Below are 55,883 nucleotides of genomic sequence, written 5' to 3'. Positions count from 1 at the left end.
CAGCTTATCCTGGCGGGATAGCTATTATCTAAATATATAAATTACTAAAAGCGAGATAATGATGAAAACTGTAAAAATACTGCCATTAACCATGGCGGTCGTCGCCGCGCTGTGCCCAGTTTCCGTATTTGCACAAGCGTTTACTCAGGAACAGATCGACGCCATTGTCGCCAAAGCCGTCGATAAAGCCCTGGCCGAACGCCAGGCGAAAATCGATGCCGCCGCCGATAAAAAAGTGGACGTCATTACCAACCCGCAGACCACCGCAGCCACGCCGGATATGGCGATCCCCTTCGGCCTGAAGTTCAGCGGCTACGCCCGCTACGGCGCGCAGTTCCAGACCGGCGATCAGAAGTTTGTCGGCGTGGATGGTTCCTATAACGGCGCCTCCGCGATCGGTCGTTTAGGCAACGAAGGCAACGGCGGCGAATTTCAGATAACCAAAGCCTTTAAGAGCAGTAAAGGCGCGATCTGGGATATCAACGTCATGTTTGACCACTGGAGCGACGAAGTTAACCTGAAAAAAGCCTACGTCGGCGTTACCAACGTGCTGGAGTCTAACCCCAACGCCTATATCTGGGCCGGCCGCGACTTCCATCAGCGCCCGCAACAGGGGATTAACGACTACTTCTGGATGAACCACGACGGCCAGGGCGCCGGGGTGAAAAACTTTGACATCGGCGGCGTACAGTTTGACGTGGCGGCGGTGTCGCAGGTGGAATCCTGTAGCCCGGAAGTGATGGCCGACGAAGCGAACCCGTCGCGCATCACCTGTACCGGCGGCTCCGGAACCGGCGATGATGGCCACTATGCGCTGACCACTAAAACCCACAATCTTAAAGCCGGGCCGATCGACGTTGAGGTTTACGCCAACTACGGTTTCGATTCGAAAGCGGTAGACAGCGACGAGCGTCTCGAAGCCTGGCAGGGCGGGCTGGTGCTGAGCCACACCAACGACAGCGGCGTCAATAAAGTGATTCTGCGCTACTCCGACAACTCGGATAACAGCGTCTATAACAAGACCGACGATCTCACCGCTATCTATGCCAGCTTTGAAGGGCTGCATAAATTCACCCAGCAGGCGCAGATCGAATATCTGCTGGCCTTCCACGACTATGACAACGGTAAAGACAATACCGACAATCGTAAAAACTACGGTGCCATTGTCCGTCCAATGTACTTCTGGAACGATGTCCACTCCACCTGGCTGGAAGCGGGCTATCAGCGCGTCGATTACGACCAGGGCGGCGATAACCACGGCTGGAAGCTGACGCTGTCGCAGAATATCGCCATCGGTATGGGGCCGGAGTTCCGCCCGATGCTGCGCTTCTACGTGACCGGCGGTCAGGTAGATAACAAGCGCACCGCAAAGGTCAACGGCACCAAAGACGAACAGCTGGATTCGCTGAACGTTGGCGGCATGTTTGAAGCGTGGTTCTAAGCTTGTGAAGCCGTCCCGGATGGCGGCTGTCGCCTTATCCGGGCTACCGAACCGCAGACAACGGTGAACCTGTAGCCCGGCTAAGCGCAGCGCGAGCCGGGAAGAAGCCGTATCGATATATTTATCCCGGCGTATTCCCCGGGTGGCGGCGTAACGCCTTACCCGGGCTTCCCTACCGAGCAACGGTGAATCCGTCGCCCGATGTGATGATTACCTCTGGCTCATCCGGCGGGCAATGCGCTCAAGCTTAATCATCAGCAGCAGCGTGATGCCCACCAGCACGATGGTCAGCGCCGAACCATCGGCAATATTGCCGCGATCGGTGAGGCTGAAAATCGTCACCGGCAGCGTCGTCCAGCCCGGCGGATAGATCATCACCGTCGCGCCCAGCTCCCCCATCGACAGCGACAGGCTCAGCGCCAGCGCGGAGATCATCCACGGAGCCATGAGCGGCAGCGTGACATGGCGCAGGCGATACCACGGCGATGCCCCGAGGCTGGAGGCGACGCTTTCAATATCGGCGGAAATCCGCGTCAGACCGGTGGAGACGTTGCTGAAGGTAAACGCAGAAATCAGCACGAAGTGCGCCGCCAGCACGATCCAGAAAGTACCGTTCATTTGTAGCGGCCCCTGGCTGAAAGCCACCAGAATGCCTAAACCCACCGATACCGAAGGAATGGCGCTCGGTAAATAGAACGCCAGCCCAAGATATTTTTGCAGCTTCGCGCCGTACTGGCGCAGAGCCAGCGCAGCCCACGTGCCGCACAGCAGAGCGAACAGGCTGGCGCAAAATCCAACCATCAGGCAGGAAAAGAGCGCATCCCACGCAGCCCCGCGAAAGGCGTTCACAAAGTGCCCAAGGGTAAAACCGGACGGCAGCAGGCCGTTCCACTGCTGGCTCAGGCTGGACATCAAAATCACCGCCAGCGGCAGGAAGAAGAATCCGGCAAACAGCGTTGCCGCCAGCGCGCCCGCCGCCGCGCGGCCTTTACGCGACCAAATCAACATCGTTAGCTCCTCACGCCGGTACGCGCGGCGGCCAGGCGATAGATTATAAACAGTCCCAGCGACAGCAGAATATTTATCAGGGCAATCATGCAGGCCTGGCTGTAATCCGATTCGAGAATAGCCTTGCTGTACACCATCATCGGCAGCGTATTCACGCCTTTGGCGCCGATAAACAGTACGATACCGAACTCGTTAGTCGTCAGCAGCAGGCACAGGCTACCGCCCGCCATCAGCGCCGGCAGCGCCGCCGGGAAAATCACCTGGCCGATAACCCGCAGCGGATGCGCGCCGAGAATACTCGCCGCCTCTAGCTGGCTTTTATCAATCTGCCGCAACCCGGCCATCAGCGGACGCATCACCAGAGGCGTGAAAACGGTGATTTCCGCCAGAATCACGCCCTGAATGGAATAAAGAAAATCGATCGGCGGCAGTTCGAAAGACAATAGCGACATTAGCGCGCCGTTCAGCAAACCCGCAGAGCCGTAGATAAAAGTAAACGCCAGGGTAATGAGAAAGGTCGGCAGGGCAATAAAGGTATCAATCACCCGGCTGATCAACTGGCTGCCAGGAAAGGGAATAAACACCAGAATCAGCGCCAGGACGCTGCCGAGCAGCAGGCAGCCCAGGGTGGCGAAGACCGCGATTTGCATCGTATTGAGCAACGCGTTGATAAAGCGCCGGGATCCCACGACCTGCCAGAAGGTTTCAAGGCTCAGGTGACCGCTGGCATCACGTAGCGCCTGTTCGCCGATCAGCAGCAGCGGATAGAAAAACAGGGTCGCCAGCACCAGCAGCGGCGGCAGAAGCCACAGTAAGGGCCGCAGCTGAACAGAGCGACGCGGGAGCGTTAGGATCTGCGACATTATGACACCTCAATCAGGACCGCATCGTTGGGTTCAAAATAGAGCGCCAGCCTGTCGCCGGCCCGCGGCAGCGGATCCACGAGGGTCATCACAATGCGCACCGCCTCCCCGGCCACTTCGCATAGCAGGTGGGTCAAATCGCCCTGCCAGTGCACCGACTGCAGGGTAGCGTTAAGCCGGTTGCTGGTGGCCGTTCGCGGCGCGAGGCTCATATGCTGCGGACGAATACACAGCAGCTTATTATTGCCATGCTGACCGCCGCGGCTGAAAGCGGTAATCAATCCACCGCCGCAGCTGACGCTGACCAGGCCAGGCCCTGCGGTATCTTTCAGCGCCGTCGCCTGCAGGATATTGGCGCGTCCGAGAAACTCGGCGGTGAAACGATTAGGCGGATAGTGGTAAAGCTGATGGGTTTCGCCATGGGCAATGAGCGAGCCGTCTTTCATGATGCCAATCTTGTCCGCCAGGGTCAGGGCTTCGGTCTGATCGTGGGTAACGTAGAGAATTGTGAGTTCCGGCAGTTCGCGATGCAGGCGGGCAATTTCCTCCACCATGTTGTGACGGATTTGCGCATCCAGCGCCGAGAGCGGCTCATCAAGCAGCAAGACCCGCGGACGTACGGCGATGGCGCGGGCAATCGCGACGCGCTGCTGCTGGCCGCCGGATAGCTGGTGCGGATAGCGGCTGGCGTAATCCGCCATGCCGACGATTTTCAGGGCGTCTTTGACGCGTGCAGCTATCTCCGTTTTCGGCTGCTTCTGCGCCCGCAGGCCGAAGGCGACGTTATCTTCTACCTTCATATGCGGAAACAGGGCGTAGTTTTGCACCACCATGCCAAGGCCGCGTTGATACGGCGGCAGGTGGGTGACATCCGTATCGCCCAGCAAAATCCGCCCGCCCGCCGGCTGTACAAATCCGGCTATCGCCCGCAGCACCGTGGTTTTTCCGGATCCGGATGGACCGATCAGCGCCAGCACTTCACCCGGTTCAATAGTTAAGGTCAGCGGCTTCAGCACCACGTTGCCGTGATAAGAAACGCGCAGCGAGTCGAGAGTGATCCCGGACGTTCCCGTCGACGACGGGGGATGAGCGACGGTCGTTTTCATTAACATCACGCTTACTCGCTGTCGGTGACTTGATGCCAGCGGGCAATATCCGCCGACAGTGAAGCCGCAACCTCGTCCCAGTTGGGTTCCCAGCTTTTCACGCCGTTAAGCGCCGCTTTCGCCACTTTAAAGTTAGCGTCTTCCGGCGTCACGTCGCTGCGCGCCGGCAGCCCCCAGGAGAGCGCGCTAACGCTGGCCTGAGCGGGCTTATCGAGCAGGAAGTTAATCAGCTTTTTACCGTTTTCACCGTTCGGGCCGTTTTGCACCAGACCGATGGTATAGGGCAGCGCCAGCGCGCTGCGTTCGCCTTTAGCGTCTGCGGGCCAGAAGATTTGCACATGCGGATTACGCGCCATCTGCGACAGGTTCATTTGCAGATCGCCGTTAGCGACGTACAGCTCACCTTTATTGACCAGCGCGGTCAGCTTACCGGTAGAAGCCGATGGTCCGACGTTGTTGGTCTGGAGTTTACCCAGATAATCGAACCCCGCATCTTTGCTGCCCAGGCTGTGGAACGCCTGCAGCATGACCGCCGTACCGTCGCCCGCCTGTCCCGGCGTCGAGTACTGCAGCTTGTTCCTGAAACGGCTATCGAGCAGATCCTGCCAGCTGGCCGGCGCGGTTTTCAGCAGCCTGCTGTTATAGATAAAGGTCAGATAGTTGTTCACCAGCGGCGAGTAGCGGTCATGGACGCCGGGGATCTGGTCGCTGCCCTGCGGCTTAAATTCGGCCAGTAATTGTTCTTTGGCGGCGCGCTGGATAAACGGCGGCACCGTCACCAGCACGTCCGCCTGCGGATTGGTGCGCTCTTTTGCCAGCCGTTCGACAATCGCTCCGGAGCCGCCTTCAACGTACTGCACTTTGATGCCCGTTGCCTTCGTAAAAGCGGCAAACTGGTTCTGATACCAGCTGTTGTCGCCGTCGTGCAGGCCGTCGGCGGAATAAACGGTGACAACGTCAGCGGACCACACCGGGGCGCTGGCGAGTACGGTAACGGTTAACAGAGCAAGTCGGGAGAGTTTCATCGTATCAGCCTCTTCGGATGGTGATCTTTATGGTCTATACCAGACTGACGTTCACGCTACCGGGGCTTTATGACAAAACGATGAATGAAGTGTGGCGAAAGGATGACGCCGGCGCAGAAGACCCCCTCCCGGAGGCGGCGCTTGACGCGCCTGTCCGGGCTACCCGTCCACAGACGGCGGTGGACCCGTAGCCCGGGTAAGGCGCCAGCCGCAACCCGGGGAAAATGCTCGGACAGGACCCATAAAATCAATGGGTATCGACTTCGATGCGCAGGCTGTCGTGACGCCAGTACTCGATATCGTAATCGAGAATTCGCCCATGTTGATCGTAGTTGAGCCGGCGCAGCAGCAGCGCCGGACGCCCTTCCATCACCCCCAGGGCGTCGGCGGCCTGGGGCGGCATCGAGGTGGGCCAGAACGACAGATGCATACTGGTATATATCAGGTCATAGCGGGTCTGATAAATCTCGGTCAGGCTGCCGTTTAAATCATGGCGCAGCAGCTCGGGAACCCTGGCGGGCAGACAGTGGTTTTCACAGTAGCAAATCGCCCGCCCGTCGGCATAACGCAGACGGGTGAGCAGGTAAACCTGATCGAATGGCTGCAGCGCCAGCGGCGCCATAACGTCCAGCGGAACGGCGGTTAAACGCCCGTCCAGCAGCACCGTTTTCGGCTCCCGCCCCTGTTCCAGGCACAGCTTATGGAAGTTGGTATTTTGCGTCGGATCCAGCCAAAGCCGCTCCGGCGTGACAAACCAGCCGCGGCGGTCGGCGCGATAAATCACGCCGCTGGCCTCAAGCTGCGCCAGGCTCTCGCGCACCGTAATACGCGTGGTATTGAACAGCGCGCACAGCTCGCGCTCGGAAGGCAGTTTATCGCCGCTCTTCAACGCGCCGTTTTGAATACGCGCCTGTAGCTGCGCCTTGATCAGCAGATACTGTGGCGTCTCGCCAGAGGGTGATTTCATGTTCGCTCGCGGCCAAATTTGATGCGCTCATTATACATAACCAGATGAATTTTTTGTTGCAGCGCCACTTTCCCTTTGACCTTTTCCGCAGACGATCGCCATTATAAAAAGTATCTGGTATAGACCAAATGGTGAAAATAGATGACTCCACGCAATTATCTGCTGCTGACCCCCGGCCCGCTGACCACTTCCCGTACGGTAAAAGAGGCGATGCTGTTCGACAGCTGTACCTGGGACGATGACTACAATCTCGGCGTGGTTCAGGCCATCCGCCAACGGCTGGTGGAACTGGCGACGCCCGCCGACGGCTACACTTCAGTACTGCTGCAAGGCAGCGGTAGCTACGCGGTTGAGGCAGTGCTCGGCAGCGCGATCGGCGTGCAGGACAAGATTTTGATTATCAGCAATGGCGCCTACGGCGCGCGCATGATCGAGATGGCGAAACTGTTGAACATTGCGCACCACCCTTACGACTGCGGTGAAGTCGCGCGACCGGACGCTGCAGCGATCGAACGGATCCTGCAAACCGACCCGGCGATCACCCATATCGCTATGGTCCATTGCGAAACGACAACCGGTATGCTCAACCCGATCGAAGCGGTGGCGGCGCTGGCAAAACGGTACGACAAACGCTACATCGTCGATGCCATGAGCAGCTTCGGCGGCATTCCCATGGACGTCGCCGCGCTGAACATTGACTATCTGATCAGCTCCGCCAACAAATGCATACAGGGGGTGCCGGGCTTCGCCTTCGTCATTGCCCGGGAAGCGCAGCTGGCAAACTGCCAGGGCCGCTCGCGCTCGCTGTCGCTGGATCTCTACGCCCAGTGGCGCTGCATGGAGGATAACCACGGCAAGTGGCGCTTTACTTCACCGACCCATACCGTGCTGGCCTTTGCCCAGGCGTTAAAAGAACTGGCGGAGGAAGGCGGCGTGAGCGCGCGTCACCAGCGATACTGCGCTAACCAGCAGCGTCTGGTGGCCGGAATGCGCGCATTAGGCTTTCAGCCGCTGCTCAACGATAGCCTGCACTCGCCGATCATCACCGCGTTTTACTCCCCGGATGCGCCGCAGTATCGCTTTAAGGATTTCTATCAGCGGCTTAAAGAGCAGGGTTTCGTGATCTACCCGGGCAAGGTGTCGCAAAGCGACTGCTTCCGTATCGGCAACATTGGCGAAGTGTACGACGCCGACATCACCGCCCTGCTGGCGGCCATTAAAAACGCCATGTACTGGCAACGCTAAGGAACCATCATGAACCGTATTAACGCCGTTATTCTTGATTGGGCAGGCACCACCGTCGACTTTGGCTCCTTCGCGCCGACGCAGATTTTCGTTGAGGCCTTCCGTCAGGCTTTTGCTGTGGAGATTACACTCGAAGAAGCCAGGGTGCCGATGGGTCTCGGCAAATGGCAGCATATTGCAGCGCTGGGGAAACTCCCCTCCGTGGACGCCCGCTGGCAGGCGAAGTTTGGCCGCGCGATGAACGCTGCCGATATCGATGCGATCTATGCCGCGTTTATGCCGCTGCAGATTGCCAAAGTCGTCGATTTTTCTGCGCCAATCGCCGGGGTTGTCGACACCATTGCCGCGCTGCGCGCCGAAGGTATAAAAATTGGCTCCTGTTCCGGCTATCCGCGTCCGGTGATGGAAAAGCTGGCGCCGGCCGCCGCCGCGCAGGGCTATGCGCCTGACCACTGGGTAGCGACGGACGACCTCGCCGTCGGGGGACGGCCGGGACCATGGATGGCGTTGCAGAACGTCATTGTCCTCGGCATCGACTCGGTAGCCCACTGCGTCAAGGTTGATGATTCCGCTCCCGGCATTACCGAAGGATTAACCGCCGGGATGTGGAGCGTGGGTCTGGCGGTTTCCGGTAATGAATTCGGCGCCAGCTGGGAGGAATATCAGCAGATGAGCGCCGAAGAGATCGCCGCCCGCCGCGAGCACGCCGCCGGGAAGCTGTCCGCCGCCGGGGCGCATTACGTCGTGGATACGCTGGCGGATTTACCGGGCATCATTGCCGACATCAACCGTCGCCTGGCGCAGGGCGAACGCCCGTAGATTTATTGACGGTTCGCCTGACTGCGGCCGATTACACCCGTACTTTCGTCGCCACCAGTACACCGGTGAGCAGCATTAATGTACCGGAGAGGACCAGCGGCGAGAGCAGACCAAGGTGGTCCAGCGCCACGCCGCCCACCGCTGCGCCGCAGGTATTGGCCAGTTGGATCACCGCCACCTGAATCGACCCGGCTTTCTCCGCCTGATCGGACAGGGAGCGGGTGATCCACGTTGACCAGCCAACCGGCACCAGCGCGAAGGCAAAACCCCAGATAACGGCCACCGCCGACGCCACGATTTTACTCTCCCCCCACAGCACCAGCACCGCCGCGCTGATGGCCAGCACCACTGGAGCGATCGCCAGCGCCGCTTTTACCGATCGCTTGAGCAGCATCGAAGAGAGCGAGGTGCCGACGAAGCTGGCGATGCCGAAGCTCAACAGCACCAGCGTCAGGCCGTCAACGTCAAAGCCCGCCAGCGTCATATACACCGGGCGAATATAGGTAAAGAAGGCGAACTGGCCGGCGAAGGCCATAAAGATGGCGCACATCCCGGCCATTACGCCGGGGCGCTTTAACAGGCCAAACATATTTTGCTGCGCCGAGGTCGACTCGCCAGGCAAAGAGGGCAGCGCCTTCAACACCCAAATCGTACAGACCACGCCCATCACCGCGGCGGCGTTAAAGACGTTACGCCAGCCGATAATCCCGCCGAGGAAGCTGCCGAGCGGCGCGGCGATCACCAGCGCTATCGATACCGCGCCGAAAATGACCGACAGCGCTTTGGGCACCACGCGCATCGGCACCAGTCGCATGGTGAGCGACGCCGACATCGCCCAAAAACCGCCCAGCGCCAGCCCCAGGCAGGCGCGCCCCACCAGAAGCAAGGAGAAACTGTTGGCAAAGGAGACCAGCAGACAAGAGACGGTCAGCAGGACGGAAAACAGAATCACCACGTAGCGACGATCGGTACTGCGGATGATCGAGGTGATAAACAGGCTGGCAAACATCGCCACAAACGCGGTGGTGGTGACCGACTGCCCGGCAACGCCTTCTGAGATGCCCAAATCCTGCGCCATCGGCGTAAGCAGGCTTACCGGCAGGAACTCAACGGTAATCAGGCAGGCAACGCAGAAGGCCACCGCAAAAACCGCCGACCAGTTGGGTCGCGCCGCCTGATTAGCCTGCGGCGCAGAGGCATTCGAAGGAGTCATAAGTTACCTGCATGGTTGAATACGGAGGAGCCGCGCAGTGTAACATTTAAAATGTGACGAATTTAACGTTTTGACAACTTTTCAGGCTTTGCAAAGTACCTGCGTAGCTGCTCGCATAACCGGAAAATCACGTTTTTAGGTATTCCGTAACAGTAAGAGGAAGAAATAACATAGCACTTGGTGCTATATTTATGGTTACAGGATGTCAGCCAATGCGTATTTTTAAAACAAAATGGTTTACCAGGGAAGCCCGGGCTCATGCGATTGATGACGACGAACTTTGCAAAGCGATTGAAGCCACTCTCCAGGGAAAAGTAGATAACCTTGGTGGCGGCGTTTACAAAAAACGCCTCAATAAAAATCGCGATCGCGCAATCATCCTGGCAAAGGGTGCTGAGCATTGGTTTTACACATTTTTATACGCCAAACAGGATATCGCCAATATCGATAACCGAGAACTCGCGGCGTTCCGTGAGTTAGCCAGGCATTATTCCCTTCTCAGCGAGGAGAAAATGGCGGCATTGGTTAAGAGAAAAGAATTGGTGGAGATTTGTCATGACTGCAAAAACTAAATTCAAAAGCCCCGCCTTTGAAGCTATCCATAGCGCTGCCGCAGGTTTATACAGTGTTGATGCGATCGCGCAGGAGACGATGCGCAGCTTTGATGAAACATGCATCAGCCGCGTAAGCGATTTCCAACCTGGTGAAATTAAGGCTCTACGTGACCAACTCAACGTCAGTCAGCCGGTTTTTGCCCGCTATCTGAACACCAGCGTGTCCACGGTCCAAAAATGGGAAAGCGGGGCAAAACGCCCCGGTGGGCTGGCATTGAAATTACTCAATATCGTGCAAAAACATGGGTTAGAAGTGCTGGCATGATGCCACTTTGAGGTGATGACTTTTGCATAGTTGGTCTCGTCAGGAGGAGTTTTAACGAAGCCAACAGTGCACAGGGAAGCGCTATCAGTGTAGCCAGTGGACCCCATCTTCGGGTAAAAACAGCGTGTTATAGCGCTCCTGTAAAGCGTGCAGCTCGCTCACTTCCGGCTCCAGCTCGCGAAGGAAACCTTGCGCGAGGCGAATTTGCGCTTCGGTAATTGGCGCCGCGAGGCGGGCCTTTTTCATCAACCGATACCAGTAATGCAGGTTCTGCTCGCTGCCGTCGACGATAGCAGTCTGCCAAATCAGCAGCACCTGAGCGGCATTTTGCAAATGCGCTTCATTCGGCCGTTCCAGGTAGCGCAGATACTCGTTACCGGCCGTTTTTCCCAGCTGATCGATCATCGATTCCAGCGGTACCGGCGTAATGCCTAACCGTTCGCTCAGACGGCGAATCGCACGGCGTGAATCAGAGGTAAGCACCCGAAATCCCACAACAAATACCACTATCAGCGTGGCCAGCCCTAACCAGATCATGCATCCTCTCATTCAATCGCAGCACCACTATCATAATGGGAAATTACCCGCTGTCGACTGTCGGTGGTACCAGAATGTGACTTATCGCGACCTCGTCTCGCTATCATCAAACCGCCCGGCAAGAGGTATAAAAAAGCCCGGCGCAAAGGCCGGGCAAAGTGACTCACACCCAATGACTCAGGCAGTCTGCAAAGTTTGTGTCTTTTTCTGACGGCGGATTTTACGTTCTTCAAACACCGCAACGATGGCCATCAGGCAGATGCAGCCAATTGCCGCCGCATCCAGCGCCGCAAAGGTCCCCGCCCAGCCGGTGAGGCCAAAAATCGGCGTTCCGTCGGCGATCATCCCGAGGCCGAGCTTGGCGAAGCTATCGCCGATCAGATAGGCAAAGGTGCCCTTGATCCCGTCGGCTGCGCCAATCGCTTTTTTCGGCACAAAGCCTACTGCGGCAACGCCGATCAGCAGCTGCGGGCCAAAAACCAGGAAACCCAGCGCAAACAGCGATGCGAGATAAACGTACTGGTTACTGGCGTGCTGATAAACCCCAAGGGTGGCGATAATCAGCGCCAGCGCAATGCAGGCTACCAGCGCCCGACGACCGTTTGCCAGATCCGACAGCCAGCCCCATAGCAGCGTGCCGACCAGCGCGCCTACTTCAAAAAGGGTAAAGCCCTGAATCGCCACTTCTTTGGAGAGCTTCAGCTCCTGGAAAGCGTAAACGGTGGACCACTGGTCAATGCCGATGCGCACCACGTACAGAAAGATGTTGGAGAAACACAGCAGCCAGATGACTTTGTTCTTCAGCACGTACTCGACAAAGATCTGCCATTTGGTCATGGCGTTCTCTTCCGTCTCTTTATCCTCTTCGCTGATCTCTTCGCCAAACAGCTCTTCGGCGTTACCGAGACCGTAAGATTCCGGGGAGTCGCTGCCGAAGCGCAGGCCGATAAAACCGACGATTAGCGCAATAATCGACGGGAAGATAAACATCCCGATCACGTGGCCGTCGAACAGGTAGTTCGCGCCAAACAGCGCCACGCCCGCGGCGCCGGCGCCGCCGAGGTTGTGAGAGATATTCCAGAAGCCGAGGAAGGTGCCGCGTTTACGGCGGGGCGTCCACTTGGTAATGGTCGAATAGCTGCACGACCCGCCGGTGCTCTGGAAAAAGCCGCTCAGGGCGTAGAAGGCGATCATCAGGAACAGGCTGGTCGACCCCGCGCCCATGCTGGCGCTGAAGCCGAGCATACAAATGGCCGAGAGGATCAGCATAAACGGCAGGAACTGCTTGGTGTTCTTACCGTCTGCGTAGTAAGAAACCAGCGTTTTACCCACGCCGTAGGTGATAGAGAACCCGAGGCCGATCATCCCCAGCTGCGTCATGCTCAACCCGTAGGTGGAGATCATGTCGTTCTGCGCGATATTAAAGTTTTTGCGGATCAGGTACATGGTCAGATAGCCGATGAAAACCACCAGATACGACTGCATGAACGGTTTGAACCACATTTTGCGCCGCGCTTCGAGCGGCAGGTCCAGGGTAGGCTTGCGCACCTGGTTTAAGAAGGCCAGCATGATTGAGTGACTCCTGAGCTGATTTACTACCTGCGAATAGCAGGCATTGTAAAAATCAGCCGGAAGACCCGCCTGAGACAGCGTCCAGGCGAAACCGGGAAAATTTCTTAGTTTTACGCCATTCGGCGGAGAAAGGTGAGGCAGATCACGCTTCTCGCGGCGCCTGGGCATTTAGAAACGGCAGCAGCAGCAGAGCGGAGATGCCGGCAGCAATGGCGATGACCACGAAAAAACCGCTCCAGTGCCAGATCTCCATGACCTGCGCCAGCGGCCAGCCGGAGAGCGACGCGCCAAGATAGGCAAACAGCCCGACAAAGCCGGTTGCCGCCCCCGCCGCCTCTTTGTGCGAGCACTCCGCCGCCGCCATGCCAATCAGCATCTGCGGGCCAAAAACGAAAAAGCCGGCGGTAAAGAAACAGGCCGCCTGCATCACGTAGCTGGCGAACGGCATCAGCCACAGGCCGCCGACCGACAGCAAAATCCCGGCGGCGAAAATCAGGTTCATCGGCCCGCGATTGCCGTTAAACAGCTTATCCGAGCCCCAGCCCGCCACCAGCGCGCCGATAAAACCGCCTACCTCGAACATGGTGACCGCAGAATTCGCCGTGACCAGATCGACGCCGAGCGTTTCCGACATATAGAGATTGCCCCAGTCGTTAATCGCTGCGCGCACTACATATACCAGCACGTAACACAGCGAGAGCAGCCAGATATAGGGATTCAACAGCACGTATTTGGTGAGGATCTCTTTGCGGGTCAGCCCTACCCCTTCCTGCTGCTGGGCAATCTCCAGTTCATCGTGACGCCAGTCGCCTACTGCGGGCAGCCCTACAGCCTGCGGCCGGTCGCGCAGCCGCCAGCAGAGAAACAGCCCGGCGAGGATCGCCAGCATGCCGGCAATCATCATTCCCGTTCGCCAGCCGTAGTGCAGCGCCGCCGCGCCAACCACCATCGGGATCAGCGCCCCGCCGACGTTATGCGCCGTGTTCCACAACGCCCACCAGCCGCCGCGTTCGGTACGCGAATACCAGGCCGTCAGCAGACGCGCGCACACCGGCGACCCCCAGCCCTGGAAGAAGGCGTTCAGGGCCCACAGCAGCGCGAAGGCCCACAGCGAAGTGGAAAAGCCAAACAGGATATTGACTACGCCGGTGGCGACCAGACCAATCCCCATAAAATAGCGAGCATCAGAGCGGTCGCTGACGATACCGGAGAAAAACTTCGATAGCCCGTAGGTGATGTAGAACAGCGTTGCCAGCAGACCGATATCGCTACGCGTCAGTACGTTGCTGGCGAGGATTTCAGGCACGGCGGCATTAAAGCTTTTACGCGTAAAATAAAACAGCGCATAGCCCAGCCAGATGGTCAGCAGAATATGTCGACGCCAGTAGCGGTAGCGCTCGTCCAGCGCCTGTTTATCGGTAATCGGCGGAGCATCGGGCGGAGATTTCAAAAAGGCAAACATCGTCGTTCCTCAGGCGTAGCGCAGCGGCAGGCTGACGCAAACGCGGGTGCCGTGGGTGCAGGAGATGGTTAAGGTGCCGCCCAGCGCGCTGACGCGTTCGCGCATGCCGGTGAGGCCAAAGCCCTGCTGACCGGAGCCCGGCGGCAGGCCGCAGCCGTCGTCCTCCAGCACCAGCATCAGCCGCTGCTCCTGCTGCCAGCCCTGCAGCGTGACGGCGCTGGCGCTGGCGTGTTTGACAATATTATTCAGCCCCTCCTGACAAACGCGGAACAGGGTGACTCGCTGGTTTTCACTCAGCAGCGACTCATCAATACGCCACTCCAGATGGCTGACCATACCGCGATCCTCCAGCTCCATTTCGCGCATCAGCGAGCGAACCGCCTGCTCAAGCGTCAGATCGTCCAGCTGGCGCGGGCGCAGGCGGCCCAGCAGGCGGCGCACCGAATCATAGACGCCGAGCGAAAGCTGTTCAATCAGCTGCCCGCTCTGCCTGACGCTGGCGCTGTTCGGCGCCAGACGCTGGACGATTCCCGCCTGGGTGCGGATGGCGGTAATGGTCTGGCCGATATCATCGTGCAGCTCGCGGGCGACCTCGCGACGTACGCTCTCTTCGGTTTCCAGCAGGCGTTCCGCCAGCCGCTGGTTACGCACCAGCTCGTTTTGCAGCGACTGGTTCAGCTCGCGCAGCCGCTGAATGCCGGCGCCCAGCAACAGGCCCGTCAGGCTTTGCGCCAGCAGCGAAAGCAATAAATCCACCGGGTGTTCGTGCCAGGTCTGGCTGGCGATCAGCGCGATAGCGTTCATCAGGGTCGCGATCAGCGCGCCCTGCCAGCCGTAATGCCAGGCCAGAGCGATAATCGGCAGCGCCAGGCAGAAGGGCGTAAATCGTGAGAGCTCGGCGGGTAGCCCCAGCTGAAGCCAGAGGCTGACGCTGAACAGCAGCAGGTACCAGACAAGATGCCGCCCGCGCCAGTTCACCGGCTGCGAGACCAGCGATGGCCCCAGCGGCCGCCAGACGGTGCTGGTGAGATAGTGCCAAATCACCAGGCAAGTGGGAGCCAGCGTCAGGCCGCCGGTCAGGGTCAGCAGCAGCGCGTTCAGCCCCTCTTTACCCTCCAGCAGCCACGGCAGCGACTGAAGCAGCGCAGCGGCGATCAACGCGCCCCCCTGGCGCAGCAGGGTGAGCCAGTCGCGCTGCTGACGATAGCGCGAGATCAGCGCCACCGGCAGCAGGGTCAACAGACTTCCGGTCATCAATATTATCGGGTGCGCCAGCGCAACTTCCTGCGCCAGCCAGAGGATCAGCAGCCACTCCGCGCCCAGCAGAACCGGCCAGTAGCCGCGCGGGCACTGCAGCATCAGGCCAAGACGCAGCCCGAAGGGAAACAGCAGCACCGCAAGATCGGCACGCTCTACCAGGTGCAGGCTGATGCTCCACAGGCAAAACCACGCGGCGGAAAAGATAAAGCAACAGCCGATAACCGAGAGCAGCCGGGAGAGAAAGGCGTTCATTGCCAGCTATCGAACATGCGGCGCGCCAGCTCAACGTCGTTGCTGACGCCCAGCTTTTCCAGCAGATTGGCACGATGAACGTGCACGGTTTTTGGCGACAGGCCCAGCTCGGCGGCAATCTCCTTTACCGCCATCCCCTGCGCCAGCTTTTCCGCCACTTCGCGTTCGCGTTTGGTCAGCGGGTCCCGTCGTCCGGCCGCCAGCTTCATGGCGATATCCGGCGTCAGATAGCAGCCGCCGGCCGCCACGGTGCGGACGGCAGCGATCAGCTCATCCGGGCTGCAGCGCTTGGAGAGAAAACCGCGCGCGCCGGCGTTCAGCGCCTGCTCCACCAGCGCCGGACTGTCGTGCACCGACAGCATTACGATCGCCATTCCTTTCGGTAGCTGGCTTAACAGCTCAAGCCCGGAGATATCCGGCATCGAGATATCGCAGATGCAGACCTGCACGCCGCGGCCGGGCAGCCCCGCCAGCGCTTCGCGCCCGGAACCGAATTCTGCGACGACCTGAAAATCGGCTTCCAGCCCCAGCAGTTGGGCAAAGCCGGAGCGGACGATAAGATGATCGTCAATAAGGGCGATTGTGGTCATGGCGATTCCTGGGAGGATAAAAAACGCGCTTACCTTAACGGTATAAACGTCATCCTTCAAGCTGCCTCTGTCCCCCAGTCGCTTACCTGAGTAAGCGCCCGGGGATGCTCATACTTGCCGCCCTGATGCGGCTTGAGTGATTTTGTCTATCGCGCGCCGCGGTTCAAGCCGCGAGCGATTATTCGAAGAACACCGCAATTTTGCTGAACATGGAGGGATCGGACTGATTGCGTACCACTTTCTCAACGTCTTCCAGCTTTTCAATCTGACTAATCATCTGCCCGAGGCGCTGATCGTCGTTGACCAGTAGCCAGATGCGGCTCTGGTTGCTGTCCTGAATTGGCAGACAAAGAATGCCTTCCACGTTAAATGCGCGGCGGGCAAACAGGCCGCAAACGTGGGTCATCACGCCGGGATGGTTGCGCACGGTGAGCTGTAGAATAACGTTTTCATGAGTCGCTTGTTGCATGGCTTATTCCCCCACCATTTCAGTATTGGCCGCACCCGGCGGTACCATCGGATACACTTTTTCTTCAGCATCGATACGCACGTGGATCAGCGCCGGACCCGGGCGTTCGATAATCGCCTGCAGCGCCGCCTGCGGGTCAGCTTCGTTATTTAAATCACAGGTTTGCAGACCAAAACCGGCGGCAATCTGCATAAAGTTGACCATGCCAGGATAGGTTGCGGCGAATACGCCCTGCTTATAGAACAGGCTCTGCTGCTGATAAACCAGCCCCAGCGCTTCGTTATTCATCAGGATAATTTTCACGTCCAGCTGATTTTCCGCCGCGGTAGCCATTTCCTGAATGTTCATCATCAGGCTGCCGTCTCCGGAGAAGCAGATGACCTTGCGCTGCGGGTTAGCCAGCGCCGCGCCTACCGCGGCAGGCAGACCAAAGCCCATGGTGCCGAGGCCGCCGGAGGTCAGCCATTGGCGCGGACGGTTCAGCGGATACGCCTGCGCGACCCACATCTGGTGCTGGCCGACGTCGGTGGTCACGATTGCCTCATCGTCAACGCAGGCGGCAACGGCGTTAATCAGGCCATAGTGGGTAAGCGGGTCTTGCTCCTGCGGAATGGTGCAGGGGAACTCCCGCTGCAGATCGGCCACCAGCTGCAGCCATTCGCTGCGCGGCTGCGCCTCGACCTGCGGGATCAGCTGCGCCAGCACTTCGCCAACATCGCCCTGAATCGCCACGTGCGGCTGTTTGATTTTACCCAGCTCAGAGCGGTCGATATCAACGTGAATAATTTTCGCATTCGGGCAGAACTGCTCGGTTTTACCAATCGCCCGGTCATCAAAACGCGCCCCTAAAACAACCAATAAATCAGCCTCTTGCAAAATAAAATTGGTGCTGCGCGCGCCGTGCATCCCCAGCATGCCCAGCGACAGCGGATGCGCTTTCGGCAGCATCCCCAGCGCCATCAGGGTCTGGGTGGTCGGCAGGTTGGCTTTTTCCGCCAGTTGGCGAATGTGCTCAGGCGCGTTGATCACCCCACCGCCCAGATAGAGCACCGGACGCTGCGCGGCGTTAATCATCGCCGCCGCTTCACGCACGCTGGCGCTATCGAACATCGGAGCCGCCGTACGGGCGCCGGGTTCCGGCAGGGCATCGAGCTCAATGGTCGCGGCCTGAACATCCTTAGGAATATCTATCCACACCGGCCCTGGTCGCCCGGACTGCGCGATGCGAAACGCGTCGCTCATCACCTGCGGCAGTTCAGCGATGTTGCGTACCAGATAGTTATGTTTCGTGATGGGGATAGAGATACCGTAGGTGTCAACTTCCTGGAAGGCATCGGTGCCGATCATTGAAGCCGGAACCTGGCCGGTAATGCACACCAGCGGAATCGAATCCAGACGGGCATCGGCGATAGCGGTGATCAGGTTAGTGGCTCCCGGGCCGCTACAGGCCATACACACCGCCGGTTTGCCCTCGGTGCGCGCCATGCCCTGGGCGATAAATCCCGCGCCCTGCTCGTGACGCGCCAGAATATGGCGGATCTGAGTGCTTTGACTTAACGCATCGTAAATCGGAAGGATGGAGCCGCCCGGAATGCCGCTGACCGTAGTGATCCCCTGACGCTCCAGTAAATGAACGACTAACTGTGCGCCAGTGAAGCGCATTTTTTGTGATGTTGTGCCCGAACTTGCCATGCTCCAGTCCTTTTATTCTGGGCCGACTTACCGGGGGGCATGAAACGAAAAACCCCGCTCGGTTTGCGCCGGCGGGGTTTGGAATTCGTGTTGTTCCGGACCCTACGGCGCGTTGCCGACGACGACCACCACAGACACGACGACCACCGCGGCAGGCGCGGTTAGTAGTAGGGTCGAAGTCAGCGTGGTAGCGTTCATTAGGGACCTGTTGTCTCAAAAAAGGGAATGAATTTATACAAACACAGCTTTTGTCATTTCACAATGGATTTATTTTCAACCAGGAAAAACTGCGCGGAAGATCACATTAATTTGCGGCGGGATAAAAACAAAAAACCCCGCCGCGGCGAGGTTTTCTGCTCGGTGTTTTACGGTTGGTGGCCGCAAGCACACTGTATTACGTCAACGAAAAAAGTATACGCGATCGGGGAAGAAGGCGCAATTTTCACGACGGTTTTTGCTGATTTAGAGTATGGATCGCGTATGCAAATTTGTCCAAAAAATACTGTTCATACATACAGTATTCATTCTATACTGAGGGGGTACGCAGGGTGAATCTGGGGCCGCACTTTTACCGGCGCAAAAAAAGTCCTGGCTGAAACGGGTGGTGCCGTCAGCGCCTTAACCCCAGAAGAGCACACTGTGTTACGTCAACAAATACCCCGAATCATTTAGCCCGCAACCCACTGGTCGCGCCTGAATGATGACGGGTATACCCTGGCTGGCAACAGGCGGCGGAAAGGTACGCCAGCCGGTTGTGCTCCTGAACCAGAGGAGACGCGTATGGGCGGAGTGGATATCGTTGTTCTGATCCTGAAACTCATGGTTGCCGTGTTGCAACTACTTGATGCAGTCCTGAAACAGTTCCGCTGATTCAGGTTCAAGTCGCACCTGAGAGGGGCGGGAAACCGCCCCTCTACAGGCTAACCTGACGGAGAAAATTATGGCCCCCTTGTTGATTGCCGCCATCACCCCGGACGAACCCGGTTTTTCGGCACTACGCGCCGAAAGCCTGACGCAAAACCTGAATATGCTGGGCCGCCTGGCGGAGAACTGGCAGAGCGGGATAAACCGCTTTAACGCGCCGGGAGAAAAGCTGCTGGGCGCTTTTGCATTTGGGCAGCTGGTTGGGGTTTGCGGGCTCAATGTCGACCCTTTTAGCCAGCAGCCGCGAGCCGGCCGCATCCGCCATTTATATATCGGCGAGCGCCACCGTCGGCAGGGGATCGGGCATCAGCTGCTGGTCTCGGTTATTACCCACTCCGGCGCCAGCTTTGATTTTCTCAACACCCATGCGCCGTCAATGGCCTGGTCGTTTTATGAAAATCTGGGATTTCGCCCGGTCTATGATGAACCGCGGGTCACCCATCGCCTGTTTTGTTCGCTCTAGCTGTCTCTGGTTGCCAAAGCGCGCCCATGTTACAGTCCAGTGACGATTTATCCCCCAGCGCCAGGCTGCAATGACCATTACCGTATTCTGTATATTGCTGTTCGCCGCCCTGCTTCACGCAAGCTGGAACGCTATCGTTAAAGCCAGCGGCGATAAAATGTACGCGGCGATTGGCGTTAGCGGCTCTGCCTCGCTCATCGCCCTGGTTTTGCTCCCTTTTGCCCCCCAGCCGACGCTGGCCAGCGTGCCGTTTCTTGCTGTCTCCTGCGCGCTACAGGTGGTGTATACGGTGCTGGTGGCGAAAACCTATCAGGTCTCGGATATGAGCCAGACCTATCCGCTGATGCGCGGAACCGCGCCGCTGCTGGTGGCGATAATCAGCGTTATCTTCCTTGGCGACCACCTCTCTCCGCTGGCGTGGCTGGGCATCGGCGTCATCTGCCTGGCGATACTGGCAATGGCGTTTAACGGCCGATCCCGTTCAAGCACCGGTATCCTATTAGCGCTGATCAACGCCTGCTTTATTGCCGGTTATACGCTGGTAGACGGAACCGGGGTGCGGCTTTCAGAAACCGCACTGGGCTATACGCTATGGACCTTTTTTATGAATGGCTTCTGTCTGCTGGGCTGGGCGATGATTGCCCGACGCCCGCAGGCCAGCCGCTATCTGCGCCAGCACTGGAAGAAAGGCCTGGTCGGCGGCGTTGGCACTATGGGTTCTTATGGCCTGGCGCTGTGGGCAATGACCCAGGCGCCGCTGGCGGTGGTCGCCGCCCTGCGCGAAACCTCAATTCTTTTTGGCGCGGTTATCGCGTTTATCCTGTTGAAAGAAAAGATGGTTCCATTACGCATCGTGGCTGCCTGCAGTATTGCCGCCGGGGCGATTCTGCTGCGGCTGTCGTAAACCACACATGGCAACATTAGTTGCCGATTGTTGTTTACAAAACCTGCCTGAACATCCCCGGTAATCCCCCCTTACAGGGTTGTTCTGTCATTTTAATATGGTAGATTCCTCCATCGTTTTGCGGATGTGCCAGTCACATATTCTTTACCTTCAACTTTCTACAAAGTATTCATCGACATGAAACGGCATAAGAACTTCAATTTGTTGTTGATGCTGGTACTGCTGGTGGCCGTCGGCCAGATGGCGCAGACCATTTATATCCCGGCGATTGCCGATATGGCGGTATCGCTAAACGTGCGTGAAGGCGCGGTACAGAGCGTGATGGCCGCTTATCTGCTGACCTACGGCGTCTCGCAGCTTTTCTACGGCCCGCTCTCCGATCGCGTTGGCCGGCGTCCGGTGATCCTCGTTGGGATGTCTATTTTTATGCTGGCGACGCTGATTGCCATTACCACCCATAGTCTGCCGGTGTTGATCGCCGCCAGCGCACTGCAGGGAATGGGTACCGGCGTCGGCGGCGTGATGGCGCGTACCCTGCCGCGTGACCTGTATGAAGGCGCGCAGCTCAGGCACGCCAATAGCCTGCTGAATATGGGAATTCTGGTAAGCCCACTGCTGGCCCCGTTGATTGGCGGTATTCTTGATACCTTGTGGAACTGGCGGGCCTGCTTCGTATTCTTGCTGATTCTTTGCGCTGGCGTCACCTTCAGCATGGCGCGCTGGATGCCGGAAACCCGGCCCACCGGCGCACCGCGCACCCGTCTCATCACCAACTATAAAACGCTGTTCGGTACCGGCGCGTTCAACTGCTATCTGCTGATGCTGATCGGCGGGCTCGCGGGCATTGCCGTATTCGAAGCCTGTTCCGGGGTGCTGATGGGGGCGGTGCTGGGACTGAGCAGTATGTCGGTCAGCATTCTGTTTATTCTGCCGATTCCGGCGGCGTTCTTTGGCGCCTGGTTTGCCGGGCGGCCAAACAAACGCTTCCCGACGCTGATGTGGCAGTCGGTGATTTGCTGCCTGCTGGCGGGCGTGCTGATGTGGATACCGGGCCTGCTGGGCGTGATGACCGTCTGGACCCTGCTGGTTCCTGCTGCGCTGTTCTTCTTTGGCGCAGGAATGCTGTTTCCGCTGGCAACCAGCGGCGCGATGGAACCTTTCCCGTTCCTTGCCGGCACCGCCGGGGCGTTAGTGGGCGGATTACAAAACATCGGTTCCGGCGTGCTGGCGTGGCTGTCGGCGATGATGCCGCAAACCGGCCAGGGCAGCCTCGGCCTGCTGATGATGCTGATGGGATTGCTGATTCTGCTGTGCTGGCTGCCGCTGGCATCGCGGTTTCATCAACATCAGCAGCCGGTTTAAGGCTTCTTTGCGGGTTCCCCGGGTCGCGGCGCGGCGCGTCTTACCCGGGCGACAAAATGACGGACGCCGGTAAACCCGTAGCCCGGCGAAGCGCAGCGCAAGCCAGGAAGCGGTGGCGAATTATCAGCCCCGGCATATTTCCCGGAGGCGATGCTGCGCATCTGTCCGGGCTACCGGCCCCCAGACGCCGGTAAACCCGTAGCCCGGTCATACACAGCGCCACCGGGATGAAACTAAGCCGGTCATCATAATTGCGCCTGGCTCTGCAGCCAGTGGATAAAAGCATCGATTTTCGGCCACTGACGGCCCGGCAGGGTCGTCACGTAGTAGTGCTGATGGCATTTCAGGGTCATCTCGCCGAACGGCGCGATCAGTTCTCCGCTCTCCAGGCGCTTTTGCACCAGCCGCTTACGCCCCATCGCCACGCCGACGTGATTCATCGCGGCAATCACCGCTAAATCCGAACGATCGAAGCCAATACCCGACGATTGCGGCAACTCGATGCCGAATGTCTGCGCCCAACTGAACCACTCATCGGTGCCGGAATCGTTACTCCAGGCCTGACGATCGTGCAACAGCGTACAGTGGCGAAGATTGCCGGGATTCTGCGGTAGCTGATGCTGGCGCGCGTAGTTCGCCGTGCAGACCGGCACGATGGCCTCATCCATCAGAAAATGGTGGCTCAACTGCGATGAAGGCGCATCATCGAAGTAGATCGCCAGATCGATGCCCGCACGCTGCATATTAACGTTATCGTTGCCGGTCAGCACGGTGAGCGATATCGACGGATAGCGGCGGGTAAAATCGCCGAGCGCAGGCACCAGCCAGCACTGGGCGATGGACGGGCGCGAATAAACCGTTAAGGTTCCCGACAGCTCCTGGTTTTTAATATCCAGAATCTCCTGGTTTAAGCTATCCAGCGAGGACTTCAGCGCCCAGTACACCCGCTTACCTTCATGCGTCAGCTCTACCTTGCGATGCGAGCGCACAAACAGCTGGATCCCCAGCTCTTCTTCCAGCTGGTTGATACGGTGGCTCACCGCGCTCGGCGTCAGCGACAGCTCCTCCGCCGCCAGCGCAAACGACTCATGCCGGGCGGCGACTTCAAAGGTATACAGCTTCGATAGCTGCCAGCCGTTAAGCAGGCGAGTGCCTAACTCTTTTAGCGTCTCCATCTCTTACTCCTTCACTATTCCCCGCCGAGTGTAAGAAATTTTTCGCGCCAGCTGCGCGTTAAAGATGAATAAAAGTGATTCATAGCACACATAACAGACAATTTTAGAGCAAAATCACCTTTTTGATTCAATCTGGTTCATCTGAAGGGCCGTTTATATCGTTTGTCAGCAGGCGCCGTTTTTCTGTTCAATAGCGATAGATTATTCACAGGCGAGGTGGGGTATGGAATCTCAGATCTGGGTTGTGAGCACGCTGCTGATCAGCATCGTGTTGATTGTGTTAACTATCGTCAAACTGAAGTTTCACCCGTTTCTGGCGCTGCTGCTGGCCAGCTTTTTCGTCGGCGCCATGATGGGCATGAGCCCGCTGGATATGGTTAACGCCATCGAGAGCGGGATTGGCGGCACGCTGGGCTTCCTGGCGGCGGTAATTGGGCTGGGGACGATTCTCGGCAAAATGATGGAGGTCTCCGGCGCGGCTGAGCGTATCGGCCTGACGCTTCAGCGCTGCCGCTGGCTGTCCGCTGACGTCATTATGGTGCTGGTGGGCCTGATTTGCGGGATCACGCTGTTCGTTGAAGTAGGCGTGGTGCTGCTGATCCCGCTGGCGTTTTCCATTGCCAAAAAGACCAACACGTCGCTGCTCAAGCTGGCCATCCCGCTGTGTACGGCGCTGATGGCGGTACACTGCGTGGTGCCGCCGCATCCGGCGGCGCTGTTTGTCGCGAATAAGCTGGGCGCGGATATCGGGACGGTGATCGTATACGGTCTGCTGGTGGGCCTGCTGGCTTCGCTGGTCGGTGGCCCGCTGTTCCTGCGGCTGCTCGGCAACCGCCTGCCGTTTAAAGCGGTTCCGGCTGAATTTGCCAATCTCGAAGTGCGCAAAGAAGAGACCCTGCCTTCGCTTGGCGCCACCCTGTTTACCGTCCTGCTGCCGATCGGCCTGATGCTGGTAAAAACCATCGCCGAACTGAATATGACCAAAGGCGGCACGCTATATATGCTGCTGGAGTTTATCGGTAACCCCATCACCGCCATGTTTATCGCGGTCTTTGTGGCCTATTACGTGCTGGGCATCCGTCAGAATATGGGCATGAGCACCCTGCTGACGCATACGGAAAACTGCTTCGGCTCTATCGCCAATATCCTGCTGATTATCGGCGCAGGCGGGGCCTTCAACGCCATCCTGAAGACCAGCGGTCTGGCCGATACGCTGGCGGTAATTCTGTCGAACCTCGATATGCACCCGATTCTGCTGGCCTGGCTGGTGGCGCTGATTCTGCATGCCGCAGTCGGTTCCGCCACCGTGGCAATGATGGGCGCAACCGCCATCGTCGCACCGATGCTGCCGCTCTATCCAGGCGTGAGCCCGGAAATCATCGCTATCGCCATCGGCTCCGGCGCGATTGGCTGCACTATCGTGACGGACTCCCTGTTCTGGCTGGTTAAGCAGTACTGCGGGGCAAGCCTTAACGAAACGTTCAAATACTATACCACAGCGACCTTTATCGCTTCGCTGCTTGCACTGGCCGGTACATTCCTGCTTTCTTTCATCATCTGAGCGCAAAGAGACGTAATATGAAAAACGCTGACATGACCAATTTACTCGCGCAGTTTCCTCTGCTGGAGGAACTGATAGCCCTGAAAGAAACCACCTGGTTTAACCCGTCAACGACGTCGCTGGCGGAAGGGTTACCCTACGTTGGCCTGACGACAGAAGACGTTCAGGACGCCCACGCCCGGCTCGATCGTTTTGCGCCATACCTGGCGGAAGCCTTTCCGGAAACCGCAGCCACTGGCGGTATTATCGAATCAGAACTGGTAGCCATCCCGGCAATGAAGGCCCGGCTGGAAAAAACCTTTCATCAACCGATTGGCGGCGATCTGCTGCTGAAAAAAGACAGTCACCTGCCGATTTCCGGCTCGATTAAGGCCCGCGGCGGCATTTATGAAGTGCTGACGCATGCGGAAAAACTGGCGATCGACGCGGGATTATTAAACACAACCGATGATTATCGTAAGCTGCTAACCCCCGAGTTCAGGGCCTTCTTCAGCCAGTACAGCATCGCCGTTGGCTCCACCGGCAACCTGGGAATGTCGATTGGCATTATGAGCGCACGCATCGGCTTCAAGGTGACGGTACATATGTCCGCCGACGCCAGAGCGTGGAAAAAGGCCAAACTGCGCAGCCACGGCGTAACGGTGGTGGAGTACGAAGAGGATTACGGCGTGGCGGTTGAGCAGGGACGGCAAGCCGCCGAGTCCGACCCGAACTGCTTCTTTATCGATGACGAGAACTCGCGCACCCTGTTCCTCGGCTACTCCGTGGCCGGCGAGCGGCTAAAAGCGCAGTTTGCGCGCGAAGGGCGCGTAGTGGACGCCAGTCATCCTCTGTTTGTTTACCTGCCGTGCGGCGTTGGCGGCGGCCCCGGCGGCGTGGCGTTTGGCCTGAAGCTGGCGTTTGGCGATAGCGTACACTGCTTCTTCGCCGAACCGACCCACTCCCCGTGCATGTTGCTGGGTGTCTATACCGGTCTGCATGACCAGATTTCGGTTCAGGATCTGGGGATTGATAATCTGACCGCCGCAGACGGCCTGGCGGTAGGCCGCGCCTCCGGTTTCGTGGGTCGGGCAATGGAGCGCCTGCTGGATGGGTTCTACTCTCTCGATGACCAGACCATGTACGATATGCTGGGTTGGTTAGCCGAAGAAGAAGGTATTCGCCTGGAGCCATCCGCTCTGGCCGGCATGGCCGGGCCGCAGCGGGTCTGCGCCAGCCAGGCGTATCAGCAGATGCACGGTTTCACCGCTGAGCAGATGCGCAATGCGACCCATCTGGTGTGGGCAACCGGCGGCGGCATGGTGCCGGAAGAGGAGATGGCGCATTATCTGGCAAAAGGACGGTAAACCTGCAGCCAGGGCAATACGAAGGCGACGAAGGCTCTTTCGTCGCCATTTTTTTAGCGCAGCAGATGCATAAGCTCAACCGGCGAACGGTGCTGATTGAGTAGATCGCGCAGAACGCGCATATAGGGAGCGCTCCAGCTATAAAACTGCCGGTATCCCTCACAAAGGGCATTGGAGCCATCCTCCAGACGCAGCTGCGGGCAGCCCCCACCGCATAATCTTAGCCAGGCGCAGCCAGCGCAGGCCGGCCCCGGCGGATTATTAGCATACTGCACCGACTCGCCGCGCCAGGCGCGCAGCGTGGCCTCAAACAGCGGCACGACGATACGATTAGCATCTTCTTTGACCCAAATCGCGAATACCGCGCAAAGAAAATCCCCCCACAGACGGGCGTCGACGGGCTGCAGATGGGGAATAAACTTGATAGCCACTGCCCCCTGGGCGCTCAACTGATGGTAGACGAGCTCGGGGCGTTCACACTCCTGACGATGAATGATCACTTCATGCACGGGAATATCGCTCGCCAGAGACTGGCAGTTGCCGCAGTGCCGATCGTCACCGTAGTCAGCCTGACATCCTGTCATGTCACATCCTTAATAAACAAAATCACCTGTCGTATATGGGTTACAGCAAACAACAATGACAGGGAAAGTACTGCGAATGCGATCAAAAATTTGTCACGAACCGCCTGCGGCTGAGCAAAATCGCTTTGCTCGACGTTCATCAGATTACGGCTGCGGGTATAGCGCCAGAGGATAATGGCAACGAACGGCAATATGCCCAGCGAGATCCAGAATGGAAGCCCCGCCTGATGCCAGTGGTGCTTAATCGCCAGCGCCAGCAGCGCGCCATAGCCCAGCAGGGTTCGAAACCAGGCCAGCGACGTGCGCTCCGGCTGCAGCCCCGGATCGCTCTCACGACGCGCCCGACGATTATCCGGCATAGAGCACCAGCGCCATCACCACCACGATAACGATGGTCAACAGAATGCTGATCAGCAGCAACGTGCGGGTATAGGGCAAATCCTGCTTAAGGCGCATCGCTTTTTCGTTGCTCAGCCAGCGTAAATAGCCGTATATCGCCAGACCGCCGGCAAACAGGCACAGCAGCAGAGCGAGGATTTCGCGAATCAGCGGCGTGGCGAAATCCGGCGCCAGCTGGTCGAGGCCAACGCCACCGGCCAGAAAGCCGAGAGAAGTGCGGATCCACGCCAGAAAGGTACGTTCATTGGCCAGCGAGAAGCGGTAATCCGGTGCTTCGCCAAGGCGGGATATTTTCATCATAACTCCTTGATGGGTTCCCGATTGCGTAAAATACCGGCGATTCTACCTGAGAGCCAAAGCCGAAGGCATTAATAATCGCCCCATTTCAGAGAAAGTTCAGGCCTGACAGCCGCTTAAAGTCGGGCTATCAGGCCGATGATGGGCGGCCATATCGTGCAAGTTATGGCCCAGCGGGTCCGCGTTTCTACCGGGCAATACCTGACGAGCGCTCTTTTCCCGCGCGTTGAACTCGTCAAAACTTCTGTTTTTTCTCCTCCACCTTCACGCCCCGCGTCGGCAGTCCAGTGTCATAGTCGCGCACGACCGGCGAGTAGCCGTCCTGCGGGCGCGGGCGGAAAGCGCCCATCCAGCGCGGCAGGGCATCCGGCCGCCACGGACGCAAGCTCCATTGATAAGTACGGAACGGGTCGCGGGTTTTATCCATATAGTTAAGCAGCGCATCGTGCATTTGACAGCGAACGTCGGCGAAATCGGGGCGATTAATAAGATTATACAGCTCATCCGGGTCGTTTTTCCTGTCGTACAGTTCATCGCTGGTAAACAGGTTAAGCACCAGTTTGTACTCATCCGTCACCCAGCAGCGCACCGGGATAAACCCGCCAAAGCTGTCATGTTCAATCTCATAGCGATTGAATTCCACCATCACCCCGCGCGACGTATCGGCGTTAAGAATATTATCCCCCGGCAGAATATCGGGCTTAGGGATACCCGCCAGCGCCATCATCGTCGGTAGCAGGTCGATATGGCTGACCGGCGCGTCGATCTGCATGGGTACGCCCTGCGGCGGGCGCATGATCAGCGGAATACGAGTGATATCGTCATACATCGCCGCGCCTTTGCTAATGAGCCTATGGGCGCCCATCATCTCGCCGTGATCGGAAGTATAAATAACCCAGGTATTGTCCCGCTGCTGCGGCGTTAAGGCGTTAATCACCCGACCAATCTGATCGTCGACAAAGTCGTTGCAGGCAAAGTAGAGCGGATGATGATAGCGCCCATCTTCACCTACCGGGGAGGGCATCGCCTGCGACCACAGGCGATGGTGTTCCGGTTTATCGGCGAGCGAGTCATGAGCCTTTGGCCCAAGATCATAATAAAAGTCCTGGTACTTGCGCAGATACTCTACCGGGCAGGTAAACGGATGGTGCGGCTCATCGTAGGAAACCACCATCAGGAACGGCTCGTCAGCTCGGGCGGGCTGGCGCAGGAAGTCGACCGCCCGGTTGCTGATGCGGTGCGCCCAGGTGAAGGTTTCATCTATCCCATGCTGCAGTAAATCTTCTACGCTGTTCAGGCCGTTACGCCACAGGCCGATCTCTTCCTCAGTCAGCTCTGCGAGGTAATTCGCGCCGTCAAACCAGTAGTCAGCGTCCCACTCGGGCGGGCACTCGCCGGCACCAAAGTAGTCGTGACCATCCAGATGCCACTTGCCGATATAGCAGGTACGGTAACCCGCATCCTTAAAGTAGCGCCCCATGGTGGAGATGTTTTTCCCCGGCGCGACGTTATTGGTCCACGGGCCGGACTGGTTGGCATAAATTCCGGTAAACAGTCCGGCACGTGCCGGGGTGCATACCGGCGAGCAGGTATAGGCGGAATTGAAGCGGATACCTTCGGCGGCCAGACAATCAATATTTTGGGTATTCAGCGGCTTACCGCTGTAACAACCCACCATATTGGTAGCCTGGGTATCGGTCATAATAAACAGGAAATTGGGGCGACTCATGATTTTTCCTTAACATCGATAGCATAGGAAGCTGGAGCGGAGCGGCGTTCCCGCCAGCTGCTGTAAATCAGATAGATAATGACCGCTGCGGTAATGGCGTAGCTCACCGCCGCCAGCCAGCGAGTGCCGTAGCCGCCAAACTCGGCGAGGCCCGCGTAAACGCCGATCATCGCGAACAGAATGCCCACCGAGGCAATTTTCACGTGCCGGTACGGCTGCATATCAACGGCAAACGCATCATGGAATGTAAACGGCGTCGCCCGCGGCTTAATGAAGCCGATAACCAGCATCACCACCACGTTGATGCAGAACGTGCAGGCGAGCACGTAGAGGAAATGGAAATCAAATTTCACCAGGTAATTAATCGTGATGTAGCTAACAATCCCCAGCCCCATCGCTACTTTGGCGGCGATCGCCGGGATACGCGGAAAGAAGAAGCCCATAATGATGATGGTTACCAGCGGCACGTTATAAATACCGTTGAGCTGCTTCATCCAGCTATACAGCCCCTGCGGCGCATTAGCGATCCACGGCGCGACAATCACCGAGATCACCGCAATAAAAAGGCCAAATTTCCGCCCAATGCGCACCAGCTGCTCCGGCTGGGCGTTTTCATTGATGATGCGCCGGTAAATTCCCATGCTGAACAGGGTACTGGCGCTGTTTAAAAAGCCGTTAAAGGTACTGATAACGGCGCCAAACAGAACGGCGCCAAAAAAACCGACCAGCGGAAGCGGCATGACCTTGTTGACCAACGTCGGATAGGCCATATCCGCGCTCGGCAGATCCTGGTAGAGATGAAAGGCAATTAAACCGGGAAGCACCAGAATCAACGGATCGAGCATCTTGAGAACCGCCGTCAGCAGCGCCCCTTTCTGCCCCTCTGCCAGGCTTTTTGACGCCAGGGTACGCTGCACTATCCCCTGATTAGTACACCAGTAGAAGGTGTTCACCAGAATCAGGCCGGTAAACGCCGCGCCAATCGGTAGGGGGTCGCTGCTGCCGCCAATGGAGTTCAGCTTCTCCGCGTGTACCGTCGTCAGCTGCTCGATACCCTGTAAAAAACTCCCCTTCCCCATCGCCATCAGGCCAAAAATCGGTACCATCAGGCCGCCAATCACCAGGCCGATTCCGTTAATGGAATCAGCGATTGCCATCGCGCGCATGCCGCCGATTACCGCGTATAAAATCCCGGCCAGACCGAGCAAAATCACCAGTAACCAGATGGCGGCGCCCTGGGTCAGGCCCAGCGATTCACCAATATGAAAAAGGCTATTCAATGCCAGCGCGCCGGAGTAAAGCACGATGGGTAAAAAGCAGATACCGGTGGCGATAAGAAAGCAGAAGTCGATAATAATGCGGGTCGTTTTATCGTACCGCTCTTCCAGAAAGTCCGGGATGGTGGCGATACCGCGCTGCAGATAGCGGGGAAGAAAGATCAGCGCCAGGAAAATCAGCGTCACCGCCGATGTCACCTCCCAGCCCATAACCGACATGCCGCTTTTGTAAGCCTGGCCCGATAATCCCACCAGCTGTTCGGTCGATAAGTTGGTTAACATCAGCGAGGCGGCGATGACCGGCGCTTTCAGCGAACGGCCGGCAAGGAAATAGCCCTGCTGCGAGCCGGTATCCGCTTTTCTTACCTTAAACCAGGTAATGATAGCCACCAGCAATGTAAACCCGACAAAGCTCAAAATTTGTATGGCATTCATCTTAAAGCCCTTATTTGTCATTATATCCCGGCGCTATCCGGTACAGAGGAATAGCGTTTTATCCAGGTAAGGCGATGATTTATATAAAACGAGATGCAATGTATCCCTGCAAGGCTATTTCTTGCTAAATTCACCTCATCAGGTTGCAGGCATCATTGGCCGATGGGAAATTAAAATGAATGGAAAAATACAGATTTCGCATGTAAAAAACGAAACTACGTATAACATTCCGTTAGTTCTGGAAGAAAATGTGATCTCAAGCGGGATTTCACTGCTCTCGCTATGGCATACCCTGGCCGATGAAAGCTACCGGGTCAGCTGGCCGCGCGATAAAAAGAAACCGCTTATCGCCAACTCGTGGGTGGCGATATATACGCTCCAGGGATGTGGTAAAATATATCTCAGAGACCACACTGAAATAACCTTAAACGGTAACTGCGTCATATTCTTAAAACCCATCGAGATCAAATCCTATCACTGCGCCGGATTGGTCTGGGAACAATACTGGATGGAATTTATTCCTACTACGCTGATGCCTGTTCCGGTATTACAAATCGGCACTATTTATCACGCCGATATTTTTAATAAGGAACTCAATGAAGTGGCCTTATTGATTGCTGACCGCGATCCGCTAAAGAATAATCTGGCCGTCGCCTACCTCACGAAAATCATTTATCAATGGATTTGCCTGATCGCCGAAAATGGCAAAAAAGATCGTCAACTGCAAAAGCTGGAAAAACTGATTGCCGCTCTACACGCTAATCCGCAAAAGCGCTGGAGCGTAGCCGATATGGCTGATGCTATGCAGTGCAGCGAACCCTGGCTGCGGCGCCTCTTTTTGCGTTATACCGGCAAAACGCCAAAGGAGTATTACCTTAACGCCCAGCTTGAGCTGGCGCAGTCGCTATTAAAGCAGGAGGGGAATACGGTGGGTAAGGTGGCGGAGATGCTGAACTTCTTCGACTCCTTTCATTTTAGCAAGGCGTTTAAACGCCGCTTCGGCTATGCGCCCTCAGCGGTACTAAAAATGAATGACCGGCACCCTATGGATGCCGGTCAGCAGGATTAATGCAGTTCCGGCCAGTACTCTTTATTGGCCGCGATCAGGTCATCAAGAATCGCTTTGGCGACCGATGCGCTCGGCACGGTTTTCGACAGCGCAATCGCCTGCCATAGCTTATGGTAAGAGCGCTGTTCCCAGGCATCCACCACCAGTTTTTCCACCGCGACCTGCTGGCTCATCATCCCTTTCTGGAAGTGCGGAATATCGCCAACCGTCAGCGGTTCCGGTCCGTTGTGGCCAACCAGGCACGGAATTTCCACCATCGCATCGGCATCGAAGTTATGAATCGCGCCGTTGTTCGGCACAATCAGCAGCATGCGTTCCTGGGTATTAAAAGCAATTGCCGCCGCCAGATCGACGATATAGGAAGCATGTTCGTCAATTTCCAGATCCCCCGCGGATGAGTTACCGGCCTCAATAATGGCCCGGCAGGCGCTAAAGACGTTTTTCTCGCGATGATCCATCACCTCATTGGCGCGGGTACGTTCCGGGTTAGAGTGCGCCACGACGTAGTCCGGGAACAAATAATACTTGAGGTAAGTATTGGGCATCGTATCCGGATCCAGCGCCTGCACGTCCTTCGCCTTGGTGAAGGTATCGTTCCAGCTGGCCTCGGTATGCGGGTCGTTTGACGGCGGCACATAGCCGAATTTCGCCACATGTTCGCGCAGTTTCGGCATCAGATCGTTGCCCTGTAAATCTTCAATCGAGGTCCACCAGCCGAAGTGATTCAGACCGTAGTAGCGCACGCGCATCTGTTTGCGGTCCTTAAGACCCACGATTTGCGCCATCCGTCCTTCGATACCGATCGGCATATCGCAGATGTTGAGAATTTTAGCGTTCGGACGCAGGCGACGGGTCGCTTCCGCCACAATTGCCGCCGGGTTGGAGTAGTTCAGCATCCAGGCGTTTGGCGAATATTTTTCCATATAGTCCACCAGTTCCAGAACGCCGCCGATGGAGCGCATACCGTAGGCGATACCGCCAGGGCCGCAGGTTTCCTGCCCCAGCACACCGTGACGCAGCGGAATTTTTTCATCTTTTTCACGCATCGGATATTTGCCCACGCGGATATGCGCCATCACGAAATCAACGTCGGTAAAGGCCGCCTGCGGGTCAGTGGTGTAGCTGAACGCGATATCCGGCGCCTGCTCTTTGAGAATGACTTTGCACGCCTCGGCGATGGTCTCCTGACGCGCGCCGTCGTTGTCGTAAAATTTCAGCGACCGCAGCGGGAAGCGATCCTGGTTCGCTAACAGCATCAGCACGATGCCCGGGGTGAAGGTACTGCCGCCGCCTGCGATAACAACTGAGAATTTTTTCATGATACTGCCTCCGTCATGGTGGTTTGTTCGGTCTGTAGAGAATCTTTTATCAGGGTTTCCAGCTGGTCGCGGACCTGAGGAACGTGCAGGCCGACGATGACCTGAATTGCGTTGCCGCGGCGGACTACGCCATGGGCGCCCAGCGCTTTAAAGACGTCGTCGCTTTGGGTCTTCGCCATATCGACCAGCGCAATGCGCAGCCGGGTGGCGCAGTTATTGATGCTCTCGATGTTGCCCGCTCCGCCCAGCGCCTGCAGGAAGCCGGCGGCCTGGCCCAGTTTGGTATCTGTAGCCCCCGCAACGCTGGTTTTGCCGCGCGCGGCCTGGTAATCCGCTTTGCTGTAGAGCTTAATTTCACTCTCTTCACGGCCCGGCGTTTTCAGGTTCAGGCGCAGAATCAGAGTGCGGAAGATAACGAAGTAGATCGCGGTGAAGCATGCGCCAACGCCTATCTGGATAAACATCATCGACGCGTGGTTGTGGAACATCGGGATCCAGTTTTGCGGCAGGAACTGGTCGAGCAGGCCGCCGCCAAAGTTGCCTACCACGCCGCAGATATACATCACCGTCGCCATAGTGGCCGCCAGCACCGCATGGACGGCAAACAGCAGCGGCGAGATAAACAGGAAGGTGAACTCTAACGGCTCGGTTATTCCCACCAGTACGGCGGTCAAGGTGGCAGGAATCAGCAGACCGGCGACTTTCACGCGGTTTTCCGGTGCTGCGGTGTAGTAGAGCGCCAGCGCGATCCCCACGGAACCAAAGACCTTCGAGTTACCGTGCAGCGCGAATCCGCCTTCCGGGAACAGAGTTTTCAGCGCCTCGGTACTCTGGCTGAATTCATGTAAATGCTGCGCCCAGTAAACCTGAATACCGCTTTCCACTACCGCCGGGCCGAAAATAAACGGTCCGTAGACGAAGTGGTGTAAACCGGTCGGGATCAGGATACGTTCAAGGAAGATATAGACCCAGACGCCCAGCGCCCCGGCCGAGCGTAAAAAGGCCTGCAGGGATTCGATACCCATCTGCACTTTTGGCCATCCCAACAGCGTCAGCCAGGCGCAGGGAATCATCGCCAGGAAGGCGACAATCACCACAAACGAGGAGCCCTGGAAAATCCCCAGAAACACCGGCAGCGGTTTATCGAAGTAGCGGTTATGCAGGGCGGTCACCAGCCCGGAGATAACGATCGCGCCAATAATGCTGGTATCGAGCGTTTTTATCCCGGCCATCATCGTCAGGCCGCTGCCTGCCGTTGGTTCAACGGAGAAGTCGACGCCGAAGAAGTGGCCCCAGGTCATCCCCATGGCGTTGATGAAATAGTTCCAGGTCATGAAGCTAACCAGTACCGCCAGACAAGCCCGGCCCTGAGCTTGTTTCGCCAGGCCGATCGGCAAACCGACGGCAAAAATCAGCGGCATATTACGAAAGACGGTCCAGCCGCCCTCTTCAATGATGTAAACGATCTGAGCAAACAAACTATCGGGTGCTGTGAGCGCTTCGCCGACGAACATCGGGTTACGCAACATAATGGCGATACCCACCACGATCCCGGCGAAAGGAAAGAGTAAAACCGGGGTAAACATGGCGCCGCCAAAGCGTTGTATTTGACTGAGCATTTGAAAATCCTCATGTAACAACTTATAGGGTGAGTGGCCTTATTGATACCCGGCATGCTCCACGAACAATGGTGAATAATTCAGGGTAACTATTGGTACTGGCCTGGGACGAGAATAGAAATTTGCCCGAGCGGCAACATGCGGAGCCGTTGCGATTCGTGATCGCTTTCATGGTTTTAATTACATCAATGTTGTCTACTTTCTTATAAAAAATTAGACATGATGAATTATGGCGTTTACATCAGCCTGATTAATATTTTCTCTTCCTGATTATTAATTTGTTTTTTATAGATAATTTTTTACCTGACATAAATGGTGACAACATTAATAGAGGTCTACTGGTGATCTACAAATCTATCGCCGACAGATTACGTTTACGGCTTAATTCTTCCGATTTCGAGGTCGGCAGCCCACTTCCCGGGGAAAAAAAGCTGGCGGAAGAGTTCGGCGTTGCGCGCATGACCATCCGCAAAGCCATCGATCTGCTGGTCAGTTGGGGACTGGTGGTGCGTCGGCACGGCTCCGGCACCTATGTCGCCCGCAAAGACCTGCATCATGAAACCAGCAATCTAACCGGACTGGCCGAAGTGCTGCGCAAGCAGGGCAAAGAGGTGGTCAGCCGGGTATTGGTTTTTGAGGTGATGCCCGCGCCCCCGGCTATCGCCAGCCTGCTGCGGATACAAATTGATGAACGGATCTACTTCTCGCGCCGGGTACGCTATGTCGATGGCAAGCCGCTAATGCTGGAGGATAGCTATATGCCGGTAAAGTTGTTTCGCAATCTGTCGCTGGTGCACCTGGAGGGATCGAAGTTCGATTACATTGAGAAGGAGTGCGGAATAACCATTAGCGGTAACTATGAAACGCTGTCGCCGGTGCTGGCGGACAGGCAGCTGGCGCAGTCGATGAACGTGCCGGAACAGACGCCGCTGCTGCGTATAACCTCCCTTTCCTACAGCGACAGCGGCGAATTTCTTAACTACTCGGTGATGTTCCGTAACGCCAGCGAATATCAGGTGGACTACCATCTGCGGCGCGTCCAGACGGAGCACCCGTTAGCCTATCCCCCAGAACAGCACCGCCAGTAGCTGCGGGGTAATAATACGTAAGAACATAACCAGCGGATAAACGGTCGCGTAGGAGAGCGCCGCCGCGCCGCTGGTGGCATGCAGGTTATTGGCAAACGCCAGCGCCGGAGGGTCGGTCATTGAGCCGGCCAGCATCCCGCACAGGGTCAGGTAGTTCATCTTCGCCAGGATGCGCGCCAGAATACCCACCGTCAGCAGCGGTATCGCGGTGATAAAGATGCCGTAGACAATCCAGCTCATCCCGTCGCCTTCAATCAGCGTTGCGACAAAATCGCCGCCCGATTTCAGGCCAACCACCGCGAGGAACAGCACAATGCCCAGTTCGCGCAGCGCAAGGTTGGCGCTGGGCGGCATAAACCAGTACAGCTTACCGATGCTGCCGATACGTCCGAGGATCAGGGCCATAATCAGCGGCCCGCCTGCCAGACCCAGCTTCAGCGCCGCCGGGAATCCCGGAATAAACAGCGGAATGGAGCCCAGCAGCACGCCCAGGCCGATGCCGATAAATACCGGCAGCATCTGCACCTGCTGCAGTTTTTGCTGGGCGTTGCCCAGCTCGGCGGCTACCGCATCAATCGCCTCCGGGCGGCCGACGAGGTTAAGAATATCGCCGAACTGCAGGCTGGCATGGCTGCTGGCGACCAGTTCAACCCCGGCGCGATTGAGCCGCGAGATCACCACATCATAGCGCTGCTTAAAGTGCAGATCGCGAATGCGTTTACCCAATACTTTTTCGTTGGTCACCACCACGCGCTCGACTTTCAGATCGGTACCGCGAGTGGAGAGCGAAGTGGAAACTTCCTTGCCAATCACCAGCTGAGCGTTGTGCAAATCCTCCGGTCGCCCGACCAGGTGCAGCAGGTCCCCAAGCTGAATCAGGGTATTCGGCGCGGGCACCATCAGCATCTCCTCGCGCTTGAGACGCGAGCAGATCAGCTTGTCGCTGTTAAGCATCGGCACATCCTGAATCGCCATATTGTTCAGGTTGGGGTTTTCAACCCGCACGTTGATGGTCTGGAGATGCGCATGGCCATTGCCGCTGTTTTCATCAAATTGCTGAGCCTCTTTCTCAACGTTGATGCGGAAGAACAGCCGGACCAGCCACATGGTCAGCAAAATGCCGCAAATACCGAATGGATAGGCCATGGCGTAGCTCATACCCATCTGATCGACGGTATCAAGCGGCACGCCAAGGTCGCGCAGGATCTGCTGCCCGGCCCCCAGCGCAGGCGTGTTGGTTACCGCACCGGAAAAGATCCCGAGCACCACGGGGAGAGGGATATCAAACAGTTTATGCAGGACCGCGGTAACCAGACCGCCGAGAATCACAATCAGAATGGCGAACAGGTTAAGCCGCAGGCCAGAGACGCGCAGCGAAGCGAAGAAGCCCGGCCCCACCTGGATCCCGATGGTGTACACGAAGAGGATCAGGCCGAATTCCTGAATAAAGTGCAGCATGGGGCTACTGAGCGTAATGCCCGCCTGGTCTACAAAGTGGCCGACGATAATACCGCCAAACAGCACGCCTCCGATACCGAAGCCGACACCGCGCACTTTTACATTGCCGATCCACAATCCGACTACCGCCACCAGCGCCAATACGCTAACGGTCAATGCTATATCACTCATCGTCTCTTCCCTGTGTATAACATTACGCACAATGAGGATTATGACCGGTAGTCACCAGGCTGTATGCCGCCTGGCGCACAATAATCACGGGATCAGCCAACGACCACTTTGTTGAACACAACAAGAAAGGACAAAGTAATGTGTATCACGCACAAAAAAGCCCCGAAAATCGGGGCCTTATAAGTGATTCGCTTAATTAGCTCTGTAACGCAGGGCGCTCGCTGATGGCGATGCGCTGCGGGGCGATCTGTTCCGGCTCGTTGCGGGTCAAATCGATATGCAGCAGGCCGTTAGTAAAGGTTGCCCCGGAGACTTCCATATTTTCGGCGAGCGTGAAGCTCAGGCTAAATGCCTGGTTAACCAGCCCCTGGTGCAGCCATTTGGTCTCTTTTTCCGGCTGCTGCGGCGCGCCTTTTACCGTCAGGCGCGTGCCTTCAAGCTGGATATCCAAATCTTCCTGACGGAAACCGGCCAGCGCAAGGGTAATGCGATAGTGGTTATCGTCACTTTTTTCAATGTTATAAGGCGGGAAGCTCTGGCTTTCACCGGCGGTTTGCAGCGCGTTGGCCAGTTTGTCAAAACCGATCCATTGACGCAGAAGCGGGGATAAATCGTAGTTACGCATAGTCTTTCTCCTTCTAAGAAGCGAGTGGATGTTTGCAAATCCTGCGGATTCGCCTTTGCCCCCTGACGGCGGGCACTGTTTTCAGCAATACCGGGCCGCCTTCGCGGCCCATCAAATTAGTTGATTTCGATACGGCGCGGTTTATTCGCTTCAGGAATAACGCGCTCAAGGTCGATATACAGCAGACCGTTTACCAGGTTGGCGCCGCGAATATGAATATTTTCTGCGAGCTGGAATTTACGCTCAAAGTTGCGCTCAGCGATGCCCTGATACAGGTAGGTACGCTCTTTCTGCTCGCCGGCATGGGCGCCTTTTACAATAAGCAGATTATCCTGGGCGGTAATTTCCAGTTCGCTCTCGGCAAAACCGGCAACGGCAATCGCGATGCGGTAGTTGTTCTCGTCTACTAACTCAACGTTGTACGGAGGGTAGCCGCCATTGCTCTGGCTTTGATTATTTTCTAACAGATTGAAAAGGCGGTCGAAACCAATAGCAGAACGATACAGCGGGGAGAGATCGAAATTACGCATAATACATAGCTCCTGAAATCAGCGAGAATTATCTGACCTTCCATCATGGACAGGCCGTTATTACCCGGAATACCCATTCGGCGTATTCTCAGGCAGACACATTCCTAAAATGGGTATATCCATGGTCTTTTCAAGGGGAAAAAGGCAAAATTTTTTGCAGTTTGCAGTCTATTGCTTAGACTGGAGTGACAGCACAAAAGGCAAAGTGCGACGCCTGCCACAGTGCGGCGCAATGGCACTATGCATCCATGGAATGGCCCGATATAACCGATAGGTACGCCGTTCTTCAGACTGCTTCCCTGCTGGCCGCATTCTGAATGAGGTTGTACTTCGAAGGTTCTATCAACGCCCGTAACGATGACGGAAGAATGATGAAAAACGGTCTTTTAAAGCTGGTCCTGTTCGGCGGGATAATAAGTTTGGGCGGTTGCTCCAGCGTGATGTCACATACTGGCGGCAAGGAAGGAACCTATCCTGGAACGCGCGCCAGCGCGCAGATGCTCGGGGATAGCGACGCAAACTGGGGCACGAAATCGCTGGTGGCGTTGGATATGCCGCTCACGGCGGTCATGGACACGCTGCTGCTGCCGTGGGATATGTTCCGTACCGACAGTTCGGTGAAATCGCGCGTGGAAAAGAGCGAGGAAGAGACGCTGGCGACCAATTCCGTGATCCCGCCAGCGCGGATGCCAACCCCCTGATTTAGCGCGCCGTTTCGGTTACCCAGAGCTGGCGGTAACCGTCCACCTCCTCCATCCAGGCAAGCTGTTTGCCGTCTGGCGAAAAGACGATCGCATCGGCCGATGGCGGATGGGCATGCTCATCGGTCAAAAAGTCGATTTCCCCGTTCTGCGCGTCACAGATCGCGATGCGGTTTTCCAGCACAAAGCCCAGCCATTTTCCTGAGGGATGCCAGTTAAACGCCGACTGGATATCGGAGCGGTTGTGGGTCAACTGCCGCAGCCCGTCCCCCCGCGCCGAAATGAGCCACATTTGCACCACGCCAGCCTCATCGCGCATCAGAAAAGCGATGTCCGTTGCCGACGGATTGGCGCGTACCCAATGACGGGGCGTAGTCACCAGCCCTGGATAACGGCGTTGGTGGGTAAACGTTAAGCGACGCTGAACAACGCCGGCAGGAGGCGCCGGCATCGTGGTTTGCGTTCCTGCCAGCGGCGCATCGCCCGCTTGCTTCCAGCCCCATTCGCTCTCCGGCAGTTCGACAATAAACAGCTCCGGCACTTTGTCGCCATTTATCGCCAGCGTATCGCCAATAAACGCCAGCGCCCCGTTGCCCACCCATCCCTCTTCATAGGCGCGATTAATCTCGTCGCTGCCCGGCGCCGGGGTTGGCGTTGTACGGCTGACCAGCACGCTCCAGTGGCTGCCGCCGTATTCACGTGGATGATCGCCACGCGGTACTACCGGGCCATAGGGAACCGCCACGCCAACGTTGCGCAAATCCAGCGCCGGATCGCGTTCATGCAGCACGTGGTCGTTATAGGTAAAGCTGACAAATTCACCGTTCGGACTGAAAACATGCACATGACTGCCGCCGCGCAGCGCGCCGGGAGTATAGGGAGCGGTAATATCCATCGCATCCAGGTTGTGGGTTTCTCCCAGGTACGTCATCACGCCGCGACGATGGTGGAAATCGTAATGCCAGCCCTCGTCAGGGTTTTCCGGGCCGTGGATGAAGACATATTTATCTACCGATGGATGAACGGTCACCACGCCAACGTATGCGCCTTGCCCGGCACGGTAGAGGATCTCAACGTCTCCCGTATCGACATTCACCCGCTCGATGGTTTCGCCGGTAAAGGAAGCGCCAGAAGGGCGAACGTCAAAGACCAGCCAGCGGCTGTCTGCCGTCCAGGTGCGAGTGTTAGTAAGCTGATGATGACGGGGAGCAAAGGTGACTTGTTTCATAAAGATACCCTGATACGAGACTTTCGCATCAGGGTATCGTATCGGAAAGAATTAGCCTACGCGTTTGACATCCCCCACCAGCAGGATGTAAGAGAGCGCGCCAATCAGCGCAATAACGGAAATATAAACCAGCGCAGGCGCAAAACCATAGTCCTGGGCCAGATAACCCACCACCAGCGGAACGGTGATACCGCCCAGCCCGCCGACGAAATTAAACATACCGCCGGTCAGCCCGATAAGCCGCATCGGCGCAAGCGACGATACCAGCGACCAGGTAATGGAAGCGAAGCCGTTGCCGAAGAAGGCCAGCGCCATCAGGATCATAATCCACACCGGATCGTTGGTGTAGTTCGCCCCCATGATGCAGGTCGAGATCAGCAGTCCGCAGATAATTGGCGTTTTACGCGCGGCGCCTAACGAGAAGCCTTTTCGGACCAGCCTGTCCGCCAGCCAGCCGGAGAGCAGCACGCCAACAAAGGCGGCAAGGAACGGCACCGTTGTCATAAAGCCCGCTTTCAGCGCCGTAATCCCCTTTTCCTGGGTCAGATAGTTAGGGAACCAGGTCAGGAAGAACCACAGCGTGGAGGTTACGGCAAACTGCCCGAGGTAAACGCCGATTAGTTTGCGATGGAATACCAGCTTCCAGTCGGCTTTGGTCAGCGGCTGCCGCGCCTCTTTTTTAACGGGCGCATCGCCGTCCACCAGGCCACCGCCGTCGCGAATATAATCCAGTTCGGCTTTGCTGATACTTTTTGTCAGACGCGGCGGCTGATAAACCTTAAACCAAATTAAAGACCATACGATCCCGATAGCGCCGGTAACGATAAATACCCAGTGCCAGCTCAGCATTTCCTGAATCCAGATTAATAGCGGGGTCAGGAATGCCAGCCCGACAAACTGCCCTGAAGTGTAAAAACCGACGGCTGATGCGCGCTCGTGCTCCGGAAACCAGCTGGTTACCATGCGATTATTAGTGGGAAAAGCCGGGGCTTCAAAGATCCCGGTAATCGCGCGCAGACCAATCAACGACATCAGTCCCGTGGCAAATCCCTGCAGTAGCGTCGCCACTGACCAGCCAAAAATAGCGATAAAGTAGGTTAGTCGCGATCCCACGCGGTCAAGGAACCAACCGCCGGGGATCTGGCAAAGCGTATACAGCCACGCGAAGGCGGAAAATACATATCCCATTTCCGCTTTGGTAATACCAAACTCTTCCTGAATATGCGCCGATGCCACGGCAAGGTTGGCGCGATCAACATAACAAATCACCACGGTAATAAAGATCATAATCAGCGTCAAATAACGACGACGCCCGGGTTTTGCAGCTGTAACTGAAATATCCATCGCAATCTGTCTCCAGATTTTGGGCATAGCGAAGCCGCTCACCATGCCCGGTAATTTACAGAGGGTGTGTTTAAAATTTATATTTTTGCTTACGAATGCTCTAAATAGTTCACGTTGCAGGAAGGCGGCAAGATTGCAAAACCCCGGGAGCTTACATTAGTAAGTGACCGGGGTGCGCAATCGCAGCCAACGCACCTGTGGCGTGAAATATGAAGAGCATTTACCATTCCGCGACGCTACCATCCTCATGCCGCCACAACGGATTACGCCAGTCCGGCGCATTTTGACTTAATTCAATTACCCGCGCTTCATCGATCTCTACGCCAAGCCCTGGCTTCATTAATGGTTTAAAGAAGCCGCCTTCCATATTGAAGTCTTCTTTATTTTTTACAAAGTCGAGTAATTCCGCGCCCTTGTTATAGTGAATGCCCATACTTTGTTCCTGGAAGACGGCGTTATAGGAGACAAAATCGACATGCAAACAGGCGGCAAGCGCAATGGGTCCCAGCGGGCAGTGCGGCGCCAACGCCACGTCATAGGCCTCAGCCATTCCAGCGATTTTATAGCACTCGGTAATACCGCCGGCGTGCGACAGGTCGGGTTGCAGAATAGCCAGCCCACCGGCTTCCAGCACGCGTTTAAACTCGAAGCGCGAGAACATGCGTTCGCCCGCCGCAATAGGAATCGAGGTTTGCGCCGCCAGCCGCGGATAGTATTCTGCCTGCTCGGCAAGAACCGGCTCTTCAATAAATAGCGGGCGATATTGCTCCAGCTCTTTGATAAGTACCTTCGCCATCGGCGCGCTCACGCGACCGTGGAAATCGAGGCCAAATTCAATTTCATTGCCGAACGCTTCGCGAATTTGCGCCACGGTATTCACCGCAGCGTCCACCGCACGAGAATTATCGATCAGCCCCAGCTCCTCGCAGCCATTTAATTTAAAGGTATCAAAACCAATTCCGCGCAACTTTTTGATACCGTCAATCACTTCTGCCGGCCGATCGCCGCCAACCCAGCTGTAGGCTTTGATTTTGTCACGTACCAGGCCCCCCATCAGCTGCCAGACCGGGGCATTCAGCACTTTGCCTTTAATATCCCACAGGGCCTGGTCGATACCGGCGATGGCGCTCATTAAAATCGGGCCGCCGCGATAAAAGCCCGCGCGGTACATCACCTGCCACAGGTCGTTAATCTGCGCCGGATCCTGGCCTATCAGATAATCGCCGAGCTCATGCACCGCAGCCTCCACGGTGCGCGCGCGCCCTTCAATCACGGGCTCGCCCCAGCCAATCACGCCTTCGTCGGTTTCAATTTTTAAAAACATCCAGCGCGGGGGTAAACGATACGTGGTGAGTTTGGTTATTTTCATTGCACTGCCTCTCGATACGCTTTAACAAATGCTGCTGCCTGCCGTGCGGTACGCTCTACGGATTGCCCGGCGCGATAGAGATCGCTGCCCAGCCCGGCACCGGTACAACCGGCTTTTAGCCACTGCGCCAGGTTCTCCGGCGTCACGCCGCCCACGGCGAAAACGGGCACCTCCGGCGGCAAAACGGCTTTTAGCGCTTTGATGTAGTCAGGGCCAAAAGCCGAGGAAGGGAATACTTTTAAAGCCTGTGCGCCAGCATCCAGCGCGGTAAAAGCTTCCGTCGCCGTCGCGCATCCGGGACAAACGGTCATGCCGAAGCTCACCGCGCGGCGAATCACCTCTGGCTGAATATTGGGCGTAACGATAAGCCTGCAGCCCATTTCGGCAAGCCTGTCCACACGTTCAGGCTTAAGTACGGTGCCCGCGCCTATCAGCGCTCTGTCGCCATAAGCCTCAACAACGGCGGAAATGCTTTTTTCCCACTGCGGAGAATTGAGCGGGATTTCAACGGCGTCGAAGCCAGCATCAATGACGGCGCCGACATGTTCCAGCGCCTCTTCCGGCGTAATGCCGCGCAGAATAGCGATAAGCGGTAGTTTAGTTTGCCACTGCATGGGCGATGCTCCTTATTCCGGTCTGAAATGCGGTGTCGCCTGACACCACGGTCGTCTGACGGCCGATAGCGCCAAGCGCCTGCTGATAGCGGTCTGCCAGCGCCTCTCCGGCAACGAGGGTGACCTGGCGATCGTGGAAATGTGCGCTCATGGTGGCGACTTCCGCGCCAATCAGCAGGCCGGAGAGAAATTCGCTCACCTGTTCGCGCGGCAGTGAGCCCAGCACGTGCGCAGCGCGTACCTCAAAAAGCTGCGGCAGGATGTCTGGCGAATGCAGGCCGCGCTCAAGCCCGGCGTTAAACGCGTCAGGAGCTGAGACCTGCTCCGGTAACCCGGCGCCGACCAGCGAGTGGCGCAGCAGCAGGTGGTGGAGTTCGCCGGTCATCACCGTGCGAAAGTCGCTAATTTGTTGGCGGTCAGCCTGCACCCATTTGCAGTGGGTGCCGGGCATAACGTAGACGGAGGAAGGAGCTATTGCCCGCGCGCCGAGGAGCTGAGTCTCTTCGCCGCGCATCACATTATGGTTATCGTCGCGAGAGACGCTGAGTCCGGGAATAATCCAGACCTGGTCGCTAACAGCGGTTAATTGTTCGCCAATGGCGGAAAAATGGACGGGAACTGGCAGGTAGGGCGCCGCCTTCCAGCCGACATTACTGCCGACCATTCCCGCCATCACTACCGGGGTAGCGCTGTCGCGCCAGCCCGCGGTTATTTCGCTAAACACCGCTGCGGGGGAGTGTCCGTTCAGGCGCGTAACGCCTGCTTCCGATTGCCTGCTCTCCAGACACTGCTCGCCCTGATAAAGCCAGGCGCGCAGGTTTGTCGATCCCCAGTCAATTGCGATGTAGCGAGATGTCATGTGATTTCCTTTAACCTTCGTGTCGAGCTGGCGATCATGGTGAGTGCCGCCTGCTCCGCCGCTTCGCTGTCCTGATGCCGGATGGCGTCAAACAGCGCCTTATGTTCCTGGAGCGTTTTCGGCATGTTGGCCTCATCGCCCATCCAGGTCCTTTCAAATACCGCCCGCTGTAGCGAGCTGATCGCCACGTTGAGCTGTTGCAGTACCGGGTTATGTACCGACTGCAGCACCGCCTCGTGGTAGCGAATATCCGCTTCGTTAAACGCTTCCCTGTCCTGGTTGTTGGCGATCATGTCGTTGAGCGCTTCTTCTATTTGCGCCAGGTCGCTCGATGTTGCGCGCTCTGCCGCCCAGCGGGCTATCGCCGGTTCAACCAGATTACGTACCTCGCTCATCGCGCTAATCAGCCGCGGGTCGTAATCGCTCTCCAGCACCCACTGTAAAACGTCGGTGTCGAGATAATTCCACTGGTTGCGCGAGGCAACGAATGCGCCGCGATAGCGCTTCATTTCAATCAGTCGCCTGGCCATCAATGACCGGAACACTTCGCGAATGATATTGCGCGAGGTAGCAAACTCCTCACACAGCTCGGCTTCCGCGGGCAGCGCAGAGCCGGGAACGTATTTACCGCTGACAATCTGCTTGCCCAGCGTGATGACGATGCGATCGGTTTTATTGAGAGTCATAGAGAATCCTTGTGCTCTGGATGTACCTCTCTACTTTACCGCGACAGGCGGATTTGACCGCAACTTTGTAGTACTAACGTGATACCACTCGTCATCGCCATGGGCACAATGTAGTACAATACAAACATGTTGTACTACAATTTAGATCACAAAAACGACAATCAGGCATGAAGATTTTCTGGCGGGGTAAACTCAGGGTATAAAAAAACCCGCGATAAACGCGGGTTTTTCAGAAAACGATTTTTAGTTTAAGACATATTTTTCAATAGCATATGCCACACCGTCTTCCAGATTGGATTTGGTGATAAAGTTTGCCGCTTCTTTGACGGCAGGGATCGCGTTGTCCATCGCCACGCCGACGCCTGCATATTCGATCATTGCAATGTCATTTTCCTGATCGCCAATCGCCATCACCTCTTCCGGCTTGATACCCAGCGTATCGGCCAGCGATTTCACGCCGGTGCCTTTAGTGACGCGTTTATCAAGGATTTCCAGGAAGTAGGGCGCGCTTTTCAGCACGGTGTATTTCTCTTTCACTTCAGCCGGGATGCGGGCGATAGCCTGGTCCAGAATGGCCGGTTCATCGATCATCATCACTTTCAACAGCTGGATGTTGGGATCCATATTTTCGGCTTCGCAGAAGACCAGCGGGATTGTCGCCACGTAGGATTCATGCACCGTGTAATAGCTTACATCGCGGTTAGCGGTATACAGGGTATTACGATCCAGCGCGTGGAAGTGGGAGCCGACATCACGGGCCAGCTGTTCCAGATAGCGATAGTCGTCGTAGCCCAGCGCGGTTTGCGCAACGGTACTGCCGTCGCTTGCCTTCTGTACTAAAGCGCCGTTGTAGGTGATGCAGTAATCTCCCGGCTGCTCCATATGCAGTTCTTTCAGGTAGCTGTGCACACCTGCGTAAGGTCGTCCGGTGGTTAACACCACGTTGACGCCGCGTTCGCGGGCTGCGGCAATCGCGGTTTTCACCGCAGGAGAGATGGTATGGTCAGGCAGCAGCAGCGTGCCGTCCATATCGATTGCGATTAGTTTAATAGCCATGAAATCCCCGGGTAAGATGAGTTCTTACTCATGCTAACGCGATTAAGCCTACAAAAACAGAGCTACATTACGCAGCGGAACACCCTCTTTTAGGCAGAACCCGGGGACCGGGATCTTACTCGCGGGTCAGAACGATTTTACCAAACGCCCCGCGATCGAGATGTTCAAGCGCCTGTTCAAGCTGGTTAAAACGGTAACGGTGTTCAATCACCGGTTTTAACCCGGTCACGTCAACGGCGCGGACGAAATCTTCCAGCGCACGACGGTGCCCCACACCAATACCCTGAATCACCGGGGATTTCAGCAACAGTTCGCCAGCCGGAAGCGAGATTTCACTCCCGGCCAGCACGCCAATGACCGATATGCGACCATGAACCGCAACGGCGCGCAGGGAATGTCGCAGATTCTCCCCGCCAACGGTTTCAATAATATGATCGATGCCGCGATCGGCGGTCAGTTCGTAAATTCCTTCCGTCCAATCACTTTTGAGCCGGTTTATCCCATGATCGGCGCCGAGTTGTTTAGCCCGCGCCAGTTTTTCATCACTTCCTGATGTGACAAAAACCTTTGCCCCCTGTGCTTTTGCAATTTGCAAAGCGAATATCGCCACACCGCCCGTCCCCTGTACCAGCACCGATTGCCCGGCGTGTAAATGACCGCGTTCCACCAGCGCGAACCATGCGGTAAGCCCTGCACAAGGGAGCGTGCTGGCCTCTGCATCATCAAGGGTTTCCGGTGCAGCCACCAGCCAGTTTTCATTCACAACCACGTACTCAGCCAGCATGCCCTGGAAGTACCCGCCGGTGGTTTTATAAGGCAAAGTGCGGGCATCTGACGCTGTTCTACCGTCGATCCACTCCGGGAAAAAGGTGGAGATCACCCGAGCGCCGGGTTTGAAACGCGTGACGCCCTCACCCGTGCTCTCCACCACGCCCGCCATATCAGACGCCGGCGTAAACGGGAAGGAAAGCGCAATAGGCATGGTGCCTTCAATGACCATCTTATCGCGATAGTTGAGCGCAACGGCATTCACCCGCACGCGGACTTCACCCGGGCCCGGCTGCGGAACAGGCGCCTGAATAAGATTGAGGTTCTCACGCCCGAGGGCGTCCATAGACCAGCGTTGCATTGTCTGCGTCATTTTTCACTCCTGCCATCAAATAAGCTTGAAGTGACAGTTTACCGTTGACCATGGGTAACCAGTGGCGATAAGTTTTCCCTCTATTGGTGACTGAAAAGATACAATCCATGACCGATACGCTGAAGGATATTCCGGTTTTTGTGGCCGCCGTTGAGGCGGAAAGTTTTTCTCAGGCCGCAATTCGTTTGCATTTGTCGCGCTCGGCGGTAGGAAAGAGTATCGCTCGGCTTGAAGAGAGATTGGGGGTACGTCTGTTTCAACGTACGACCCGCAGCCAAAGCCTGACCGACAACGGCGCCCTTTTTTATGAACGTTGTCAGCGCGCGCTGGAGGAAATTCGTGGAGCAGAGTCGCTGCTGGAAACAGGGAAACAGCAGGTTAGTGGCCGCCTGCGCGTGGCCATGCCGGTGCTGTTTGGTCGCCAGTGCGTGGCCCCACTGCTGATCGAGCTTGCGCAGGAACACCCAGGTCTCGAGCTGGAGATGTCATTCAGCGATCGCGTGGTGGATCTCGTCGAGGAAGGGTTTGATATGGCGGTGCGTAACGGCCCCCTTCAGGACAGCAGCGTTCTGGTCGCCAGAAAGCTGGGAGAACACCGCATGGTGCTGTGCGCCGCGCCGGATTACCTGCTGAAGAAGGGTCTGCCACAAAGCGTTGATGATTTACCCCACCATTCGGCCATTAACTATCTGCAAGCAGGCAGAGTGCTATCCTGGCAGCTGATGGATAAAGAAGGAGCCTCGCACACCTTTACTCCCCGTTCATCGCTCAATATGGATGATTTGCAGGCAATCTGCGACGCTGCGCTGGCCGGCCACGGCATTGCATGGCTGCCCTGCTGGATGGCCAGCAAAGAAATTCATCAGGGAAAACTCGTCCCGCTTTTAAAGCAGGCGCCGGATGTGCGCTTCGACGTTCATGCGGTCTGGCAACAGACGCCGCATCTACCGCTGAGGGTGAGAATTGCCGTCGATATGCTCGCCAACCGTTTACCGTCCGTGATGTCGCTGGATATGCCTGCGCCCACAAAAAAGCCGCGCTAAACGCGCGGCCTGAGTAGGGCTGTAGACGACGATTAAATATCGATGTTCGCCGCTTTGAGGGCGTTCTCTTCGATAAAGGCACGACGCGGTTCAACGGCGTCACCCATCAGGGTGGTGAACAGCTGGTCAGCGGCAATCGCATCCTTCACGGTCACGCGCAGCATGCGGCGGCTATCCGGGTCCATAGTGGTTTCCCACAGCTGATCCGGGTTCATCTCGCCAAGACCTTTATAGCGCTGGATAGAGAGGCCGCGGCGCGACTCTTTCACCAGCCAGTCCAGCGCCTGTTCAAAGCTGGCAACCGGCTGACGGCGTTCGCCGCGCTCAATAAAGGCATCCTCTTCAATCAGACCGCGCAGCGTTTCGCCCAGCGCGCAGATACGGTGGTATTCCGGCCCGGTGACAAACTCATGATCCAGCGGATAATCGGTATCCACGCCGTGGGTACGCACGCGAACGATCGGCTCAAACTGCTGCAGCTCGGCGTTCTCGCGGACATCAAATTTCCACTGGCTGCCGTGCTGCTCTTTCTCATTCAGCTCGCTCACCAGGGCGTTGATCCAGCGCGTCACGGTCTGCTCATTCGCCAGGTCGGCCTCTGCGAGCGTCGGCTGATAGATAAGCTCTTTGAGCAGCGCTTTAGGATAACGACGTTCCATACGCGTAATCATTTTCTGCGTGGCGTTATACTCGGCAACCAGTCTCTCCAGCGGCTCTCCGGCCAGGGCCGGCGCGTTGGCGTTGGTGTGCAGCGTTGCGCCATCCAGCGCGATGGAGATTTGGTACTGATCCATCGCCTCATCGTCTTTAATATACTGTTCTTGCTTGCCTTTCTTCACTTTGTACAGCGGCGGCTGGGCAATATAGACGTGGCCGCGCTCAACGATTTCCGGCATCTGACGGTAGAAGAAGGTCAACAGCAGCGTACGAATGTGCGAGCCGTCGACGTCCGCATCGGTCATGATGATGATGCTGTGGTAGCGCAGTTTGTCCGGGTTGTACTCGTCGCGACCAATGCCGCAGCCCAGCGCGGTAATCAGCGTCGCCACTTCCTGCGAAGCGAGCATTTTGTCAAAGCGCGCTTTCTCAACGTTGAGGATTTTCCCCTTCAGCGGCAGAATCGCCTGGTTCTTACGGTTACGCCCCTGCTTAGCAGAGCCGCCCGCAGAGTCCCCTTCCACTAAGTACAGTTCAGAGTGTGCCGGGTCGCGTTCCTGGCAATCCGCCAGTTTGCCCGGCAGGCCAGCCAGGTCCAGCGCGCCTTTACGGCGGGTCATTTCACGCGCGCGGCGCGCGGCTTCACGCGCACGGGCGGCATCGATGATTTTGCCCACAACGATTTTGGCGTCAGACGGGTTTTCCAGCAGGTACTCGTTCAGCAGTTCGTTCATCTGCTGTTCGACCGCCGATTTCACCTCAGAGGAGACCAGCTTGTCTTTGGTCTGCGAGGAGAATTTCGGATCCGGTACCTTCACGGAAACCACGGCAATCAGGCCTTCACGGGCGTCGTCGCCGGTAGCGCTGACTTTCGCTTTTTTGCTGTAGCCTTCTTTATCCATATAGGCGTTCAGGGTACGCGTCATCGCCGCACGGAAGCCCGCCAGGTGAGTACCGCCGTCGCGCTGCGGGATATTGTTGGTAAAGCAGTAGATATTTTCCTGGAACCCGTCGTTCCACTGCAGCGCAACTTCAACGCCGATACCGTCTTTTTCAGTGGAGAAATAGAAAATATTCGGGTGGATCGGCGTTTTGTTTTTGTTCAGATATTCCACAAAGGCTTTGATACCGCCTTCGTAGTGGAAATGATCTTCTTTGCCGTCACGCTTGTCGCGCAGGCGAATCGACACCCCGGAGTTCAGGAACGACAGCTCGCGCAGGCGTTTTGCCAGAATCTCGTATTCGAATTCGACAACGTTGGTAAAGGTTTCGTAGCTCGGCCAGAAGCGCACCATGGTACCGGTTTTTTCGGTTTCGCCGGTAACCGCCAGCGGAGCCTGCGGCACGCCGTGGGCATAAACCTGACGGTGAATTTTGTTATCGCGCTGAATAACCAGCTCCAGCTTCTGCGACAGGGCGTTAACAACGGAAACGCCTACGCCGTGCAGACCGCCGGAAACTTTATAGGAGTTATCATCGAATTTACCGCCTGCGTGCAGAACGGTCATGATCACTTCCGCCGCCGACACGCCCTCTTCCGGGTGAATACCGGTTGGAATACCGCGGCCGTCATCCTGTACGGAGACGGAGTTATCGCTGTGGATCGTAACAACGATGTCTTTACAGTAACCTGCGAGCGCTTCGTCGATAGCGTTATCCACAACCTCGAATACCATGTGGTGCAGACCGGTGCCGTCATCCGTGTCGCCGATATACATACCCGGGCGCTTACGCACCGCATCCAGCCCTTTCAGGACTTTGATACTGGAGGAGTCATAAGAATTCGACATCAACGTTTCTCGCTCATTTAATCTTAGGTTAATCCGCTATTTTACCCTTTTCCACGGTAAACATCTTCGAATTTTCGTCCGACATGTCTATAACGTGTTCAGCGCTAATGGCGCTGACGAAAACCTGCGACTGCGTGGCTTTTAAACGGCTGGCCAGCAGCCCGCGCCGCGCGTCGTCGAGTTCCGAGGCAAAATCATCTATCAGGTACAGGCAGCGTCGCCCGCTCTCGCGGGTCAAAAACTCACCTTGCGCCAGCCGCAGGGCGCACATCAGCAGCTTAAGCTGCCCGCGCGACAATGTATCCTCTACCGGCGCGCCGTCGGCACGAATGCGGAAATCCGCTTTGTGCGGACCGTGCGCGGTATAGGTTAACATGCGATCGCGTTCGAAATTTCGTTCCAGCACCTCGGCATAATCCGTTTCTTTCTCCCAGCCGCGCTGGAAAGAAAAGGTGAGGGCGAACTCAGGTAAAAACTGCCGACAGGTATCCGCCATATCTTCGACAATAGCGGCGCTATATTCGGCGCGCCAGCGGCTGATTTGCTCCGCCAGCGGGATCAGCTCCAGATCCCATGGCCGCAGCTGGGCATAGCGACTCACCTGACGCAGCGCGGCGTTGCGCTGCTTCACCAGGCGCTTCAGGTTGCTCCAGGCGGTAAAGAATCCGGCTTCGTTGTGGAAGCATCCCCAATCAAGGAACGCTCTTCTGTATTTGGGGCCGCCGTTGAGTAAAGTAAACCCCTCTGGCGTAATCAGCTGCATCGGCATCAGAAGCGCCAGCTCCGCCACTTTATGGCCGTCAGTGCCGTCGATACGAACCTTGCTGTCGCCCTGCTTATCTTTCGTCAGGCCGATGGCGACTTCTCGCTCTTCGCCCTGCAGGCGACCGTGCAGAACAAATGACTCCTGCTCGTGACGAATCACGCGGCCAATCTGCAAGCTACGAAACGCCCGACCGTGGCCGAGCGTATAGATAGCTTCAAGCACGCTGGTTTTGCCGCTGCCGTTGGCGCCAACCAGGAAGTTAAAGCCGGGGGATAAGGCGAGATCCGCATTTTCAATATTGCGGAAGTCTTTGATTAGAAGTCGGGATAGCGACATATCAGCTCGTCATCATTCAAGGGGCGTAGGTGTCGCAGCCAGTTCGTCTACCGCCAGCGCGCAGAAAGCGGAGCGTACACGAAGTACGTGAGCATTTCGAGCACTGCTGGAAGGCGAAATGGCAAGTAAACCAGCCCCTTTGCAGATTCTACAATCGCATGGGCATGACGACGTAGGCTGCGGATTGCGAAGCCGCATCCTCAATCTGCACGCTCGAAACGGAATCCGTCAGGAGAATACGTACGTTCTCACACTTCAGCGCGTTCAGCACATCCAGTACATAGCTGACGTTAAAACCGATTTCCATTTCCGTACCGGCATAGGTAACGTCCAGAATTTCTTCCGCTTCTTCCTGTTCCGGGTTATTGGCGGTGATTTTCAGCTGATTTTCACTGACATACAGGCGCACGCCGCGGAATTTTTCGTTAGAAAGAATCGCCGCCCGGGCAAAGGCCTGCTTGAGAATATCGCAGCCGGCGTCCAGATGCTTGTCCGGGTTCTTCGGCAGTACGCGGCGATAGTCAGGGAAGCGACCATCGACCAGCTTCGAAGTAAAGATAAAGTCGCCAACGTGAGCCCGGATGTTGTTGCTGCCGATCTGTACGCGCAGCGGCGTATCGCCGCCATCAAGCATACGCATCAGCTCAATCACGCCTTTACGCGGCACGATCACCGAATGATTGGGCAGGGACTCTTCCAGCGGCATAGAGCAGACCGCCAGGCGGTGGCCATCGGTCGCTACGGTGCGCAGTTCGCTGCCTTCGGTTTCAAACAGCATACCGTTTAAGTAATAGCGAACGTCCTGGTGAGCCATCGAAAACTGCGTCGCCTCAATCAGGCGCTTCATGGTCGCCTGCGGCAGGGTAAACTCAACTTCGCTCTGCCAGTCGTCAAGGTTAGGGAAATCCGCCGCCGGTAGCGTCGAGAGCGAGAAACGGCTACGCCCGGAACGCACCAGCATACGCTCGCCTTCCAGCTGTACCGCGATCTCCGCGCCTTCAGGCAGGCCGCGGCAGATATCAAAAAATTTACGCGCCGGAACGGTTGTTGCTCCCGCTTCGTGCGGCTGAATCAGCGCAACGCGCGCGACCATTTCCATTTCCAGATCGGTACCGGTCAGCGACAGCGCGCCATCGGTAACCTGAAGGAGCAGGTTGCCAAGAATCGGTAGCGTCGGACGACCACCTAAAGGACCACTCACCTGTTGCAGCGGTTTTAATAAATGTTCACGTTCTACGGTAAATTTCATAGCGTCACGAGGATAATGTTCTGATTAAATTGGAAAAATCTTCTTTGATATCGTGGCTTTCTTCACGCAACTGCTCAATCTTGCGGCAAGCGTGCAGGACGGTGGTATGGTCGCGACCGCCAAACGCATCGCCGATTTCCGGCAGACTGTGGTTGGTCAGCTCTTTTGCCAGCGCCATCGCCATCTGGCGTGGGCGCGCCACCGAACGGGAGCGGCGTTTAGACAGCAGGTCCGCTACCTTAATTTTGTAATACTCCGCCACCGTCTTTTGAATATTGTCGATGGTGACCAGTTTTTCCTGTAAAGCCAACAGATCGCGCAGCGCTTCGCGGACGAAGTCGATAGTGATGGCCCGGCCGGTAAAGTTGGCATTGGCGATAACGCGGTTCAGCGCCCCTTCGAGCTCACGTACGTTAGAGCGCAGACGCTTGGCGATAAAGAACGCCACTTCGCCCGGCAGGCGGATGTCGTTTTCATCCGCTTTTTTCATCAGGATCGCCACGCGAGTTTCCAGCTCTGGCGGTTCGATCGCAACCGTCAGACCCCAGCCGAAGCGTGATTTCAGACGATCTTCAACCCCGTTGATCTCCTTCGGATAGCGATCCGAGGTCAGGATGATCTGCTGATTGCCTTCCAGCAGGGCGTTAAAGGTATGGAAAAACTCTTCCTGCGAGCGCTCTTTATTAGCAAAAAACTGGATATCATCGATCAGCAGGGCGTCAACGGAGCGGTAGTAGCGCTTAAATTCTTCAATGGCGTTGTTTTGCAGAGCTTTTACCATGTCCTGCACAAAGCGCTCGGAGTGCATGTAAACCACTTTTGCGTTGGGTTTACGCGCCACAATCCCGTTACCAACCGCGTGTAAAAGGTGAGTTTTACCCAGGCCGGTGCCGCCATAAAGAAACAGCGGGTTATACGCGCCGCCGGGGTTATCCGCTACCTGACGCGCCGCCGCGCGAGCCAGCTGGTTAGATTTACCCTCGACGAAGTTATCAAACGTATGTTTCACATTGACGTTGGAGCGATAGGTCGGTTCTGCCGGCGCCGGCACGTTATCCCAGCCTGGACGCACGATAGTCGGGGCAACGCGCGCCGTCTGAACCTGCTGCGCAGGGGCGACCGCGGCAACGCTTACCGCGCCTCTCTGCATCTGAACGGCAGGCTTCGCGCCGACTTCAAAGCGCAGCTGTGGGGCATCCGCACCGCAAAAATCATTGAGGAGTCCATTGATATTATTGAGGTATTTATCCCTTACCCAATCGAGCACAAAACGGTTTGGCGCATACAGTGCCAGCGTGTTATCGCTCAACTCCGCCTGCAAAGGGCGTATCCACATGCTGAATTCTGTGGCTGGTAACTCATCCTGCAATCGGGCAAGACACTGCTGCCAAAGCGAAAGTGACACGGCGGACTCCACTCGAACAAAAATCGATATATAAAGAGAAACTGAAACAATCGTGATTGTTGGCACACGTCGACAAGACCCTGCATAGCCGAAAAGCCCCTGCACAAAAGGGGTGACGTGCGAACCGCTATCTGCGGTTATTACCCGATGCGGATCTCTGGATCCCGATCGGGACCGGGGATCATAGCCTAAACTGAGAAAGAGATCTTGTGTTTCTCAACAGATTCTTCCCGATTTATCCACAGGAAGGATCGAAGCTGGATAAGTGTAATCGATCCTGGCTGGAGTGAAGCACGATTTCAGCCGCATATTGGAAAAATTAATGAGCTACGCGGGTTTTGAGCCTAATCGATCTAACAAAGATCCTTTACGATCCTTGCGCTTTATCCACCAGGTCGTATAATCCCCCACCCGGCGCGTAATGCCCGTTTTCCGCAGCGCGCCATCGCCTGTTTTTTGTGCGGCAAGGTGCGAGAAATAAGGAAAGAGAATTGACTCCGGAGTGTACAATTATTACAATCCGGCCTCTTTAATCACCCACGCTGAGGCGTAGGCCGTTCGAAATTCGTTCGGATTTACGCGAAAGTCAGTGAAATTATTCAAGTTTAGGTAGAAATCGCCATGAAACGCACTTTTCAACCGTCTGTACTGAAGCGCAACCGTTCTCACGGCTTCCGTGCTCGTATGGCTACTAAAAATGGTCGTCAGGTTCTGGCACGTCGTCGTGCTAAAAGCCGCGCTCGTCTGACCGTTTCCAAGTAATAAAGCTAACCCTGAGTGGTTAAGCTCGCATTTCCCAGGGAGTTACGTTTGTTAACTCCCAGTCATTTCACTTTCGTCTTCCAGCAGCCATTACGGGCTGGCACGCCGCAAATCACCATCCTCGGCCGCCAAAATTCGCTGG

55 protein-coding genes and 1 other annotated feature (1 of these 56 only partly in view) are annotated in these 55,883 nt (G+C 56.6%); of the genes, 18 read left to right on the top strand and 37 right to left on the bottom strand.

Features of this window, described 5'->3' with window-relative positions; all coding sequences use genetic code 11:
- Positions 1-61 precede the first annotated feature (61 nt).
- Positions 62-1,441 (top strand): carbohydrate porin, encoded by a 1,380-nt coding sequence (locus tag ABLV12_RS12000; RefSeq protein ID WP_348867062.1) that lies wholly within the window; start codon positions 62-64, stop codon positions 1,439-1,441.
- A 210-nt stretch (positions 1,442-1,651) separates the two neighbouring features.
- On the opposite strand, the gene phnV is transcribed toward ABLV12_RS12000, so the two are convergent.
- From phnV to ABLV12_RS11980, 4 genes are read right to left on the bottom strand one after another with little or no spacing between them, the layout of a single operon-like run.
- Positions 1,652-2,449, bottom strand: coding sequence for a 2-aminoethylphosphonate ABC transport system, membrane component PhnV (gene phnV, locus ABLV12_RS11995; protein WP_348867057.1), 798 nt, complete (start codon positions 2,447-2,449; stop codon positions 1,652-1,654).
- Between the two features lie 2 nt (positions 2,450-2,451).
- Positions 2,452-3,312, bottom strand: a complete 861-nt coding sequence (gene phnU, locus ABLV12_RS11990) for a 2-aminoethylphosphonate ABC transporter permease subunit (RefSeq protein WP_160887218.1) — start codon at positions 3,310-3,312, stop codon at positions 2,452-2,454.
- Positions 3,312-4,424 (bottom strand): 2-aminoethylphosphonate ABC transport system ATP-binding subunit PhnT, encoded by a 1,113-nt coding sequence (gene phnT, locus ABLV12_RS11985; RefSeq protein WP_160887216.1) that lies wholly within the window; start codon positions 4,422-4,424, stop codon positions 3,312-3,314. The genes phnU and phnT overlap by 1 nt, the downstream gene beginning before the upstream one ends.
- A 5-nt stretch (positions 4,425-4,429) precedes the next feature.
- Entirely contained in the window at positions 4,430-5,443 is a 1,014-nt protein-coding gene (locus ABLV12_RS11980) for a 2-aminoethylphosphonate ABC transporter substrate-binding protein (RefSeq protein ID WP_265811183.1), read from the bottom strand.
- A gap of 29 nt (positions 5,444-5,472) precedes the next feature.
- On the opposite strand from ABLV12_RS11980, the gene ABLV12_RS11975 reads away from it, so the two are divergent.
- Positions 5,473-5,634, top strand: a complete 162-nt coding sequence (locus tag ABLV12_RS11975; RefSeq protein ID WP_325905565.1) for a hypothetical protein — start codon at positions 5,473-5,475, stop codon at positions 5,632-5,634.
- A 56-nt stretch (positions 5,635-5,690) separates the two neighbouring features.
- On the opposite strand, the gene phnR is transcribed toward ABLV12_RS11975, so the two are convergent.
- Complete coding sequence (phnR, locus tag ABLV12_RS11970; protein ID WP_070556485.1) at positions 5,691-6,410, bottom strand: phosphonate utilization transcriptional regulator PhnR; 720 nt, start codon at positions 6,408-6,410, stop codon at positions 5,691-5,693.
- Between the two features lie 141 nt (positions 6,411-6,551).
- Here phnR and phnW point away from each other — a divergent pair, with 141 nt between their 5' ends.
- Both phnW and phnX read left to right on the top strand, forming a co-directional pair.
- Positions 6,552-7,655, top strand: a complete 1,104-nt coding sequence (phnW, locus tag ABLV12_RS11965; protein WP_348867056.1) for a 2-aminoethylphosphonate--pyruvate transaminase — start codon at positions 6,552-6,554, stop codon at positions 7,653-7,655.
- A 9-nt stretch (positions 7,656-7,664) separates the two neighbouring features.
- On the top strand, positions 7,665-8,474 hold the full coding sequence (gene phnX, locus ABLV12_RS11960; RefSeq protein WP_348867054.1) for a phosphonoacetaldehyde hydrolase: 810 nt from the start codon (positions 7,665-7,667) through the stop codon (positions 8,472-8,474).
- A 31-nt stretch (positions 8,475-8,505) separates the two neighbouring features.
- Here the strand turns inward: phnX and nepI are convergent, their stop codons facing one another.
- Complete coding sequence (gene nepI, locus ABLV12_RS11955) at positions 8,506-9,687, bottom strand: purine ribonucleoside efflux pump NepI (RefSeq protein ID WP_017145204.1); 1,182 nt, start codon at positions 9,685-9,687, stop codon at positions 8,506-8,508.
- Positions 9,688-9,899: 212 nt separating this feature from the next.
- On the opposite strand from nepI, the gene ABLV12_RS11950 reads away from it, so the two are divergent.
- Complete coding sequence (locus tag ABLV12_RS11950) at positions 9,900-10,259, top strand: type II toxin-antitoxin system RelE/ParE family toxin (protein ID WP_004107091.1); 360 nt, start codon at positions 9,900-9,902, stop codon at positions 10,257-10,259.
- Positions 10,243-10,566 (top strand): DNA-binding transcriptional regulator, encoded by a 324-nt coding sequence (locus tag ABLV12_RS11945; protein ID WP_004116613.1) that lies wholly within the window; start codon positions 10,243-10,245, stop codon positions 10,564-10,566. Before ABLV12_RS11950 ends, ABLV12_RS11945 begins: the two co-directional genes overlap by 17 nt.
- Positions 10,567-10,650: 84 nt before the next feature.
- Here ABLV12_RS11945 and ABLV12_RS11940 read toward each other — a convergent pair whose 3' ends face one another.
- The 8 genes from ABLV12_RS11940 to ivbL form a co-directional block, all read right to left on the bottom strand.
- On the bottom strand, positions 10,651-11,103 hold the full coding sequence (locus ABLV12_RS11940) for a DUF1198 domain-containing protein (RefSeq protein ID WP_004116616.1): 453 nt from the start codon (positions 11,101-11,103) through the stop codon (positions 10,651-10,653).
- A gap of 177 nt (positions 11,104-11,280) precedes the next feature.
- On the bottom strand, positions 11,281-12,672 hold the full coding sequence (gene uhpT / locus ABLV12_RS11935; protein ID WP_004107098.1) for a hexose-6-phosphate:phosphate antiporter: 1,392 nt from the start codon (positions 12,670-12,672) through the stop codon (positions 11,281-11,283).
- 145 nt (positions 12,673-12,817) lie between these two features.
- The gene (locus ABLV12_RS11930) at positions 12,818-14,137 is read right to left on the bottom strand and encodes an MFS transporter (protein WP_004107101.1); all 1,320 of its coding nucleotides are present in this window, start codon (positions 14,135-14,137) and stop codon (positions 12,818-12,820) included.
- Between the two features lie 9 nt (positions 14,138-14,146).
- Positions 14,147-15,628 carry a signal transduction histidine-protein kinase/phosphatase UhpB gene (uhpB, locus tag ABLV12_RS11925; RefSeq protein WP_160887321.1) on the bottom strand — a complete coding sequence of 494 codons (1,482 nt, stop codon included), beginning with the start codon at positions 15,626-15,628 and terminating at the stop codon, positions 14,147-14,149.
- A gap of 17 nt (positions 15,629-15,645) precedes the next feature.
- Positions 15,646-16,239 (bottom strand): transcriptional regulator UhpA, encoded by a 594-nt coding sequence (gene uhpA, locus ABLV12_RS11920; protein ID WP_004107112.1) that lies wholly within the window; start codon positions 16,237-16,239, stop codon positions 15,646-15,648.
- 178 nt (positions 16,240-16,417) lie between these two features.
- Positions 16,418-16,708, bottom strand: a complete 291-nt coding sequence (gene ilvN / locus ABLV12_RS11915) for an acetolactate synthase small subunit (RefSeq protein WP_004107116.1) — start codon at positions 16,706-16,708, stop codon at positions 16,418-16,420.
- 3 nt (positions 16,709-16,711) lie between these two features.
- Complete coding sequence (gene ilvB, locus ABLV12_RS11910) at positions 16,712-18,400, bottom strand: acetolactate synthase large subunit (protein WP_064398817.1); 1,689 nt, start codon at positions 18,398-18,400, stop codon at positions 16,712-16,714.
- A gap of 102 nt (positions 18,401-18,502) precedes the next feature.
- A complete protein-coding gene (gene ivbL, locus ABLV12_RS11905; protein WP_004107123.1) occupies positions 18,503-18,598 on the bottom strand; it encodes an ilvB operon leader peptide IvbL in 96 nt (31 codons plus the stop codon).
- A gap of 582 nt (positions 18,599-19,180) precedes the next feature.
- Here ivbL and tisB point away from each other — a divergent pair.
- The 4 genes from tisB to emrD all read left to right on the top strand — a co-directional run bounded on the left by tisB (position 19,181) and on the right by emrD (position 22,053).
- Positions 19,181-19,270, top strand: a complete 90-nt coding sequence (gene tisB, locus ABLV12_RS11900; protein ID WP_004107126.1) for a type I toxin-antitoxin system toxin TisB — start codon at positions 19,181-19,183, stop codon at positions 19,268-19,270.
- A 70-nt stretch (positions 19,271-19,340) separates the two neighbouring features.
- On the top strand, positions 19,341-19,787 hold the full coding sequence (locus ABLV12_RS11895; RefSeq protein ID WP_134883427.1) for a GNAT family N-acetyltransferase: 447 nt from the start codon (positions 19,341-19,343) through the stop codon (positions 19,785-19,787).
- A gap of 70 nt (positions 19,788-19,857) precedes the next feature.
- On the top strand, positions 19,858-20,691 hold the full coding sequence (locus ABLV12_RS11890) for a DMT family transporter (protein WP_160887305.1): 834 nt from the start codon (positions 19,858-19,860) through the stop codon (positions 20,689-20,691).
- Positions 20,692-20,868: 177 nt separating this feature from the next.
- Entirely contained in the window at positions 20,869-22,053 is a 1,185-nt protein-coding gene (gene emrD / locus ABLV12_RS11885; protein ID WP_004107131.1) for a multidrug efflux MFS transporter EmrD, read from the top strand.
- Positions 22,054-22,298: 245 nt separating this feature from the next.
- On the opposite strand, the gene dsdC is transcribed toward emrD, so the two are convergent.
- Complete coding sequence (gene dsdC / locus ABLV12_RS11880; RefSeq protein WP_004107132.1) at positions 22,299-23,228, bottom strand: DNA-binding transcriptional regulator DsdC; 930 nt, start codon at positions 23,226-23,228, stop codon at positions 22,299-22,301.
- Between the two features lie 223 nt (positions 23,229-23,451).
- On the opposite strand from dsdC, the gene dsdX reads away from it, so the two are divergent.
- Positions 23,452-24,789, top strand: a complete 1,338-nt coding sequence (gene dsdX, locus ABLV12_RS11875) for a D-serine transporter DsdX (protein ID WP_004116631.1) — start codon at positions 23,452-23,454, stop codon at positions 24,787-24,789.
- A 17-nt stretch (positions 24,790-24,806) separates the two neighbouring features.
- Complete coding sequence (dsdA, locus tag ABLV12_RS11870; protein WP_049102156.1) at positions 24,807-26,135, top strand: D-serine ammonia-lyase; 1,329 nt, start codon at positions 24,807-24,809, stop codon at positions 26,133-26,135.
- 53 nt (positions 26,136-26,188) lie between these two features.
- On the opposite strand, the gene ABLV12_RS11865 is transcribed toward dsdA, so the two are convergent.
- From ABLV12_RS11865 to ABLV12_RS11845, 5 genes are all read right to left on the bottom strand, one after another.
- Positions 26,189-26,719, bottom strand: a complete 531-nt coding sequence (locus ABLV12_RS11865; protein ID WP_004116638.1) for a radical SAM protein — start codon at positions 26,717-26,719, stop codon at positions 26,189-26,191.
- On the bottom strand, positions 26,716-27,078 hold the full coding sequence (locus tag ABLV12_RS11860; protein ID WP_004107142.1) for a DUF202 domain-containing protein: 363 nt from the start codon (positions 27,076-27,078) through the stop codon (positions 26,716-26,718). Before ABLV12_RS11860 ends, ABLV12_RS11865 begins: the two co-directional genes overlap by 4 nt.
- The gene (locus ABLV12_RS11855; RefSeq protein ID WP_004107145.1) at positions 27,068-27,415 is read right to left on the bottom strand and encodes a DUF202 domain-containing protein; all 348 of its coding nucleotides are present in this window, start codon (positions 27,413-27,415) and stop codon (positions 27,068-27,070) included. Before ABLV12_RS11855 ends, ABLV12_RS11860 begins: the two co-directional genes overlap by 11 nt.
- Positions 27,416-27,650: 235 nt before the next feature.
- Positions 27,651-29,144, bottom strand: a complete 1,494-nt coding sequence (locus tag ABLV12_RS11850) for a sulfatase-like hydrolase/transferase (RefSeq protein WP_064398816.1) — start codon at positions 29,142-29,144, stop codon at positions 27,651-27,653.
- Positions 29,141-30,856, bottom strand: a complete 1,716-nt coding sequence (locus tag ABLV12_RS11845) for a solute:sodium symporter family transporter (RefSeq protein WP_004107149.1) — start codon at positions 30,854-30,856, stop codon at positions 29,141-29,143. The genes ABLV12_RS11850 and ABLV12_RS11845 overlap by 4 nt, the downstream gene beginning before the upstream one ends.
- A gap of 175 nt (positions 30,857-31,031) precedes the next feature.
- On the opposite strand from ABLV12_RS11845, the gene ABLV12_RS11840 reads away from it, so the two are divergent.
- Positions 31,032-31,925, top strand: coding sequence for a helix-turn-helix transcriptional regulator (locus ABLV12_RS11840; RefSeq protein ID WP_064398814.1), 894 nt, complete (start codon positions 31,032-31,034; stop codon positions 31,923-31,925).
- Here ABLV12_RS11840 and ABLV12_RS11835 read toward each other — a convergent pair.
- Positions 31,922-33,244 carry a 6-phospho-alpha-glucosidase gene (locus ABLV12_RS11835; RefSeq protein WP_201505901.1) on the bottom strand — a complete coding sequence of 441 codons (1,323 nt, stop codon included), beginning with the start codon at positions 33,242-33,244 and terminating at the stop codon, positions 31,922-31,924. The genes ABLV12_RS11840 and ABLV12_RS11835 overlap by 4 nt on opposite strands.
- Complete coding sequence (locus tag ABLV12_RS11830; RefSeq protein WP_004107161.1) at positions 33,241-34,863, bottom strand: alpha-glucoside-specific PTS transporter subunit IIBC; 1,623 nt, start codon at positions 34,861-34,863, stop codon at positions 33,241-33,243. Before ABLV12_RS11830 ends, ABLV12_RS11835 begins: the two co-directional genes overlap by 4 nt.
- Positions 34,864-35,204: 341 nt before the next feature.
- Here ABLV12_RS11830 and ABLV12_RS11825 point away from each other — a divergent pair, with 341 nt between their 5' ends.
- Entirely contained in the window at positions 35,205-35,951 is a 747-nt protein-coding gene (locus ABLV12_RS11825; RefSeq protein WP_004107162.1) for a GntR family transcriptional regulator, read from the top strand.
- On the opposite strand, the gene ABLV12_RS11820 is transcribed toward ABLV12_RS11825, so the two are convergent.
- From ABLV12_RS11820 to ibpA, 3 genes are all read right to left on the bottom strand, one after another.
- On the bottom strand, positions 35,919-37,580 hold the full coding sequence (locus ABLV12_RS11820; protein WP_004107165.1) for a putative transporter: 1,662 nt from the start codon (positions 37,578-37,580) through the stop codon (positions 35,919-35,921). The genes ABLV12_RS11825 and ABLV12_RS11820 overlap by 33 nt on opposite strands.
- Positions 37,581-37,776: 196 nt before the next feature.
- Positions 37,777-38,205, bottom strand: coding sequence for a small heat shock chaperone IbpB (gene ibpB, locus ABLV12_RS11815; RefSeq protein ID WP_004107167.1), 429 nt, complete (start codon positions 38,203-38,205; stop codon positions 37,777-37,779).
- Positions 38,206-38,321: 116 nt separating this feature from the next.
- Positions 38,322-38,735, bottom strand: coding sequence for a small heat shock chaperone IbpA (gene ibpA, locus ABLV12_RS11810; RefSeq protein ID WP_004107169.1), 414 nt, complete (start codon positions 38,733-38,735; stop codon positions 38,322-38,324).
- Positions 38,729-38,803: a sequence feature (ROSE (Repression Of Heat Shock gene Expression) occurs in the 5'-region of heat shock genes and acts as an RNA thermometer to modulate expression.), on the bottom strand. Its footprint overlaps the gene before it by 7 nt.
- Positions 38,804-39,106: 303 nt before the next feature.
- Here ibpA and ABLV12_RS11805 point away from each other — a divergent pair.
- A complete protein-coding gene (locus ABLV12_RS11805; protein ID WP_004116656.1) occupies positions 39,107-39,436 on the top strand; it encodes a YceK/YidQ family lipoprotein in 330 nt (109 codons plus the stop codon).
- 1 nt (position 39,437) lies between these two features.
- Here ABLV12_RS11805 and ABLV12_RS11800 read toward each other — a convergent pair whose 3' ends face one another.
- The 8 genes from ABLV12_RS11800 to ABLV12_RS11765 all read right to left on the bottom strand — a co-directional run bounded on the left by ABLV12_RS11800 (position 39,438) and on the right by ABLV12_RS11765 (position 47,733).
- A complete protein-coding gene (locus ABLV12_RS11800) occupies positions 39,438-40,664 on the bottom strand; it encodes a DUF3748 domain-containing protein (protein ID WP_064398811.1) in 1,227 nt (408 codons plus the stop codon).
- Between the two features lie 51 nt (positions 40,665-40,715).
- Positions 40,716-42,053, bottom strand: coding sequence for an MFS transporter (locus ABLV12_RS11795; protein ID WP_115239097.1), 1,338 nt, complete (start codon positions 42,051-42,053; stop codon positions 40,716-40,718).
- Positions 42,054-42,228: 175 nt separating this feature from the next.
- Complete coding sequence (gene dgoD, locus ABLV12_RS11790) at positions 42,229-43,377, bottom strand: galactonate dehydratase (protein ID WP_004107175.1); 1,149 nt, start codon at positions 43,375-43,377, stop codon at positions 42,229-42,231.
- Complete coding sequence (locus ABLV12_RS11785) at positions 43,374-43,991, bottom strand: 2-dehydro-3-deoxy-6-phosphogalactonate aldolase (protein WP_004107180.1); 618 nt, start codon at positions 43,989-43,991, stop codon at positions 43,374-43,376. Before ABLV12_RS11785 ends, dgoD begins: the two co-directional genes overlap by 4 nt.
- Positions 43,975-44,850 (bottom strand): 2-dehydro-3-deoxygalactonokinase, encoded by an 876-nt coding sequence (locus tag ABLV12_RS11780; protein ID WP_004107182.1) that lies wholly within the window; start codon positions 44,848-44,850, stop codon positions 43,975-43,977. The genes ABLV12_RS11785 and ABLV12_RS11780 overlap by 17 nt, the downstream gene beginning before the upstream one ends.
- On the bottom strand, positions 44,847-45,536 hold the full coding sequence (dgoR, locus tag ABLV12_RS11775) for a D-galactonate utilization transcriptional regulator DgoR (RefSeq protein WP_004107184.1): 690 nt from the start codon (positions 45,534-45,536) through the stop codon (positions 44,847-44,849). Before dgoR ends, ABLV12_RS11780 begins: the two co-directional genes overlap by 4 nt.
- A gap of 243 nt (positions 45,537-45,779) precedes the next feature.
- Positions 45,780-46,592, bottom strand: coding sequence for a sugar-phosphatase (yidA, locus tag ABLV12_RS11770; RefSeq protein WP_004107186.1), 813 nt, complete (start codon positions 46,590-46,592; stop codon positions 45,780-45,782).
- A gap of 115 nt (positions 46,593-46,707) precedes the next feature.
- On the bottom strand, positions 46,708-47,733 hold the full coding sequence (locus ABLV12_RS11765; protein ID WP_335270587.1) for an NAD(P)-dependent alcohol dehydrogenase: 1,026 nt from the start codon (positions 47,731-47,733) through the stop codon (positions 46,708-46,710).
- Between the two features lie 107 nt (positions 47,734-47,840).
- Here ABLV12_RS11765 and ABLV12_RS11760 point away from each other — a divergent pair, with 107 nt between their 5' ends.
- Positions 47,841-48,776, top strand: coding sequence for a LysR family transcriptional regulator (locus ABLV12_RS11760; protein ID WP_335270588.1), 936 nt, complete (start codon positions 47,841-47,843; stop codon positions 48,774-48,776).
- 32 nt (positions 48,777-48,808) lie between these two features.
- Here the strand turns inward: ABLV12_RS11760 and gyrB are convergent, their stop codons facing one another.
- The 4 genes from gyrB to dnaA all read right to left on the bottom strand — a co-directional run bounded on the left by gyrB (position 48,809) and on the right by dnaA (position 54,979).
- Positions 48,809-51,223, bottom strand: a complete 2,415-nt coding sequence (gene gyrB / locus ABLV12_RS11755) for a DNA topoisomerase (ATP-hydrolyzing) subunit B (protein ID WP_004107195.1) — start codon at positions 51,221-51,223, stop codon at positions 48,809-48,811.
- A gap of 28 nt (positions 51,224-51,251) precedes the next feature.
- A complete protein-coding gene (gene recF / locus ABLV12_RS11750) occupies positions 51,252-52,325 on the bottom strand; it encodes a DNA replication/repair protein RecF (protein ID WP_004107198.1) in 1,074 nt (357 codons plus the stop codon).
- A 148-nt stretch (positions 52,326-52,473) separates the two neighbouring features.
- Complete coding sequence (gene dnaN / locus ABLV12_RS11745) at positions 52,474-53,574, bottom strand: DNA polymerase III subunit beta (protein ID WP_004107206.1); 1,101 nt, start codon at positions 53,572-53,574, stop codon at positions 52,474-52,476.
- Between the two features lie 4 nt (positions 53,575-53,578).
- On the bottom strand, positions 53,579-54,979 hold the full coding sequence (gene dnaA, locus ABLV12_RS11740; RefSeq protein WP_004107208.1) for a chromosomal replication initiator protein DnaA: 1,401 nt from the start codon (positions 54,977-54,979) through the stop codon (positions 53,579-53,581).
- A 621-nt stretch (positions 54,980-55,600) separates the two neighbouring features.
- Between dnaA and rpmH the strand changes: the two genes are divergently transcribed.
- Entirely contained in the window at positions 55,601-55,741 is a 141-nt protein-coding gene (rpmH, locus tag ABLV12_RS11735) for a 50S ribosomal protein L34 (RefSeq protein ID WP_004871828.1), read from the top strand.
- Between the two features lie 15 nt (positions 55,742-55,756).
- Positions 55,757-55,883, top strand: the start of a protein-coding gene (gene rnpA / locus ABLV12_RS11730; protein WP_004871829.1) for a ribonuclease P protein component. 233 nt of this gene lie beyond the right edge of the window; the window shows 127 of its 360 coding nt (coding positions 1-127); the start codon lies at positions 55,757-55,759; its stop codon lies beyond the right edge, outside the window.

Source organism: Klebsiella sp. CN_Kp100, assembly GCF_040065315.1.
GTDB lineage: Bacteria > Pseudomonadota > Gammaproteobacteria > Enterobacterales > Enterobacteriaceae > Klebsiella > Klebsiella oxytoca.
The sequence above is the reverse complement of the archived record's forward strand: the minus strand, read 5'-3'. Positions and strand labels throughout refer to the sequence as shown.

What these genes read in the sequence shown, in the direction of transcription:
- ABLV12_RS11800 (WP_064398811.1), bottom strand. Translation starts at nt 40,664, where the DNA reads ATGAAACAAGTCACCTTTGCTCCCCGTCATCATCAGCTTACTAACACT.
- ibpA (WP_004107169.1), bottom strand. Translation starts at nt 38,735, where the DNA reads ATGCGTAATTTCGATCTCTCCCCGCTGTATCGTTCTGCTATTGGTTTC.
- phnV (WP_348867057.1), bottom strand. Translation starts at nt 2,449, where the DNA reads ATGTTGATTTGGTCGCGTAAAGGCCGCGCGGCGGCGGGCGCGCTGGCG.
- phnR (WP_070556485.1), bottom strand. Translation starts at nt 6,410, where the DNA reads ATGAAATCACCCTCTGGCGAGACGCCACAGTATCTGCTGATCAAGGCG.
- ABLV12_RS11980 (WP_265811183.1), bottom strand. Translation starts at nt 5,443, where the DNA reads ATGAAACTCTCCCGACTTGCTCTGTTAACCGTTACCGTACTCGCCAGC.
- recF (WP_004107198.1), bottom strand. Translation starts at nt 52,325, where the DNA reads ATGTCGCTATCCCGACTTCTAATCAAAGACTTCCGCAATATTGAAAAT.
- ABLV12_RS11845 (WP_004107149.1), bottom strand. Translation starts at nt 30,856, where the DNA reads ATGAATGCCATACAAATTTTGAGCTTTGTCGGGTTTACATTGCTGGTG.
- ABLV12_RS12000 (WP_348867062.1), top strand. Translation starts at nt 62, where the DNA reads ATGAAAACTGTAAAAATACTGCCATTAACCATGGCGGTCGTCGCCGCG.
- ABLV12_RS11840 (WP_064398814.1), top strand. Translation starts at nt 31,032, where the DNA reads ATGAATGGAAAAATACAGATTTCGCATGTAAAAAACGAAACTACGTAT.
- ABLV12_RS11785 (WP_004107180.1), bottom strand. Translation starts at nt 43,991, where the DNA reads ATGCAGTGGCAAACTAAACTACCGCTTATCGCTATTCTGCGCGGCATT.
- dsdA (WP_049102156.1), top strand. Translation starts at nt 24,807, where the DNA reads ATGAAAAACGCTGACATGACCAATTTACTCGCGCAGTTTCCTCTGCTG.
- tisB (WP_004107126.1), top strand. Translation starts at nt 19,181, where the DNA reads ATGGGCGGAGTGGATATCGTTGTTCTGATCCTGAAACTCATGGTTGCC.
- phnW (WP_348867056.1), top strand. Translation starts at nt 6,552, where the DNA reads ATGACTCCACGCAATTATCTGCTGCTGACCCCCGGCCCGCTGACCACT.
- ABLV12_RS11795 (WP_115239097.1), bottom strand. Translation starts at nt 42,053, where the DNA reads ATGGTGAGCGGCTTCGCTATGCCCAAAATCTGGAGACAGATTGCGATG.
- dsdC (WP_004107132.1), bottom strand. Translation starts at nt 23,228, where the DNA reads ATGGAGACGCTAAAAGAGTTAGGCACTCGCCTGCTTAACGGCTGGCAG.
- ilvN (WP_004107116.1), bottom strand. Translation starts at nt 16,708, where the DNA reads ATGCAACAAGCGACTCATGAAAACGTTATTCTACAGCTCACCGTGCGC.
- ibpB (WP_004107167.1), bottom strand. Translation starts at nt 38,205, where the DNA reads ATGCGTAACTACGATTTATCCCCGCTTCTGCGTCAATGGATCGGTTTT.
- ABLV12_RS11860 (WP_004107142.1), bottom strand. Translation starts at nt 27,078, where the DNA reads ATGCCGGATAATCGTCGGGCGCGTCGTGAGAGCGATCCGGGGCTGCAG.
- dsdX (WP_004116631.1), top strand. Translation starts at nt 23,452, where the DNA reads ATGGAATCTCAGATCTGGGTTGTGAGCACGCTGCTGATCAGCATCGTG.
- uhpA (WP_004107112.1), bottom strand. Translation starts at nt 16,239, where the DNA reads ATGACCACAATCGCCCTTATTGACGATCATCTTATCGTCCGCTCCGGC.
- ABLV12_RS11805 (WP_004116656.1), top strand. Translation starts at nt 39,107, where the DNA reads ATGAAAAACGGTCTTTTAAAGCTGGTCCTGTTCGGCGGGATAATAAGT.
- ABLV12_RS11865 (WP_004116638.1), bottom strand. Translation starts at nt 26,719, where the DNA reads ATGACAGGATGTCAGGCTGACTACGGTGACGATCGGCACTGCGGCAAC.
- ivbL (WP_004107123.1), bottom strand. Translation starts at nt 18,598, where the DNA reads ATGAACGCTACCACGCTGACTTCGACCCTACTACTAACCGCGCCTGCC.
- gyrB (WP_004107195.1), bottom strand. Translation starts at nt 51,223, where the DNA reads ATGTCGAATTCTTATGACTCCTCCAGTATCAAAGTCCTGAAAGGGCTG.
- rpmH (WP_004871828.1), top strand. Translation starts at nt 55,601, where the DNA reads ATGAAACGCACTTTTCAACCGTCTGTACTGAAGCGCAACCGTTCTCAC.
- dgoR (WP_004107184.1), bottom strand. Translation starts at nt 45,536, where the DNA reads ATGACTCTCAATAAAACCGATCGCATCGTCATCACGCTGGGCAAGCAG.
- ABLV12_RS11890 (WP_160887305.1), top strand. Translation starts at nt 19,858, where the DNA reads ATGACCATTACCGTATTCTGTATATTGCTGTTCGCCGCCCTGCTTCAC.
- uhpT (WP_004107098.1), bottom strand. Translation starts at nt 12,672, where the DNA reads ATGCTGGCCTTCTTAAACCAGGTGCGCAAGCCTACCCTGGACCTGCCG.
- ABLV12_RS11855 (WP_004107145.1), bottom strand. Translation starts at nt 27,415, where the DNA reads ATGAAAATATCCCGCCTTGGCGAAGCACCGGATTACCGCTTCTCGCTG.
- nepI (WP_017145204.1), bottom strand. Translation starts at nt 9,687, where the DNA reads ATGACTCCTTCGAATGCCTCTGCGCCGCAGGCTAATCAGGCGGCGCGA.
- ABLV12_RS11895 (WP_134883427.1), top strand. Translation starts at nt 19,341, where the DNA reads ATGGCCCCCTTGTTGATTGCCGCCATCACCCCGGACGAACCCGGTTTT.
- yidA (WP_004107186.1), bottom strand. Translation starts at nt 46,592, where the DNA reads ATGGCTATTAAACTAATCGCAATCGATATGGACGGCACGCTGCTGCTG.
- ABLV12_RS11940 (WP_004116616.1), bottom strand. Translation starts at nt 11,103, where the DNA reads ATGATCTGGTTAGGGCTGGCCACGCTGATAGTGGTATTTGTTGTGGGA.
- phnT (WP_160887216.1), bottom strand. Translation starts at nt 4,424, where the DNA reads ATGTTAATGAAAACGACCGTCGCTCATCCCCCGTCGTCGACGGGAACG.
- ABLV12_RS11835 (WP_201505901.1), bottom strand. Translation starts at nt 33,244, where the DNA reads ATGAAAAAATTCTCAGTTGTTATCGCAGGCGGCGGCAGTACCTTCACC.
- ABLV12_RS11830 (WP_004107161.1), bottom strand. Translation starts at nt 34,863, where the DNA reads ATGCTCAGTCAAATACAACGCTTTGGCGGCGCCATGTTTACCCCGGTT.
- ABLV12_RS11975 (WP_325905565.1), top strand. Translation starts at nt 5,473, where the DNA reads ATGGTCTATACCAGACTGACGTTCACGCTACCGGGGCTTTATGACAAA.
- emrD (WP_004107131.1), top strand. Translation starts at nt 20,869, where the DNA reads ATGAAACGGCATAAGAACTTCAATTTGTTGTTGATGCTGGTACTGCTG.
- phnU (WP_160887218.1), bottom strand. Translation starts at nt 3,312, where the DNA reads ATGTCGCAGATCCTAACGCTCCCGCGTCGCTCTGTTCAGCTGCGGCCC.
- ABLV12_RS11820 (WP_004107165.1), bottom strand. Translation starts at nt 37,580, where the DNA reads ATGAGTGATATAGCATTGACCGTTAGCGTATTGGCGCTGGTGGCGGTA.
- dgoD (WP_004107175.1), bottom strand. Translation starts at nt 43,377, where the DNA reads ATGAAAATAACCAAACTCACCACGTATCGTTTACCCCCGCGCTGGATG.
- ABLV12_RS11765 (WP_335270587.1), bottom strand. Translation starts at nt 47,733, where the DNA reads ATGACGCAGACAATGCAACGCTGGTCTATGGACGCCCTCGGGCGTGAG.
- phnX (WP_348867054.1), top strand. Translation starts at nt 7,665, where the DNA reads ATGAACCGTATTAACGCCGTTATTCTTGATTGGGCAGGCACCACCGTC.
- ilvB (WP_064398817.1), bottom strand. Translation starts at nt 18,400, where the DNA reads ATGGCAAGTTCGGGCACAACATCACAAAAAATGCGCTTCACTGGCGCA.
- ABLV12_RS11760 (WP_335270588.1), top strand. Translation starts at nt 47,841, where the DNA reads ATGACCGATACGCTGAAGGATATTCCGGTTTTTGTGGCCGCCGTTGAG.
- ABLV12_RS11930 (WP_004107101.1), bottom strand. Translation starts at nt 14,137, where the DNA reads ATGTTTGCCTTTTTGAAATCTCCGCCCGATGCTCCGCCGATTACCGAT.
- ABLV12_RS11780 (WP_004107182.1), bottom strand. Translation starts at nt 44,850, where the DNA reads ATGACATCTCGCTACATCGCAATTGACTGGGGATCGACAAACCTGCGC.
- ABLV12_RS11945 (WP_004116613.1), top strand. Translation starts at nt 10,243, where the DNA reads ATGACTGCAAAAACTAAATTCAAAAGCCCCGCCTTTGAAGCTATCCAT.
- ABLV12_RS11850 (WP_064398816.1), bottom strand. Translation starts at nt 29,144, where the DNA reads ATGAGTCGCCCCAATTTCCTGTTTATTATGACCGATACCCAGGCTACC.
- ABLV12_RS11950 (WP_004107091.1), top strand. Translation starts at nt 9,900, where the DNA reads ATGCGTATTTTTAAAACAAAATGGTTTACCAGGGAAGCCCGGGCTCAT.
- dnaN (WP_004107206.1), bottom strand. Translation starts at nt 53,574, where the DNA reads ATGAAATTTACCGTAGAACGTGAACATTTATTAAAACCGCTGCAACAG.